The sequence below is a fragment of the Streptomyces yongxingensis genome, from assembly GCF_055597465.1.
In genome coordinates this window covers 9017315-9073866 of the sequence record NZ_CM145717.1, presented here as the reverse complement: position 1 = coordinate 9073866, position 56552 = coordinate 9017315, and the positions used below count along the sequence as shown (strand labels likewise).

51 protein-coding genes and 2 pseudogenes (2 of these 53 running past the window's edge) are annotated in these 56552 nt (G+C 71.6%); 26 read left to right on the top strand and 27 right to left on the bottom strand.

Annotated elements, in window-relative coordinates:
- A protein-coding gene (locus tag ACZ6TD_RS38950; protein ID WP_471345698.1) for an MFS transporter crosses the window boundary here: on the top strand, positions 1-40 show its 3' portion. 1259 nt of this gene lie to the left of the window's left edge; only the last 40 of its 1299 coding nucleotides appear in the window; its start codon lies beyond the left edge, outside the window; its stop codon occupies positions 38-40.
- Between the two features lie 141 nt (positions 41-181).
- Positions 182-874, top strand: coding sequence for a carbon-nitrogen hydrolase family protein (locus ACZ6TD_RS38945; RefSeq protein ID WP_471345697.1), 693 nt, complete (start codon positions 182-184; stop codon positions 872-874).
- A gap of 40 nt (positions 875-914) precedes the next feature.
- On the opposite strand, the gene ACZ6TD_RS38940 is transcribed toward ACZ6TD_RS38945, so the two are convergent.
- Both ACZ6TD_RS38940 and ACZ6TD_RS38935 read right to left on the bottom strand, forming a co-directional pair.
- On the bottom strand, positions 915-1559 hold the full coding sequence (locus ACZ6TD_RS38940; RefSeq protein ID WP_471345695.1) for an AAA family ATPase: 645 nt from the start codon (positions 1557-1559) through the stop codon (positions 915-917).
- Positions 1556-2122: a hypothetical protein gene (locus tag ACZ6TD_RS38935; protein ID WP_471345693.1), complete on the bottom strand. Its 567-nt coding sequence runs from the start codon at positions 2120-2122 to the stop codon at positions 1556-1558. The genes ACZ6TD_RS38940 and ACZ6TD_RS38935 overlap by 4 nt, the downstream gene beginning before the upstream one ends.
- A gap of 301 nt (positions 2123-2423) precedes the next feature.
- On the opposite strand from ACZ6TD_RS38935, the gene ACZ6TD_RS38930 reads away from it, so the two are divergent.
- The 3 genes from ACZ6TD_RS38930 (at position 2424) to ACZ6TD_RS38920 (ending at position 5070) form a co-directional block, all read left to right on the top strand.
- On the top strand, positions 2424-3068 hold the full coding sequence (locus tag ACZ6TD_RS38930; RefSeq protein WP_471345691.1) for a hypothetical protein: 645 nt from the start codon (positions 2424-2426) through the stop codon (positions 3066-3068).
- A gap of 155 nt (positions 3069-3223) precedes the next feature.
- Positions 3224-4375, top strand: coding sequence for a sensor histidine kinase (locus tag ACZ6TD_RS38925; RefSeq protein ID WP_471345689.1), 1152 nt, complete (start codon positions 3224-3226; stop codon positions 4373-4375).
- Positions 4372-5070 carry a response regulator transcription factor gene (locus ACZ6TD_RS38920; RefSeq protein ID WP_471345687.1) on the top strand — a complete coding sequence of 233 codons (699 nt, stop codon included), beginning with the start codon at positions 4372-4374 and terminating at the stop codon, positions 5068-5070. Before ACZ6TD_RS38925 ends, ACZ6TD_RS38920 begins: the two co-directional genes overlap by 4 nt.
- 8 nt (positions 5071-5078) lie before the next feature.
- On the opposite strand, the gene ACZ6TD_RS38915 is transcribed toward ACZ6TD_RS38920, so the two are convergent.
- Both ACZ6TD_RS38915 and ACZ6TD_RS38910 read right to left on the bottom strand, forming a co-directional pair.
- Positions 5079-5402: an ATP-binding protein gene (locus tag ACZ6TD_RS38915; RefSeq protein WP_471345685.1), complete on the bottom strand. Its 324-nt coding sequence runs from the start codon at positions 5400-5402 to the stop codon at positions 5079-5081.
- Between the two features lie 263 nt (positions 5403-5665).
- Complete coding sequence (locus ACZ6TD_RS38910) at positions 5666-6880, bottom strand: helix-turn-helix domain-containing protein (protein ID WP_471345683.1); 1215 nt, start codon at positions 6878-6880, stop codon at positions 5666-5668.
- Between the two features lie 148 nt (positions 6881-7028).
- Between ACZ6TD_RS38910 and ACZ6TD_RS38905 the strand changes: the two genes are divergently transcribed.
- Positions 7029-7412, top strand: a complete 384-nt coding sequence (locus ACZ6TD_RS38905; RefSeq protein ID WP_471345681.1) for a VOC family protein — start codon at positions 7029-7031, stop codon at positions 7410-7412.
- A gap of 88 nt (positions 7413-7500) precedes the next feature.
- Here the strand turns inward: ACZ6TD_RS38905 and ACZ6TD_RS38900 are convergent, their stop codons facing one another.
- The 3 genes and pseudogenes from ACZ6TD_RS38900 to ACZ6TD_RS38890 all read right to left on the bottom strand — a co-directional run bounded on the left by ACZ6TD_RS38900 (position 7501) and on the right by ACZ6TD_RS38890 (position 10498).
- Positions 7501-7953 carry a MarR family winged helix-turn-helix transcriptional regulator gene (locus tag ACZ6TD_RS38900; RefSeq protein WP_471345679.1) on the bottom strand — a complete coding sequence of 151 codons (453 nt, stop codon included), beginning with the start codon at positions 7951-7953 and terminating at the stop codon, positions 7501-7503.
- Positions 7953-9340 (bottom strand): annotated as a pseudogene (locus ACZ6TD_RS38895) (MFS transporter). Before ACZ6TD_RS38895 ends, ACZ6TD_RS38900 begins: the two are co-directional and overlap by 1 nt.
- Positions 9341-9493: 153 nt before the next feature.
- Positions 9494-10498 (bottom strand): LacI family DNA-binding transcriptional regulator, encoded by a 1005-nt coding sequence (locus tag ACZ6TD_RS38890; RefSeq protein ID WP_471345677.1) that lies wholly within the window; start codon positions 10496-10498, stop codon positions 9494-9496.
- 231 nt (positions 10499-10729) lie between these two features.
- Between ACZ6TD_RS38890 and ACZ6TD_RS38885 the strand changes: the two genes are divergently transcribed.
- The 3 genes from ACZ6TD_RS38885 to ACZ6TD_RS38875 all read left to right on the top strand — a co-directional run bounded on the left by ACZ6TD_RS38885 (position 10730) and on the right by ACZ6TD_RS38875 (position 16969).
- Positions 10730-13705 carry an alpha-L-fucosidase gene (locus ACZ6TD_RS38885; RefSeq protein WP_471345675.1) on the top strand — a complete coding sequence of 992 codons (2976 nt, stop codon included), beginning with the start codon at positions 10730-10732 and terminating at the stop codon, positions 13703-13705.
- Between the two features lie 30 nt (positions 13706-13735).
- Positions 13736-15181, top strand: a complete 1446-nt coding sequence (locus tag ACZ6TD_RS38880) for a glycoside hydrolase family 28 protein (RefSeq protein WP_471345673.1) — start codon at positions 13736-13738, stop codon at positions 15179-15181.
- Positions 15182-15337: 156 nt separating this feature from the next.
- Positions 15338-16969, top strand: coding sequence for an alpha/beta hydrolase (locus ACZ6TD_RS38875; protein ID WP_471345671.1), 1632 nt, complete (start codon positions 15338-15340; stop codon positions 16967-16969).
- 155 nt (positions 16970-17124) lie between these two features.
- On the opposite strand, the pseudogene ACZ6TD_RS38870 reads toward ACZ6TD_RS38875, so the two are convergent.
- Positions 17125-17424, bottom strand: a pseudogene (locus ACZ6TD_RS38870) (EamA family transporter); the annotation flags it as partial.
- A 517-nt stretch (positions 17425-17941) separates the two neighbouring features.
- Between ACZ6TD_RS38870 and ACZ6TD_RS38865 the strand changes: the two are divergent.
- Both ACZ6TD_RS38865 and ACZ6TD_RS38860 read left to right on the top strand, forming a co-directional pair.
- Positions 17942-18883: a LysR family transcriptional regulator gene (locus tag ACZ6TD_RS38865; protein ID WP_471345669.1), complete on the top strand. Its 942-nt coding sequence runs from the start codon at positions 17942-17944 to the stop codon at positions 18881-18883.
- Positions 18884-19034: 151 nt separating this feature from the next.
- Positions 19035-20447, top strand: coding sequence for an alpha/beta hydrolase (locus ACZ6TD_RS38860; RefSeq protein WP_471345667.1), 1413 nt, complete (start codon positions 19035-19037; stop codon positions 20445-20447).
- A gap of 30 nt (positions 20448-20477) precedes the next feature.
- Here ACZ6TD_RS38860 and ACZ6TD_RS38855 read toward each other — a convergent pair whose 3' ends face one another.
- From ACZ6TD_RS38855 to ACZ6TD_RS38820, 8 genes are all read right to left on the bottom strand, one after another.
- A complete protein-coding gene (locus tag ACZ6TD_RS38855; protein WP_471345665.1) occupies positions 20478-21317 on the bottom strand; it encodes a putative hydro-lyase in 840 nt (279 codons plus the stop codon).
- On the bottom strand, positions 21314-22648 hold the full coding sequence (locus tag ACZ6TD_RS38850; RefSeq protein WP_471345663.1) for an MFS transporter: 1335 nt from the start codon (positions 22646-22648) through the stop codon (positions 21314-21316). Before ACZ6TD_RS38850 ends, ACZ6TD_RS38855 begins: the two co-directional genes overlap by 4 nt.
- A 198-nt stretch (positions 22649-22846) precedes the next feature.
- Complete coding sequence (locus tag ACZ6TD_RS38845) at positions 22847-23299, bottom strand: VOC family protein (RefSeq protein WP_256649454.1); 453 nt, start codon at positions 23297-23299, stop codon at positions 22847-22849.
- A 42-nt stretch (positions 23300-23341) separates the two neighbouring features.
- Entirely contained in the window at positions 23342-24280 is a 939-nt protein-coding gene (locus tag ACZ6TD_RS38840; RefSeq protein WP_471345661.1) for a 5-oxoprolinase subunit C family protein, read from the bottom strand.
- Positions 24277-24915: a 5-oxoprolinase subunit B family protein gene (locus tag ACZ6TD_RS38835; protein ID WP_471345659.1), complete on the bottom strand. Its 639-nt coding sequence runs from the start codon at positions 24913-24915 to the stop codon at positions 24277-24279. The genes ACZ6TD_RS38840 and ACZ6TD_RS38835 overlap by 4 nt, the downstream gene beginning before the upstream one ends.
- Positions 24916-25046: 131 nt before the next feature.
- A complete protein-coding gene (locus ACZ6TD_RS38830) occupies positions 25047-25850 on the bottom strand; it encodes a LamB/YcsF family protein (protein WP_471345657.1) in 804 nt (267 codons plus the stop codon).
- A complete protein-coding gene (locus tag ACZ6TD_RS38825; protein ID WP_020873163.1) occupies positions 25847-26551 on the bottom strand; it encodes a GntR family transcriptional regulator in 705 nt (234 codons plus the stop codon). The genes ACZ6TD_RS38830 and ACZ6TD_RS38825 overlap by 4 nt, the downstream gene beginning before the upstream one ends.
- Positions 26552-26643: 92 nt before the next feature.
- On the bottom strand, positions 26644-27390 hold the full coding sequence (locus ACZ6TD_RS38820; RefSeq protein ID WP_471345655.1) for a dienelactone hydrolase family protein: 747 nt from the start codon (positions 27388-27390) through the stop codon (positions 26644-26646).
- A gap of 109 nt (positions 27391-27499) precedes the next feature.
- Here ACZ6TD_RS38820 and ACZ6TD_RS38815 point away from each other — a divergent pair, with 109 nt between their 5' ends.
- Positions 27500-27982 (top strand): MarR family winged helix-turn-helix transcriptional regulator, encoded by a 483-nt coding sequence (locus ACZ6TD_RS38815; protein WP_471345653.1) that lies wholly within the window; start codon positions 27500-27502, stop codon positions 27980-27982.
- A gap of 53 nt (positions 27983-28035) precedes the next feature.
- Here the strand turns inward: ACZ6TD_RS38815 and ACZ6TD_RS38810 are convergent, their stop codons facing one another.
- The gene (locus tag ACZ6TD_RS38810) at positions 28036-28923 is read right to left on the bottom strand and encodes a serine hydrolase (protein WP_471358429.1); all 888 of its coding nucleotides are present in this window, start codon (positions 28921-28923) and stop codon (positions 28036-28038) included.
- A 494-nt stretch (positions 28924-29417) separates the two neighbouring features.
- Between ACZ6TD_RS38810 and ACZ6TD_RS38805 the strand changes: the two genes are divergently transcribed.
- The 4 genes from ACZ6TD_RS38805 (at position 29418) to ACZ6TD_RS38790 (ending at position 32686) form a co-directional block, all read left to right on the top strand.
- Positions 29418-30659 carry a PP2C family protein-serine/threonine phosphatase gene (locus tag ACZ6TD_RS38805; RefSeq protein ID WP_471345651.1) on the top strand — a complete coding sequence of 414 codons (1242 nt, stop codon included), beginning with the start codon at positions 29418-29420 and terminating at the stop codon, positions 30657-30659.
- An 83-nt stretch (positions 30660-30742) separates the two neighbouring features.
- Positions 30743-31492: a transporter substrate-binding domain-containing protein gene (locus ACZ6TD_RS38800; RefSeq protein WP_471345648.1), complete on the top strand. Its 750-nt coding sequence runs from the start codon at positions 30743-30745 to the stop codon at positions 31490-31492.
- A 313-nt stretch (positions 31493-31805) separates the two neighbouring features.
- The gene (locus ACZ6TD_RS38795) at positions 31806-32240 is read left to right on the top strand and encodes a DUF6069 family protein (RefSeq protein ID WP_471345646.1); all 435 of its coding nucleotides are present in this window, start codon (positions 31806-31808) and stop codon (positions 32238-32240) included.
- Between the two features lie 293 nt (positions 32241-32533).
- Positions 32534-32686, top strand: coding sequence for a hypothetical protein (locus tag ACZ6TD_RS38790; RefSeq protein WP_471345644.1), 153 nt, complete (start codon positions 32534-32536; stop codon positions 32684-32686).
- A gap of 75 nt (positions 32687-32761) precedes the next feature.
- Here the strand turns inward: ACZ6TD_RS38790 and ACZ6TD_RS38785 are convergent, their stop codons facing one another.
- Positions 32762-33646, bottom strand: a complete 885-nt coding sequence (locus ACZ6TD_RS38785) for an SDR family oxidoreductase (protein ID WP_471345643.1) — start codon at positions 33644-33646, stop codon at positions 32762-32764.
- A 111-nt stretch (positions 33647-33757) separates the two neighbouring features.
- Between ACZ6TD_RS38785 and ACZ6TD_RS38780 the strand changes: the two genes are divergently transcribed.
- Positions 33758-34330 carry a TetR/AcrR family transcriptional regulator gene (locus tag ACZ6TD_RS38780; protein ID WP_471345641.1) on the top strand — a complete coding sequence of 191 codons (573 nt, stop codon included), beginning with the start codon at positions 33758-33760 and terminating at the stop codon, positions 34328-34330.
- A gap of 18 nt (positions 34331-34348) precedes the next feature.
- Here ACZ6TD_RS38780 and ACZ6TD_RS38775 read toward each other — a convergent pair whose 3' ends face one another.
- Complete coding sequence (locus ACZ6TD_RS38775) at positions 34349-35155, bottom strand: alpha/beta fold hydrolase (protein ID WP_471345640.1); 807 nt, start codon at positions 35153-35155, stop codon at positions 34349-34351.
- Positions 35156-35216: 61 nt separating this feature from the next.
- Between ACZ6TD_RS38775 and ACZ6TD_RS38770 the strand changes: the two genes are divergently transcribed.
- Positions 35217-35645 carry a MarR family winged helix-turn-helix transcriptional regulator gene (locus tag ACZ6TD_RS38770; RefSeq protein ID WP_471345638.1) on the top strand — a complete coding sequence of 143 codons (429 nt, stop codon included), beginning with the start codon at positions 35217-35219 and terminating at the stop codon, positions 35643-35645.
- 12 nt (positions 35646-35657) lie between these two features.
- Here ACZ6TD_RS38770 and ACZ6TD_RS38765 read toward each other — a convergent pair whose 3' ends face one another.
- A complete protein-coding gene (locus ACZ6TD_RS38765; protein WP_471345636.1) occupies positions 35658-36344 on the bottom strand; it encodes a DUF899 domain-containing protein in 687 nt (228 codons plus the stop codon).
- 169 nt (positions 36345-36513) lie between these two features.
- Here ACZ6TD_RS38765 and ACZ6TD_RS38760 point away from each other — a divergent pair, with 169 nt between their 5' ends.
- A complete protein-coding gene (locus ACZ6TD_RS38760) occupies positions 36514-38610 on the top strand; it encodes a SpoIIE family protein phosphatase (RefSeq protein ID WP_471345634.1) in 2097 nt (698 codons plus the stop codon).
- A gap of 13 nt (positions 38611-38623) precedes the next feature.
- Here the strand turns inward: ACZ6TD_RS38760 and ACZ6TD_RS38755 are convergent, their stop codons facing one another.
- From ACZ6TD_RS38755 to ACZ6TD_RS38730, 6 genes are read right to left on the bottom strand one after another with little or no spacing between them, the layout of a single operon-like run.
- The gene (locus ACZ6TD_RS38755) at positions 38624-39547 is read right to left on the bottom strand and encodes a LysR family transcriptional regulator (RefSeq protein WP_471345632.1); all 924 of its coding nucleotides are present in this window, start codon (positions 39545-39547) and stop codon (positions 38624-38626) included.
- A 60-nt stretch (positions 39548-39607) separates the two neighbouring features.
- Positions 39608-40960, bottom strand: coding sequence for an MFS transporter (locus ACZ6TD_RS38750; RefSeq protein ID WP_471345630.1), 1353 nt, complete (start codon positions 40958-40960; stop codon positions 39608-39610).
- Positions 40961-41014: 54 nt separating this feature from the next.
- Positions 41015-42184: a M20 family metallopeptidase gene (locus tag ACZ6TD_RS38745; protein WP_471345628.1), complete on the bottom strand. Its 1170-nt coding sequence runs from the start codon at positions 42182-42184 to the stop codon at positions 41015-41017.
- Positions 42184-42858, bottom strand: a complete 675-nt coding sequence (locus ACZ6TD_RS38740) for a DUF1028 domain-containing protein (RefSeq protein ID WP_471345626.1) — start codon at positions 42856-42858, stop codon at positions 42184-42186. The genes ACZ6TD_RS38745 and ACZ6TD_RS38740 overlap by 1 nt, the downstream gene beginning before the upstream one ends.
- On the bottom strand, positions 42855-43337 hold the full coding sequence (locus ACZ6TD_RS38735) for a RidA family protein (RefSeq protein WP_471345624.1): 483 nt from the start codon (positions 43335-43337) through the stop codon (positions 42855-42857). The genes ACZ6TD_RS38740 and ACZ6TD_RS38735 overlap by 4 nt, the downstream gene beginning before the upstream one ends.
- Before the next feature lie 18 nt (positions 43338-43355).
- A complete protein-coding gene (locus ACZ6TD_RS38730; protein ID WP_471345622.1) occupies positions 43356-44678 on the bottom strand; it encodes a flavin-containing monooxygenase in 1323 nt (440 codons plus the stop codon).
- Positions 44679-45200: 522 nt separating this feature from the next.
- On the opposite strand from ACZ6TD_RS38730, the gene ACZ6TD_RS38725 reads away from it, so the two are divergent.
- Together ACZ6TD_RS38725 and ACZ6TD_RS38720 are read left to right on the top strand one after the other, a co-directional pair.
- Positions 45201-46493, top strand: coding sequence for a family 2 encapsulin nanocompartment cargo protein terpene cyclase (locus tag ACZ6TD_RS38725; RefSeq protein ID WP_471345619.1), 1293 nt, complete (start codon positions 45201-45203; stop codon positions 46491-46493).
- Between the two features lie 17 nt (positions 46494-46510).
- Positions 46511-47410: a geranyl diphosphate 2-C-methyltransferase gene (locus ACZ6TD_RS38720; RefSeq protein ID WP_471345618.1), complete on the top strand. Its 900-nt coding sequence runs from the start codon at positions 46511-46513 to the stop codon at positions 47408-47410.
- Positions 47411-47640: 230 nt separating this feature from the next.
- Here the strand turns inward: ACZ6TD_RS38720 and ACZ6TD_RS38715 are convergent, their stop codons facing one another.
- The gene (locus ACZ6TD_RS38715) at positions 47641-48465 is read right to left on the bottom strand and encodes an oxidoreductase (RefSeq protein WP_471345616.1); all 825 of its coding nucleotides are present in this window, start codon (positions 48463-48465) and stop codon (positions 47641-47643) included.
- A gap of 38 nt (positions 48466-48503) precedes the next feature.
- Here ACZ6TD_RS38715 and ACZ6TD_RS38710 point away from each other — a divergent pair, with 38 nt between their 5' ends.
- The 5 genes from ACZ6TD_RS38710 to narJ all read left to right on the top strand — a co-directional run.
- Complete coding sequence (locus ACZ6TD_RS38710; protein WP_471345614.1) at positions 48504-49064, top strand: TetR/AcrR family transcriptional regulator; 561 nt, start codon at positions 48504-48506, stop codon at positions 49062-49064.
- A 229-nt stretch (positions 49065-49293) separates the two neighbouring features.
- Positions 49294-50307, top strand: coding sequence for a tellurite resistance/C4-dicarboxylate transporter family protein (locus ACZ6TD_RS38705; protein WP_471345612.1), 1014 nt, complete (start codon positions 49294-49296; stop codon positions 50305-50307).
- A gap of 283 nt (positions 50308-50590) precedes the next feature.
- Positions 50591-54319 (top strand): nitrate reductase subunit alpha, encoded by a 3729-nt coding sequence (locus ACZ6TD_RS38700; protein WP_471345610.1) that lies wholly within the window; start codon positions 50591-50593, stop codon positions 54317-54319.
- Position 54320: 1 nt separating this feature from the next.
- Positions 54321-55955 (top strand): nitrate reductase subunit beta, encoded by a 1635-nt coding sequence (gene narH, locus ACZ6TD_RS38695; protein WP_471345608.1) that lies wholly within the window; start codon positions 54321-54323, stop codon positions 55953-55955.
- Positions 55952-56552, top strand: partial view of a nitrate reductase molybdenum cofactor assembly chaperone gene (narJ, locus tag ACZ6TD_RS38690; protein WP_471345607.1) — the 5' portion only. It continues 35 nt past the right edge of the window; the window shows 601 of its 636 coding nt (coding positions 1-601); its start codon is at positions 55952-55954; its stop codon lies beyond the right edge, outside the window. Before narH ends, narJ begins: the two co-directional genes overlap by 4 nt.

Here is a 56552-nt window from a genome sequence, read left to right as displayed (position 1 = left end):
CACGGCCTCACCCGCCTCCTCGCCCGCCGCCTCCGCCTGACCTCCGCTGTGCGGAGCCCCGCGCCGGCGGTCCGACCCCGTCGTTCGGACTGCCGGCGTAAGCCTTCCACCAGATTTCGGCGATTCCCGCCGTACAGCTTGGATAGGCTGAACGCGTGACTCGCGAGAGGAGTTCGGGGTGGTGGCACAGCCGTTGAGCATCGCGGTGGCGCAGCCGAGGTGCGCCGCTCATGACGTGGCGGCCAACGCGGTGGCCCACGCGGAGGCCGTTCGGGCGGCGGACGCGCGGGTGGTGGTCTTCCCCGAGATGTCGCTGACGGGATACGAGCTGGACGCGACGCCGGTCGCCCCGGACGACGAACGGCTGGCGCCGATCGTCGCCGCGTGCGCCGCGACCGGGACGCTCGCCCTGGTCGGCGCGCCGGTGGCGGGCCCGCGTATCGGCATCCTGGCGTTGGACGGAGACGGCGCACGGGTGGTCTACGGAAAGGTCCACCTGCACCCCAGTGAGGCCGTCCGCTTCGTGCCCGGTGAACCCGCCGTGATCGACGTGGACGAGTGGCGGCTGGGGCTCGCCGTCTGCCGCGACACCGGTTTCCCCGAGCACGCCGCGAAGACGGCGGCGCTGGGCATCGACGGCTACGTGGCCGGTGTCGCCCACGCCGAACACCAGGCCGAGCTCCACGGCGAGCGCGCCCGCCGGGTCGCCGCCGACCACGGCGTGTGGGTCGCCACGGCGGCCTTCGCGGGTCCGACCGGTGACGGCTTCGACCGCACGTCCGGCCGTTCGGGCATCTGGTCCGCGGACGGGGAGCTGCTCGCCGAGACGAGCGCCGCGCCCGATGAGATCGCGCGGGCGGTCTTCGTCAAGTGAGCCCGGGGCGGAGCGGCTCCGGCACGGGAGGAGTGACGCGTCAGAGGCGGAACGCCCTGCTCACCTGCTCAGCGAGATCGTCTTCCGTCGTCATCGTGTCGACCTGGATGGTGCGCAGCCGGAGACGCCCGGCCTCCTCCTCGAGGCGCGTGGTGAACATGCGATCCCGTTCGGCGAGGTTGCGGCCGGCCCTCGCCGGATCGCTGGTCCTCCACACGAAGCCTTCCCCCGGCACCGACCGACCCCGGAAGGCGGCCTCACGGAAATCGGGCGTGGGAAGAAGCCAGACGGCGTGCTGAGGAGCATCGAGCAGCGGCTTCACGAGGTGCGGGAGCAGCCGGAACCCCTCGACGATGACGCGGGGCTCCGGCGGCAGGCGAAGGAGGTCGTCGACGATCAGGCCGAAGCCCTCGCCCCGAAACCAGTGGAACGTCTCGAGCATGACCTCCGGAGACCGGTTCACCCATCGCTCGTCCATGTCCATGGCCATGAACCGGTGCAGAAGCGGCGCCTCCTCGGGGGTGACCCGCGCGGCGTGATCCCGCATCACATCGTCGGTCGCGTAGAGCCGCCACCCGTAGCGGTCGGCGAGCCGGCGGGCGATCGTCGACTTGCCCGCCCCACTCCCGCCACCGATCCAGAAGACGTGGCGCAGCCGCGCCGCGAGTTCCGCGCCGTCGGTCACTTCTTCATCCTGTCCGGGCCGCATTCCTCTCCGATCCGACGAGACGAGACAATGCGAGACTCATTGTGGCCTCGTCGGCCCCCGCGGCCGACGGTGGCCGCTCGCGTGGCGAGTCCGATGGTGCGGGTGAGCGTCATCGCCACGGCCATCAGCAGCAGCGCGTCGGTGAGGGCGTCGGCGGTCACCTGGTGGTCGACCATCCAGCGGCCCAGTTGCCGGGCGAACCAGTGCTCCGATCCGTACGAGAACGCGGCCCGTGCGCCGATCACGACGATCCACAGCGCCGCGTAGGCGAAGCCCGCACGGCTGACCGGCTTGCCGGTCGTGGGGCCGGCGTAGACCGTGGTGAAGGTCATCGCCAGCAGTCCGACCACCAACCCCGCCACGACGGCGGCGAGTTCGAGCGCCAGGCCGGAGCCGTGGGTGGCCGGGCTCTTGATGAAGAGGGGGACGATCGCGGCGGTCATCAGCAGCGGCCGCAGAATGCGCAGCTTCCCGATCCTGCGGTGGGGCCCGAGGTCCGCCTCCAGGACGGCGATCAGGACCGCACCGTTGATGATCATGGCTTGACCGATGGTGGACATGGGATGGCGAGCCTCTCGGTGGACGGTTTGCCGCGGATTCGGCTCGCTCAGGCTCGCGCCGGTACGCGTTCCCGCGCGCCGTAGCAGGGGGTGACCTCCGGGGTGATCGCTTCGGCCGCCCGGTGGTACCGGTTCCCGGCGCCGGTATCACCTGCGGATCACCCCGCGGGTCACCCCGGAGGTCACCGCTCGGGGTGACGCTTTGCCCCGCGGGCCTTCCTAGCCTCGGGGCGAGTCAACAGGCGTACGCGACCGAAGCGTGGCCGACGGGAGTCATCCAGTGAACGTGCTGCAAGTGCTGGCCGCGATCGCCGTCGTGATCTTCGTCATCGCACGTCAGCTACGCGGCGAGCCGCTGCGCGGCAAGCGGCTGATCCTGCTTCCCGCGATCCTCGCCGTCATCGGTTTCACCAGCCTCGGCAAGGGCGGCCGCCACCTCACCACGACCGATCTCGCATGCCTCGTCATCAGTGCGGTGATCGCGGCGGGAATCGGCACCGCCCAGGGAGCGCTGCTGCGGCTGGAGCCGCGCGACGGGGTGCTGTGGGCGCGGATGCCGGTGTACGGACTGTGGCTGTGGCTCGCGCTGGTGGTCTCGCGGGTCGTGATGACGGTCGTCGCCATGGTGCTGCACGCCCCCGTGGCGGGCTCCTCGGCACCCCTCCTGATGCTGCTCGGCCTCAACCGGCTCGGCCAGGCCGCCGTCGTCACACCGCGCGCCCTCGCCTCCGGCGTGCCGTTCGCGCCGGAGAAGGACGGCCGCCCCTTCGATGTGCGGGGCGCGCTGACGGGACTGCTGGGCGGGTCGGGCGACACACCGGCGCCCGGAGCGGAGCGGCCCGCGCGGCAGCCCCGCCCCACGGGATCGTATGACCGGTCGGCGCGTGACGGCCTACGCGACCGGGGCCGCCGGGGACGGCGATGACCGGACGACACCCGGAAGGCGCACCCGCGGCCCCCACACGGGACGACGAGACAGCCGGACCCCCGGCCCATGACGAAACAGCCGGACCCTCGGCCCATGACGAGGTACACCCCGGCGCCGCGGCCGAGCGGTCCGCGGGTCGCTATCCTGCATCCGTGCTGCGTACGGTGTCATGGCTGATGCGGGCCGGCGCGTACGCGTTCATCGGCCTGCACACCTTCACGGGCCCTCCGGTCGGGCCCGGGACGGTGACCCTGGCCGTCGTCACGTACGCGCTGGGCGGCTTGGCGCTGGTGTTGTGGGAGCTCACCCACGCCCTCGGCGACGAGGCCGCGAGGCGCGCGCCGCGGATGCGGATCCTGCTCGGCGTCGCCGCCGCCCTCTCCGGCTACGCCAGCGCCTTTCCGCACACCGGAGCACTCATCGGCCTCTCGCTGATGGCCGTCATGCACCTGGGCACCGAGCTGAGCCTCCCGGTGGGCTGGGCCGTGGCGGGCTGCACGGTGGTGGCCCTGGAGACCGGGGTCCTGGTCGCCGGGGCGAGCCGCGGGTTCGCACTGGGCTATCCGATGCTGGTGGCGCTGGTCCTGGTCGCGAGCCACAACCGGCGCGCCTACCGGATACGCGCCGAGCAATCGGCCGCCATGCTCGCCCAGAGCGAGCTGCTCCGCGCGGAGCAGCGCCGGGTGGCCGTACTGGACGAACGCACCCGGATCGCCCGTGAGATCCATGACGTACTGGCCCATTCGCTGGGCGCCCTGAGCATCCAGATCCAGGCCGCCAGTGCCCTGTTGACAGATCACCGGGACATCGACCGGGCGGTCACCGTGCTGGACGGAGCGAGGCGGCTGACCGCCGACGGGCTCGCCGAGACCCGCCGCGCGGTGCACGCCCTGCGCTCCGACCTCGCGCCGCTCGACGAGGAACTGGGCACGATGGCGGACACCCACCGGCAGCGGCACGGCGTTCCGGTACGGCTCAGGGTCGAGGGCGAGCCCTCCCCGCTCCCGGCGGACCAGGCGCTCCCCCTCTTCCGTACCGCGCAGGAAGCCCTGACCAACGCCGCCAAACACGCCCCCGCCCAGCCGGTGGAGGTCACCCTGACCTATGAGGACGCACACGTGACGCTCACCGTCGACAACCCGCTCGGCGCACCACAATCCCCTCGGCAAGCACCCGCGTTCGCCACCGTCGACGGCGGCTACGGCCTCACCGGAATGCGTGAGCGCCTCCTGCTGCTGGGCGGGACACTCGACACGGGGGTACGGGACGGACAGTGGCGCGTCCGGGCCGAGGTGCCGCGATGAGCGCCCAGGACACCCGGCCGCTGCGGATCGTGGTCGCCGACGACCAGGCCAGCGTCCGGGAGGGCCTGGTCCTCATGCTCGACCTGCTGCCGGACATCGACGTCGTCGGCTCGGCGGCCAACGGACAGCAAGCGCTCGACCAGGTCGCCGAGCACCACCCGGACGCGATCCTGCTCGACCTGCACATGCCGGTGCTCGACGGCACCGAGGCCACCCGCCGGCTCACCGCCGAACATCCCGAGGTCGCCGTCGTCGTCCTGACCACCTACGCCGACGACACCTCCGTCCTGGAGACGCTCCGCGCCGGGGCCCGCGCCTACCTCACCAAGGACGCGGACCGCCTGCACATCGCCCGTACCCTGCACAGCGCCGTCGCGGGGCTCTCCGTCCTCGACCCCAGGGTCCAGGCCACCCTGCTCGCCGCGGCGAGCGCTCCCGCCGCCCCTCCCCCGGGGCCCGACGCCGCTCGTTCGGGGCCCGACGCCGCCGACCAGCCGCTCCCGGACGGCCTCACCCGGCGTGAGGCGGAGATCCTCACGCTGATGGCACGCGGTTCGACCAACGCGGAGATCGCCGCCGCCCTCTTCCTGAGTGGCAACACCGTGAAGACCCACATCAACCGGGTCTTCACCAAGACCGGCTCCCGCGACCGCGTCGCGGCCACCCGCTACGCCCGCGACCACGGCCTGGACTGATTCGCCGGTCATCCGCTTTCCTTCCCGTGCAGCTCTGCCCACACCCGCTTGCCCCACGGCAGCGGATCGGTGCCCCACTCCTCGGCCAGCGCGGCCACGAGCGCGAGGCCGCGCCCGCTCTCGTCCTCCGCGCTCGACTCCCGAAGCACCGGGCGTCTCTTCGATTTGTCCACCACCCCGATGCGCACCCGCGTTGCCTCGAGCCGGGTGACGGTGACCCGGATGTAATTACTCTGGGCGTGCTTCACTGCGTTGGTCACCAGCTCGGAGGCGATTAAAGCCGCGACCTCGGCCAGTTCTTCCAGGCGCCATGTTGCGAAGGCGACGCGCACCAGACGCCGGGCTGTGACCGCGCTCTCTGGTTCACGCGGCAGGGTCTCGCTGTAGCCAGGGTGCCCAGTAGGGCGGGCTATGGTGAGCGGCAGACATTGTCGAGGCTGCTTTCGTGACCGCGCGTCCGTGAATTCTGGCACGTCAATTGCTCTTTCGGGTCGACCACAGCCCCGGCTGTTCACAAGGCTGCGGGGCAGTGACCACTCATGTAAGCGACGCGCCAAGAAGGGTGACAGGGGCGCAACATCCTAGTTTCAGGACGCTATTCGCCAACCCCCAGGAACTCCGCCAGTGGGCGCAGCCCTGGCGGGTGGTTGGGCAACGCCCACAGGTCGCGCACGATGGCCACGGCCAACGTGTGGTGCTGCATCCACGTCGGCGCCACCCGGCGCAGGGACTCCAGGGTATTCACGGCTCCCGCCGCGTCCCCCACGTCCGTGTGGGCTCGGGCCACGTCCAGCAGCAGCCACGTCCGCCAGGACGGCGGGGTATCCTTCGACAACCGCATGCCCTTGGCCAGCCTCAAGGCCTCTTCGGGGTGCCCATACTGGACAGCAAGGCGGACACGTTCGATCCGGACCGACGATGGGCTGAAGACGCTGACCATGCGGTTGTCACCGCTGTCGGACAGCTTCGAGACCCGAGCGGCTTCCTTCTCTGCCGTCTCCATCATCGCCGCCGCGCGCTCGTAGTCGCCACTCCTCGCGGCCGACGTGGCCGCACTCATGGTCAAAGCTCCCCATACCTTCAGGCCGTCAGCCGTCCCGGTGTGGACAGCGTTCGTCATGTCGTCGGCGGCACGGAGCGCGATGCCCAACGCATCCTCCAGTCGTCCCTGCCGCTGGTAGGTCCATGCCATGGAGTTGACGATCATCGGCAGTAGCAGCGGATCGGAGGACTGTCCCGCGGCGTCTATCGCGCGCTCCAGGCTCGTCAGGGCAAGGTCCGTCTTGCCCATCCGCACGGCGACATGGCCTGCGAGCTGAAGCGCCTTGCCCAGAGCCGCGAAACCCGCCCTGCGGTCGGCGTCGTCGCCCGAGGCCGTGGCGGTGCGCGCATCCGAGATCAATTCTGGCAATGCCTTCATCACCGTCTCGAACTCTGCGGCATGATACTGGGTCCAACCGTCCGCGATCTGCTCGCGAAGACGGTCCAACGAGAAGTCGGGCCCGGGCGGCTCCGGCTCCGGTCCCCAGAGCGCGGGCATGATGGCGCGGCGCACGGCCACGAAGCGCGGCCCGTCGTTCTCGCCTGTCGAGGAGACCGCAGGAGGGTCACCCAGGAGGGTGGTCAGCTCCACGCCGAGACCGTTCGCCAGCGCGTGCAGCGTGGGGAGGCGTGCCGAGTGCTTCCGCCCCTGTTCGAGCTGACGGATCACGTCGACGGACACGACGGAACGCTCGGCCAGTTCTTCTTGCGTCAGGGCGGCCAGACGGCGCAAGCGGCGCAGCGTCCGCCCCAGGTGTTCGTTTGCCACGCTGCCACCGTACGCCGCAATGCTGCCGTGCTCCTTCAGCAGTACAGAGCCGTAACAGCCCTCCGGCAGGCAAAGTCCAGAGCTGTGTGCGCGAAGGATGGGCGCAACTCGGTGGCGCTCGACGTGGAGATCAGGAAGGCTCGCATGCATGGTCTCGGTATTGCAGAACGTGGCGATTGACTGTGCGGACGCCTACGAGCTGGCCCGGTTCTGGAGCAGGGTGACCGGCCGTCCGCTGCATCCGGAGGACAGACCGGGTGACCGGGAGACTCAGGTGCTGCTGGCGGAGGGGCCAGTGCTGCACTTCAACCAGGTGCCCGAGGCAAAGAAGATCAAGAACCGGATCCATCTGTGTCTGCGCCCCGAGACCTCGCGCGATCAGGAGGTGGACCGGCTGCTGGGCCTCGGTGCCACCTTTGTCGCTGATCACCGAAATCCCGATGGTTCAGGCTGGGCGATCCTCGCTGATCCCGAAGGCAACGAATTCTGCGTTCTGCGCAGTGAGTCCGACCGAGCCGCCATGAATGCCTGACGCTCACCCGCCGTTCTGTCCGGTTTCATATCACAGCTCGTTACCGCCACTCGTATTCGCCCAGCACACCGTGGACCGCGCTCCTCGTTCAGTCGAGGAGCTTGGCCACCACGCGGTCGAGCGCCTGGATGTCCTCGAGTGGCAGGGCGAGCAGGGCGTCGGGTGGGGTGGTGAGGATCGCGGTGGCGCGGGCGGCCGACGCCTGGCCGTCCTCGGTGAGATGGACCAGCTTGGACCGGCGGTCGGCCGGGTTGGTGATGCGTTCGGCGAGGCCGCGCCGTACGAGGTCGTCGACGATGACGGAGGTGTAGGGCGGGTCCGCGCCCAGCCGCTCGGCCAGTTCGCGCAGGGTGATCGGGCCGGCGGCGAGCCGGCGCAACGCCCTGACGCGGCTGAAGCTCATGCCGAGGCTCTCCGCGACCACCTTGCGGCGGTTGTAACGCTCCATCAGGAGCGTGTTCAGCCCCTGCCAGGCTCGGGCCGCCGTCCTGGCGGTCTCGTCGTCCCCCTCGTGCGGCTCGTTGTCATGTGGGCGCTCCATCAGACGTTCACTGTCTCCTTGGTCTCCTCGGCGGCGAGCCGCTTCGCCGTGCGCTGGGCCGTTGCCCGGGCCCAGCGGCCGGAAGTGAGCGTACCCATGACCAGCACCGCGGCGCCGCAGCCGGCGACGATCCACCATGCCGTCCGTGCCGCGTCCGTGAAGGCCGCCGCGTCCGCGTGCGCTCCCCCGGCCATGAGGGCACCGATGACGGCCACGCCGAGGGACTGGCCGGTTTGCCGGCTGGTGGAGGCCACCGCGGCCGCGACACCGGCCTGCGAACGGGGCATGCCCGAGACGGCGGTGTTGGTGATGGGCGCGTTGACCAGCCCGAAGCCGGTGCCGAAGAGCAGATACGCGACGACCAGGAGGGGCACCGGAAGGTGCTCGGAGTAGGTGAGCGCCTGGAGCACGGCGCTCGCGCACAACGCCGCCCCGGCGAGCAGCAGCGGAGTTCGCGGCCCCCGCGAGGCCACCATGCGGCCCGACACGGGTGCGGTCAGCAGCGCCATGACGGCCATGGGCAGCATGAACAACCCGGCGTGCAGCGGATCGAGCTGCCGCACGTCCTGCAGGTACAGGGAGCTGACGAACAGGAACCCGCCCAGACCGGCGAACGCGGCGACCGCGATCACGGTGGCGCCGGAGAACGGCGCGGAACGGAAGAACCGCAGGTCGATAAGTGGGTCGGTGCGCCTCGGTTCGTACCACAGCAGCCCCAGCAGCGCGCACAGCGCCGCGGCCGCGCACCCGGCGACCACGGGCGAGGTCCAGCCCAGGTTCGGCGACTCGATGATCGCGTACGTCAGCGCGACGAGCAGCACGATGACGAGCGACTGCCCGACCGGGTCCACGCGGCGAGGCCGATGGGTACGTTGATCCAGAAAATCGCCCGCCAGCCGGCCGACTCCACCAGCGCACCCCCGATGATCGGCCCGGCGGCCATGCTGATGCCCACGACGCCACTCCACACACCGATGGCACGGGCCCGTTCCCGGGGGTCGGTGAAGGTGTTGCTGATGATCGACATGGCGACGGGGTTCAGCATCGACCCCCCGACCGCCTGAAGCATCCGCGCGACGACCAGCCAGCCGAGCCCGGGAGCCAGGCTGCACAGCAGCGAGGCCGCGGTGAAGATCACCAGCCCGGCCTGAAAGGTACGGCGACGGCCCACCCGGTCGGCGGTCGAACCGGAGAGCATCAACAGGCTCGCCAGCACCAGCGTGTAGGCGTCGACCGTCCATTGCAGCCCGGACACCGACGTGTGCAGGTCGCGCTGGATGGAGGGCAGGGCGACGTTCAGGATCGTGTTGTCGAGACTGACGATCAGCAGGCTCATGCAGCAGATGGCCAGCACGAGCCATCGTCGCCGAGGAGCGAGATCCGGCATGAAGGGGCCTCCATTTAATTGTGTTGTCATAATCATTATATAGACACAACTAAACGGGCCTGAGCCCGGGCCGGGCAGCAGGAGGGGGCCGCCGCGCAGGGCGACGTGGGTCGACGACCGGCCCGAGGTCGGCCACGTCGCCCAAGGGCACCATCAGGAGGACGCGCGTACCACCAGGCGTGGCACGATCACCGTCTCGCCCGTTCCGGCGCCGGTCATCTGGGCGGCGACCTGCCGCACCGCGGCCCGGCCGAGGAGTTCCTTGTCGACCGTCAAGGTGGTCAGCGGCGGGTCCACGAGCCGGCTCAGCGTCAGCCCGTCGCACCCGACGAACGCGCAGTCCTCCGGCACACGCAGGCCGCGGTCGCGGGCGCGGCGCATGGCGCCGATGGCGATCAGGTCGTTGTACGCGAGCACCGCCGTCGCCCCGAAACCGTCGGCCAGCACGTCGTCCATGGCCGCCGCCCCGCCCTCGAGGGAGTTGGCCGCCGGGAACACCCACTCCTCGTCGGCGGGCAGCCCGTGTCCGGCGGCGGCGCCGAGGAACAGCGAGTGGCGGGTGCCGTGGCCGCCGGCGTCCGGGCGGCCACGGTCGTCGAGCATCGCGATCCGCCGGTGGCCGCGCTCGACCAGGTGGCCGACCGCCTGCCGCATGCCGGTGGCGAAGTCGATCCGCCCCCCGCTCACACTCGGCGGCCGGTGCTCGTTGTCGAGCAGGACGAAGGGCATGCCGGAGCGGTGGATGAGCTCGATGGCTCCGGGGTCGAGCAGGAAGGCGACACACGCGTCCACGTGGTCCACCACGGTCCGCGCCACCGCGGTCTCGCGTTCCAGGGCGGACCCGGTGCTGTAGACGGCGACCTGCCAGCCGCGCTCGTCGGCCGCCGCCAGCACACCGGAAACCACCTCGGGGAAGAAGGGGTTGAGCACATCCGCGATGACCAGGCCCAGCGTGGTGAGGTGCGGGCCGACCATGCCACGGGCGAAGCGGCTGGGCCGGTACCCCATCGACTGGGCCACCCGCAGCACCCGCTGCCGCGTGGCGGGGTCGATCTCCGGTTTGTCGTTGACCGCGCGGGAGACCGTCTGCCGGGACACCCCGGCCGAGCGCGCCACATCCTCGATGGTGATGCGGCGCGGCCTGGCGCTCGTGGGCACGGGCCCCCACCCCTCTCCCCACCCTCGGACGTGGGTCACGACGTGGCACTCGGGACCTCTCACCGAGGTGATCCCCGAAGCGCTCCTCCTCGATCATCACCGCGGCGACGACGGGCGTCAACGGAACCCCACAGCGCAACACCCCAACCTCGCACACATATTGACACGGCGGTCGGGTGAGCCGGACAGTGCTCCGTGAACGCTCACGGGAACGTTCACGGAGGACAGGACATGCCCACGCCGAGGATCCCGCTCCGCCCCCTTCACATCCCTGCAACGCGTGCCGCACGCGCCGCCCGCGCCACCCGCTCCCGGTGGCGCGCGCTGTGCGCGGCGGTCGTACTCGCCCTGGCCATCGGCCTCCTGGCCACCCCGGCCCAGGCCGAGGTCCAGCACCCCCGGCAGGCGTGGCTGCGCCAGTCCACCGCCGGGCTCTTCCTGCACTGGGGCATGTTCACCCACCCCCAGCACCGCGACTGCGCCACATGGGAGCGCGATGTCACCGAGGGCGGCTGGAGCGCCGACACTTGGGTGGACGAGGCGCGCAAGCTCGGCGCCTCGTACATCGTGCTCGCGACCTTCCACAGCAGGCTGGGCTACGCCCGCCCCTGGCCCTCGAAGATCCCCGGAAGCTGTGCCACCGAGCGCGATCTGCTGGGCGAGCTCGTGGCCGCGGCCAAGGCCAAGGGCGTGCACATCATCCTCTACATGACCGACGACCCGCAGTGGCACAACGAGTCGGGCACCGAGACGCTGGATTCGGCCGCCTACTCGAAGTACAAGGGCCAACAGGTGGACCTGACCACGCGCCGCGGTTTCGGCATGTACAGCTACGACCTGTTCCTCGAGGTCATGGACAAGTACCCAGATCTGTCGGGGTTCTGGATCGACAACGACAACGAGTACTGGGAGGAGAACGGTCTCTACGAGAAGATCCGCGAGCGCCGGCCGGACTGGCTGCTGAGCAACAACAACGAAGACACGCCGATCATGGACACGGTCAGCAATGAGCAGAAGACCGGCATGACCCCGGCGTACGACTACCCCGCCGCCGTGACCGTTCCCATGCCCCGGCTGACCGAGGCCGACTACAAGCTGCCGACCACCGGCGACTGGTGGTACGACGGCGGCGACCACGAGGTCGACGCCCGGCTCAGCACCGGCCGTTACATCACCAACGCGGGCTCCTCCATCAAGTCACTCATGGCCGAGACACCCATGGTGAACGGCAAACTCCCGCCGCAGCAGGAGGAGTTCAACGACTTCATGGGCAAGTGGGTCGAGCCCATCCGGGAGTCGGTGTACGGCGTCGAGGGCGGCGGCTACATGTACGGCGGTATGCGGCCCGGCTTCTGGAACGACGGCGCCCACGGCGTGGTCACCGTGGGCCGGGGCGAGAACGGCGACCGCACCCAGTATGTGCACGTGGTCACCCGCCCCCGCACCGACATGGTGCGGCTGGGCGACAACGGCTACACCGTGCGCCGGGTCACCGATCTCCGCACCGGCGAGGCGATGCGCTTCAGCCAGTCCGGTGGCCAGCTGTCGATCCTCGGCATCGAGGACTGGGATCCGTACGACACCGTCTTCAAGGTCGAGACCGACGGCCGACGGCCCTTCTACCCGCAGTCGGGTGTCGGCGCCACCGCCACGTCCGCGCGCACCGGGCACCCGGCGGCCGACCTCGCCGACGGCGACTACGAGACCTACTGGGACAGCGACGGCGAGCTGCCCGTCTCCGTCACCCTCGACCTCGGCGCGCGCAAGCACGCCACGGCGCTGGCGGTGAACCAGCGCGAGTGGTCCCCGACGCACGCCCGGTCGTCCTTCGGCCGCCCCGAGGACTCCGCGCGCATCAAGGACTACCGCGTCTACGCCAGCGGCGACGGCAAGCGCTGGACCCAGGTGCGCTCGGGCACACTGCCCAGTGCGCGCGGGGTGCGCACCATCGACATCGGCGACCGGACCGCCCGCTATCTGAAGCTGGAGGTGCGCAGCCTGTGGGGCGGTCCGCAGGCGCCCGAGTTCTACGACCAGCTGCGCATCGACGAGATCCAGGTGGCGTACGGCCGCTCGAAGACCACCCGCACCGCGCTGCCGCTGGAGGCCGAGGCACGGCAGAACCGGCTGTCGGGCGCGGCCCACTCCGTGGCGTGCGGCGCCTGCTCGGGCGGCCGGCGCGTGGACGGCCTCGGCGGCGGGCCGCGCGACTCCGTGACGTACCGCGACGTGCGCGCACCCGAACAGGGCGATTACCGGCTCCAGTTGGACCACACCTCCGCTTCCGCCTCCTCCCTGTCGGTGAGTGTCAACGGCGCGGCACCGATCGAGGTGCCCGTGGCCGCGGACAGCCCCGAGGTGCCGGAGAGCACGGCGGTGTCCGTGCCGCTCAAGGCCGGTGCCAATACGGTGAAGGTGTTCAGCACCGCCCGCCGTGGCCCCGGCCTGGACCGGATCGCGGTGGCCCCGCTGCCCCCGGCCTCGTACACCCCCAAGACCACGCTCACCGTCCGGCCCCACGGTCTGCAGTGGGTCGGCCCCGGTCAGAGGTCCCTCACCGTCACGGCGACGCTCCGGCTGGACGACGACGAGCAGCTCGACGACGTCAGCCTCGCCCCCCGGCTGCCGGCCGGCTGGACCGCGGACGGCGGACCGGTCACGGCCCGGTCGCTGCGGCTCGGCCAGACGGTGCGGGGCACCTGGACCGTCACCTCCCCGCCCGGTCAGGACGCCGGGTCGGCCGACATCCCCGTCACGGCGGACTACGCGCTGCTCGGCCGGCCGAAGTCGGTCTCGGACCAGGTCCGGGTCCGGCCACTGCCCGACGGCCGGATATGGGCCCGTGAGGCGGAGGACTCGGCCAACCGGTTCGGCAGCACCGGCATCACCGGCTGCGGACCCTGCTCCGGGGCCGAGAAGGTGCGCAACATCGGCGGCAGCGAGCAGGCGGCCATGGTGTTCCCCGATGTGGTCGTCCCCGACGGCGGGGAGCACACGCTGCACCTCGACTACACGGTCAACGGCACCCGCTCGTTCCAGGTGAGCGTCAACGGCGGCCCGGCGGCCAAGGTGACGGTGACCGACACCGGGAACACCACGCCGCGTACGACCTCCCTCCCCGTCACCCTGAAGCCCGGCGCCAACACCATCAGGATCTCCAACGACACCGAGTCCGCGCCCGACCTGGACCGGATCTCCGTCAGCTAGGGCCCTAGAGCGTTGTCAAGGAGGCAGGCCATGCACCCGAGACCTTCCCGCCGCGCGGCGCTGCGCACCGGCGGTCTGCTGGCGGCGGGCGCGGCGCTTCCGCCCCTGTCCGCGGAGCAGGCGTACGCGGCCACCGCGCACACCGGCGCGGCCGCCGCCTACACCGGGGCGTGGCGCGCGGTGCCGGGGATCCTGGCCCGGATCAGGCCGCCCGCCTTCCCCCGGCGTATCTTCAGGGTCACCGACTACGGCGCGGTCGGCGACGGGCGGACGATGAACACCGCGGCATTCCGGGCCGCCATCGCCGCCTGCCACCGCGCGGGCGGTGGCCATGTCGTCGTCCCCGAGGGCCGCTTCCTCACCGGCGCGATCCATCTGCGCAGCCGGGTGGACCTGCACGTCACCGCGGGCGCCACCCTCGCCTTCAGCCCCGATCCGCGCGACTTCCTGCCGGTGGTGCTCACCCGCTGGGAGGGCACCGAGGCTTACAACTACTCGCCCTTCGTCTACGCGTACGGCGAGCGGGACGTGGCGGTCACCGGCCGCGGCACGCTCGACGGGCAGGCGCGGCTCGGGCCGTGGGAGAGCTGGTACCGCGACAGCGGACCGCAGGGGGCCGACCAGAAGCTGCTGCGCGAGATGGGCTCCACGGGGGTGCCGGTGGCGCGGCGCGTCTTCGGCGACGGCCACCACCTGCGCCCGAAGATGGTGCAGTTCTACCGCTGCCGCAATGTCCTGGTCAGCGGCCTGACCATCGTCGACCCGCCGATGTGGACCGTCCATCCGGTGCTGTCGAGCAACGTCACCGTGCGCGATGTCACCGTGGACAGCACGCTCTACAACACCGACGGGTGCGACCCGGAGTGCTGCTCCGATGTGCTCATCACCGGCTGCCGGTTCAACACCAACGACGACTGCGTGGCCGTCAAGTCCGGCCGGGACGAGGACGGCCACCGGGTCGGTGTGCCGAGCAGGAACATCGTCGTGCGCGACTGCCGGTTCTCCGGCCGCTGGGGCGGGATGACGGTCGGCAGCGAGATGTCCGGCGGGGTGCGTGACATCTTCGCCGAGGACTGCGAGATCAACCCACCGGACTTCCCCGGCCGCTACCCCGTCAAGTACGCGCTGTACGTCAAGGCGAACAAGAAGCGCGGTGGCTCCATCGACGGTGTGCACATCCGGAACTTCACCGGGCAGGGCGTGGAGCGTGACATCGCCTTCGTGACCCTGGACTACAACGGTGGCGAGGACGGGACACTGCCGGTGTCCGTGCGGAACATCCACCTGGACCGGATGGAGATCGACGGCGCCCGGACCGTGCTGCGGCTGGTCGGTCTGGAGACCGACCACCTGCGCGGGGTGCACCTCTCCCGCTCCGCGTTCACCGGCATCCGCGACCCCGACAGCGTCGCCCACACCGACGACCTGACCTTCCGGCGGGTGTTCGTCAACGGCCAGGAGGTACCCCGACCCTGACCGAGCGCGAGCGGACCGTACAACCAGGGGACCACACACGGCCGTCGCATCCCTCCCAAGAGGGAGGGGAGTTGGGGACGCACGGCCGATGTTCCCCGGCGCACACCACCTGAATGATCGTTCCTGTCCCGATACGCGACCGGAAGGAATGATTTCGTGCGTAGACGAGGTCTCGCGCCGCTGTTGGCCGTCGGTGTCACGGCGACGCTGGCTCCCGCGCTCGCCACCTCGACGGCCGGCGCCGCCCAGGCCGGCACCGCCCAGGCCGCCGCCCCGACGTCCGCCACCGCGAGCGCCCTGGACCCGTACGTCAAGCAGAAGCCGAAGTGGCAGCGGTGCGAGGCCGATCAGCCGGCGGAGTACCAGTGCGCGACGATCAAGGTGCCGCTCGACTACCGGGCCCCCGGCGGCAAGCGGATCGACATGGCCATATCCCGGATCAAGACCACCGCACCGGACAAGCGGCACGGCGTCCTGCTCGCCAACCCCGGTGGCCCCGGCGTGCCGGGGCTCGACATGCCGCTGCAGATGAAGAACGCGCTGCCCGGGTCCGCGCGGCAGAGTTACGACCTCATCGGCTTCGACCCGCGCGGGGTGGGCCGGTCCACGCCCGTCACCTGCGCTCTGGAGCCGGAGGAGGAGAACTGGCTGCGGCCGTACAAGGAGGCGACGTTCGACAAGGACGTCGCCTGGGCGCGGGATGTCGCGCGCAAGTGCCGTGAGAAGTCGGGCGCCACGCTCAAGCACATCACCACGCGCAACACGGCGCGGGACATGGATCTGCTCCGGGCGATCCTCGGCGAGAAGAAGCTCTCGTACTTCGGCACCTCCTACGGCACCTACCTCGGCGCCGTCTACACCCAGCTGTTCCCGGGCCGGGCCGACCGGGTCGTGCTGGACAGCGCCGTCGATCCGGCGCGCGCCTGGCGGAAGATGATCCAGTGGTGGGCGGAGGGTGCCGAGCCCGCGTTCGACCGGTGGACCGAATGGGCCGCGGCGCGTTCCGGGACGTACGGGCTCGGCGACACCCCGAAGAAGGTCGACCGGACGTTCTGGGACCTGGTCCAGCGGGCGAACGAGAAGCCCATCGAGGTGGACGGGGAGAAGTACACCGGCGATGACGTCCGGAGCATGATGCGCAGGGCGGTCTTCAGCGTGCGGGAGGGCACCGACCTGGTCGTGGAGCTGAAGAAGGCCGCGGCCGGCAAGCCCGCCTCCGCGAAGAAGCTCCCGGACCCGGCCGGAACCCCACGCCTGGCCGCCGGCTCCGAGGTACCGCGCGACAACATGACCGCGAGCTTCTGGGCCGTGGTGTGCAACGACAACTCGGCCGCCTGGTCCCGCGACCCCGAGAGCTACCGGCGGGACGCCATCGAGGACAAGGGCCGCTACCCGCTCTACGGCGACTTCGCGTCCAGCATCAAGCCCTGCGCGTTCTGGGACGGGTCCGTCGAGCGGGCCACCGTCGTGAACAACAAGGTCGGCTCGCTGGTCGTGCAGAACGAGTGGGACTCCCAGACCCCGCTGCCGAGCGGTCAGGCCCTGCACGCCGATCTGAAGGGCTCGAGGATGCTGACGGTCCTCGGCGGCGAGGGCCACGGCGTCTACCCGAGCGGCAACGCGTGCACGGACGGCACGGTGACGGACTACCTGACCACCGGCAAGCTGCCGACGAAGGACGTGACCTGCGAGGCGACGGGCGACTCGAACGGCGACTCCCGGGAGGACCGGAAGCCGGAGGTCCGTCCCGGGGCCCCGCTTCCGCAGCGCTCCCCGGACCGCTTCTGACGGCCGCCACCTGACGCACCGGGGACGGGGCGGGACCTCCGGCGGGTTCCGCCCCGCCCACGGCAGGTTCCGCCCCGTCCGCGCCGGATCACCGTCCCGGCGCTCGCCGCGCCCACACACGCCAGGGCCACCCACTGCACCCCGCTCAGCCGCTCGCCCAGGACCAGCACCCCCGCGAGGCCGGCGCTCGCGGGCTCCAGGCTGGTCAGGACGCCTACGGTCCGCGTCGGCAGCCGCCGCAGCGCCGCCAGTTCCAGCGAGTACGGGAGCACCGCCGAAGCCACCGCCACCACGGCTCCGGCCACCAGCGCCCGGGGGGCGAGCAACTCCGTACCCCGGCTCACCACGCCCAGTGGCACCGTCAGCACGGCCGCCCACGTCACCGCCAGGGCCAGTGGACCGCCTCCGGCACCGCGCGATCCCGCCTTCTTGCTCAGCAGCAGGTAGAGGGCCATGGACGCCCCCGCGGCCAGGGCCGGCAGCACCCCGGAGAGTGGGAAGCGGACGCCGTGCGGGGCGTGGAAGAGCCACACCCCGCACCCGGCCAGGACGGCCCAGCCCACGTCGTGGAGGCGGCGCGAGGTGAGCAGCGCGAGGCTGATCGGACCGAGCAGTTGCAGGGCGCTGGCCAGGCCCAGCGGCAGCAGGAGCAGGGCGGGATAGATCAGGTTCATCCCGGCGATGGCCGTCCCGAAGCCGAGCACCAGGAACGTGTCCGTGCGGCTGCGCGGCAGCGAGGGCCGGTACACGAGCAGCAGGAACACCGCGGCCAGGCCGAGGCGCAGGGCCACGGCTCCCGGCGCGCCGACCGCACCGGACAGCTGCTTGCCGATGGCCTGCCCGAACTGGATGCTCAGCACGCTTCCGAGCATCAGGGCGGGGGCGGGGAGCTTGGTCATGTCTCCAGGCTCGATGCCGCGATCATGCACGTCCAGCGACGCTTTCGGCACATGACTGTTTAGCTTTGCCTGCATGATTGACCGTCGACTGGACGTCCTGCGGGCGCTCGCCGAGCACGGCACGGTGACCGCGACCGCCGCCGCGTTGCATCTGACCCCCTCGGCCGTCTCCCAGCAGCTGCGCCTGCTGGCCCGCGATCTGGAGGTGGAACTGCTGCGGCCGGAAGGGCGGCGCGTACGCCTGACACCCGCCGCCCACATCGTGCTCCGGCACGCCGACGCGTTGCGGACGCGGTGGGAAGCCGCCCAGGCGGAGCTCGCCCAGCAGCACACGGCCACCCGCGGCACGCTGCGGCTGTGCGGGGTGTCCTCCGCGCTGGCCGCGCTCGCCGCCCCGGCCGTCTCCCGGATGCGGGAGACCCACCCGCTGGTGGAGCCGCTGATCGTCGAGGAGGAGAGCGCCGAGTGCTACCGGCTGCTGCTCACCGACGAGGCGGACGTCGCGCTGGTACTGCCCGGCCCGGACGCGCCGCCCGTCACCGACGCCCGCTTCGAGCAGACCCCCCTGCTGACCGACCGTCAGGACCTGCTGGTCGCCGAGGGGCACCGGCTCGCCCGGCCCGAGGGAGTCGAACTCGCGGAGGCCGCCGAGCAGTCGTGGATCGTGAAGAAGCGGAACAACGACACCTACCCGCTGGTGACGGCGGCGTGTGCGGCGGCCGGGTTCACCCCACGCGTCGTCCACCAGGCCAAGGAGTGGTACGCGGTCTCGGCGCTCGTCGCCGAGGGGCTCGGCGTCTGCCTCGTGCCGAGGATCGTGCCGCTCCCCCGGCACGCGGTCACGCGGGTTCCCCTGCGAGGCGAACCGGTGCCCGTACGGCGGTTCCTGACCGCCGTACGGCGCGGCAGCGCCGCACACCCGCTGGTATCGGCCGGACTGGACGCGCTGCGCGAGGCGGCGACGGCCCATACGGCCGGGCGAAGGGGCGTGCACCGGAAGCGCCGTGCACGTTAAGAACAGAACTCCCTGCTCAATGGTGTCGGCGGAACAAGTGTCCCTACCATCGCAACGCCTGGCGCGAGGGAGCGCCACTGAGGTCAGGAGCGTTGCTGTGCACAGCTCGAGTCGGAACGTACCGTCCTCCCTGCTGCGAAGCCTGACGCGTGTGCGGCGCACCGTGGCATCGGCCGTCGGCATCGCGGGCATCGTCGCGGCGACGCTGGGCAATGCCGGTCCGGTCCAGGCGGCCCAGCCGCGCCCCGCGCCGGTCGCGTGCCCGGCGAGCGTGGGCGACAGGGCCACGTGTTACACCGGCCAGGACGGCAACGGGGCGTACTACGCGATCGCCGTTCCGAAGAAGTGGAACGGATCGCTGGTCGTCCACTCCCACGGCGGTCCCGACCTGGGCGAGGGGTCCGATCCGAAGCGGAGCGTCAGCGACCTGGACCGCTGGTCGGTGATGGTGTCCGAGGGCTATGCCTGGGCGGGCTCGTCCTACCGGCGGGGTGGCTACGGAACGCGCATGGCGGCCGCCGACACGGAGAATCTGCGCCGCCTGTTCGTGGCGGACTTCGGCAAGCCCGAGCGGACGTACGTACACGGCCAGTCCTGGGGCGGAAACGTCGCCGCCAAGGTCGTGGAGACGTACGGCGAGAAGAACGGCCCCTACGACGGCGCCCTCCTCACCAGCGGTGTCCTGGGCGGCGGCTCCCGGGGCTACGACTACCGCGTCGATCTGCGCGTGGTCTACCAGTACTACTGCCGCAACCTGCCCCGCCCCGACGAGCCCCAGTACCCGCTGTGGCAGGGGCTGCGGCCCGGGTCGACCCTGACGACGGCCGGGCTGCGCGCCCGCCTCCAGGAGTGCACCGGCTACGCCTCCGCCCCCAAGGAACGCACCGCGTCGCAGCAGCGCAACCTCGACGACATCCTCGCCGTCACCCGCATTCCGGAGCGGACCCTGGAGTCCCATCTGCGCTTCTCGGTGTTCACCTTCCGCGACATCGTGCACAGCCGGCTCGGCGACCGCAATCCCTTCGGCAATCAGGGCGTGTGGTACTCCGGTTCACACGACGACACGGCGCTGAACGCGGGCGTCGAGCGCTTCTCCGCCGCCCCCGACGCCCGGCGTGACCTCTCCTACGACAGCGACCTCACCGGGCGCGTGTCCATCCCGGTGCTGACGATGCACGCCATCGACGACCCCACGGCATTCGTCGAGCACGAGTCGGCGTACCGGGCCACCGTCGATGGCGCGCACCGCGGGAAGAACCTCGTGCAGACCTTCACCGAGGAGAGTGAACACAGCGAGCTGAGCGACGCCGAGTACGCCGATTCCATCGCCGCGCTGGACTCCTGGGTGCGCACCGGAAACAAGCCCACACCGCGGTCCATCGCTGCCTCTTGCGCCACGTTCGACCGCGTCTACGGCACCGGGTGCTTCTACGACCCCGGCTTCCACCCGGGTCCCTATGCCTCTCATGTCCGGCCCCGGCCGGGCGGACTGACCTGGCCGGCCATGACGTCCGCCCAGGAGCGGGCCTGGAGCCGGATCGACGGCGTGGGCATCGCTCCCTGAGACACCCGCCGCCGGACCGCGGAGGGCCGTTCACCTCGGCGCCGGGCCCGCGTCGACGGTGTGGTCGAAGACGAACATGTGGCCCGGGTAGTGGGTGATGGTGTACGGGGCCCGGGTGGCGGGGAGCGCCAGTTGGGGTGTCACCCCGCAGGCCCAGAACACCGGGACGTCGCCGTCCTCGACGACCGGGGAGGGGCCGAAGTCCGGCCGGGCCAGGTCGGCGATGCCGAGCGCGGCCGGGTCGCCGATGTGCACCGGCGCCCCGTGCCCGGCCGGATAGCGGGCGGTGATCTCGACGGCGCGCGCCACCAGCCGGGCCGGTATCGCGCGCATGCTGACCACCAGCGGCCCGGCCAGCCGCCCGGCGGGGCGGGTGGCCACGTCGGTGACGTAGACGGGCGGCGCCGCGGACTCCGGCGCGTACCGGACCGGGACGCCCGCGGCGCGCAGCGGGCCCTCGAAGGTGTGGCTGCAGCCGAGGAGGAAGCCGACCGCGTCCGGGCGCCAGTGGGCGGTGATGTCGGGTGGTTCGGCGGCCAGTTCGCCGTCGTGCCAGACCCGGTAGCGCGGCAGGTCCGTCCGCAGGTCGGCGACGGTCGTGCCGAGCCGCACCACCGGGTCGCCCGGCTCGGTGACGGCGAGGACGGGGCAGGGCGCGGGGTTGCGGGTGCAGTACAGCAGGAAGTCGAAGGCGAGGTCGCTGGGTACGATCACGAGGTTGGCCTGCTGGTACCCGTCCAGCAGACCGGCCGTGGGCCCGGTCCACCGGCCGTCCGCCACCAGGCGCCGCAGCGCCGCCGGGGTGGCGGGCGCGTCCCCGGGAAGGCCATCTCCGGAAGCGGCGGGGCCGGGCCGCACGGCGGCCGTCACGCCAGTTCCCCGTGGCTGGACTCGGCGACGGTGCGCAGCGTCAGCAGGGCGACGACCACGGCCGCCATCAGCAGGAAGCCCGGGGCGAGCAGACTGCCGGTGGCCGAGATCAGCCAGGTGGACAGATAGGGGCTCAGCCCGCCGCCGACGATGGTGCCGATGTTGAAGCTGAACGAGAGCCCGGTGTACCGCACCCGGGTCGGGAACAGCTCGGCGTACGTCGGGTAGGTGACGGACTGGACGACCGGCATCGGCAGGGCCAGCACCACCATGGCCGCGACGGCGAGCGGGAAGCTGCCAAGTCCCATGACCAGCATGGCGGGGACGACCAGGACCGCGTACCCGGCGAACCCGATGGTGATGAGCCGCTTGCGGCCCCACCGGTCGGACAGCGCCCCGCACACCGGCATCAGGACGGCCACGAACAGGCTGATCCCGCCCATGATCCAGAAGGTGGAGTCCTTGGGGTAGCCGAGGTCGGTGGTCAGATAGATGTTCATGAAGATCAGGCCGACCCAGTAGCCGCAGTTGGAGCCGATGGCCAGCAGGGTCACCTTCAGCACCGGGCCGCGGTGGCGGGTGAACACCTCCGTCAGCGGCGCCTTGGCCGTCGCCCGCTCCGACTTCGCCGCGAGGAAGCTCTCGGAGTCCGCGAGCCGGTTGCGGGCGATCAGGGCGACGGCGATCAGGGGCAGCGAGAGCAGGAACGGTATGCGCCACCCCCAGGCGTCGAGCTGGCGCTCGCTCAGCGCGGTCGTGGTGACGCCCGCGACCAGCGCCGCGGCCCCGCCGCCGAGGGCCACCCCGACCGGGGTGAAGGCCCCGAAGAAGCCACGCCGCCCGGCCGGGGCCGACTCGGCGAGATAGGTGGCCGAACCGGTCACCTCACCGCCCGCGAAGAACCCCTGTGCGAGCCGCACCACCAGCAGGGCGACGGGCGCGGCCACGCCGACGGTCTCGGCCGTGGGCAGCAGCCCGACGGCCGCGGTGGCGCCGCCCATCCCGGTCACGGTGAGGATCAGTACGGGTTTGCGGCCCACGCGGTCCCCGAGCCGGCCGAGCACGATGCCGCCCAGCGGCCGCATCAGGAACGCGCTGCCGAACACCGCGAGCGTGGCCAGCAGGGCGGCGGTGGGGTCGTCCCCGGGAAAGAAGTGCGGGCCGATGACCACGGCCAGATAGCTGTAGACGCCGAACTCGTAGTACTCGATGGCGGTGCCGGCGGCCGCCGCCAGCGCCGCCCGGCGCGGGCCGCCGCGCGCCGCGGTGGCCACGGCGGCCGTGTCCCCGGTGTCTCCGGGTGCCGTCGCGGCCGTTGATACGCTCGTCATGGGTTCCTCCGGGTCTGACGTGTCCTTTGGCCGGGATGTGCTGTCAGTGGTGCCGGTACGGCGCCGGGGGCCCGTACGACGGTCATCCGCGGGACCAGTCCTCCTGCCGATGACCGTCGTTCTGCCGGGCCGGGCGCCACTCGCCGGTGGGTCGGTGAAGACCGCCGGGCGGATGAGGACCGCCGGGCGGCCGGCGGATCAGACGGCGAAGAGCTGTCCGAGGTCGGCGAACGCCTTGAACTCCAGCGCGTTGCCCGCCGGGTCGAGGAAGAACATCGTCCACTGCTCACCGGGCTCGCCCTGGAAGCGGACGTACGGCTCGATCACGAACTCCGTGCCCGCCGCGGTGAGCCGCTCGGCCAGCTTCTGGAACTCCGGCACCGGCAGCACCAGGCCGAAGTGCGGCACCGGCACCTGGTGGCCGTCGACCGGGTTGGTCCCGGCGACGCCGTCGCGCGGCGTCCCGGACGGGCCGTCGCCGACCTGGTGGGTGACGACCTGGTGGCCGCCGAAGTTCCAGTCGATCCACTTGGTGTCCGAGCGGCCCTCGGCGAAGCCGAGCACCTTGCCGTAGAACTCGCGGGCGGCCTCGATGTCGTCCACCGGGATGGCCAGGTGGAAGGGGACGAGGGAGTCGGGCTGAGCGGTCATGTGCGTCTCTCCTTGCCGTTCTTCAGGGTGTTGAGGGGCGGGTCAGTGGACGGGGGCGAGCCGGAGCTCGTCCCCGGGGAGGGTCTGGCCGACGAGGTCGATGTCGGCGTCGGTGACCACCCCGATGACGGGGTAGCCGCCGGTGACCGGATGGTCGGCGAGGAAGACGATCGGCTCGCCCGACGGCGGCACCTGGATGGCGCCGCGCACCGTCCCCTCGCTCGGCAGGTCGACCGAGCCGATGGCCAGCGGCGGTCCGGTCAGCCGCGCGCCCACCCGGTCGCACTGGGCGGAGACCCGCCAGGGCGTGGTGGTGAGCCGGTGCCGGTCCGCGGCGTCGAACAGCTCGTGCCGCGGGCCCCAGCGGAACCGGACGGTGACCGGGCCGCCGCACGGGACGACGCTGAACGCCAGCTCCAGCGGGATCGCCGGGACCGGCCGCACCGGGCCAAGGCCGTACTCCGCCCCGGCGCGCACCGGGTCGGGGCCGAGCCCGGTGAGGAAGTCGCGCGAGACCGACCCCAGCACCGGCTCCGCCTCGATCCCGCCGGAGACGGCGAGGTAGGTGCGGCAGCCCGCCCAGGGGCGGCCGATGGCGAGCACCGATCCGGCGCGGAGCCGCAGCCGCGGCGCGCCGTCGACCGGCACCCCGTCGACCGTCAGCGGCGCCGGGGCCCCGGTGACCGCCACATGGCGGGTGGTGGAGAGGGTGATCGCGAGGCCGCCGAGGGTGACCTCCAGGGCCGGGGTGTCCTCCGGGTTCCCGGCCAGCCGGTTGGCGAGCCGGAAGCTGCGCCGGTCCGCCGGACCGGAGGCGGGGACGCCCAGATGGGCCATCCCCGGCCGGCCCAGGTCCTGCACGCTGGCCGCCGGCCCCGCCTGGACGACCGTCAGTACGGCGGGCTCCGGGCCGGTGCCGGGGTCCGGTGGCCGGTGCCGGGTGCGGGCCCGGCGGCCCGGGGCGGCGGAGGTGACCGTCATGGCGTCACCGCCTCGAAGACGACCCGGTCGCCGACCGCGAGCCGGTTCGGCGGTTCGGCTGTCACGTCCCACAGCCGGGTGGTGGTGACGCCGATCTGGTGCCAGCCGCCGGGGGTTCCGCCGGGGTAGACCACCGTCTGGTTCCCGGCGATGGCCACCACCCCGGCGGCCACCCTCGGGCGCGGGCTGGACAGCCGGGGCAGGCGCAGGCTCTCCGGTACGCCGTCCAGATACGCGAAGCCGGGCGCGAAGCCGAAGAAGCCGACCCGGTACTCCCCCGCGCCGTGCCGCCGCGCGACCTCCTCCGGGGCCAGGCCGAGGCGTTCGGCGACCTCGGGCAGGTCCGGTCCGTCGTACCGGACCGGGATCACGATCCGCCTGCCGGGCGGCGGTCCGGTGTGGTGGGCGCCGGGCCCGTCGAGCACGGTGCGCAGCCCGGCGGCGAGCTTCCCCATGCCGGCGGCGGTCTCCGCCACCACCAGTACGGTCGTGGCGGCGGGCACGACCTCCCGCAGCCCCGACGCCCAGGGCTGGGCGCGGATCGAGGTGGCGACCTCGACGGGGTGCCGGTCCGCGCACTCGATCAGCCAGCCCCGGTCGCCGGCTCTCCGCAGAATCGTTTTGCCAGAGGTCATGTCCGCAGGGGGCACGTTCACAGACGTCACGTTCGCAGGGGGCACCTCCGCCGGGGGCACGGCGGCCGGGGGCACGTTCGCAGGCGGCACCTCCGCCGGGGTCGTGCCCGCCGGGGCCGCGTCCGCCGGGGTCACGGCCGCACCCCCACCCGGTCGGCGGCGGCCCCGGGCGGGCCCACCGCGACACCCCCCGACGCCAGCGCCTCCCGTACGGCGGCTGCCAGCCCGGCCGCGCCGGGGGTGTCGCTGTGCACGCACAGCGCGGCCAGCTCTCCGCCGTCCGGGGCGATCCGTACGACGCTGCCGCTCACCGAGACCACCGTCCCCGACTCCGCCATCCGCAGGGCGCGTTCGGCCGCCTCGGCCGGGTCCGTGATCAGGGCGCCGGGCGCGGACCTGGGCACCAGCAGCCCCTCGTCGGTGTAGCCGCGGTCGATGAACCCCTCGGCCAGCGGGCGCACCCCGGCCTCCACCGCCCGCTCCCAGACCGCGGTGCGCGGCTGGCACAGCAGCGGCAGCGCGCGGTCGTAGAGGGCGACCGCCTCGACGATCGCGGCCGCGTGCCCGGTGTGCCGGGCCGCCGCGTTGTAGAGCGCGCCATGGGCCTTCACATAGCCGACGCGACCGCCCGCGAGCCGGGCGAACACCTCCAACGCGCCTATCTGATACAGGAGTTCGTTGACCAGCGTGGCCGGCGGCACGTCGATGAAGCGGCGGCCGAAACCGGCCAGGTCGCGGTAGGAGACCTGGGCCCCGATCGCCACGCCCCGGGCGGCGCTCGCCTCGCAGGTGCGGCGCAGGATGTCGGGGTCTCCGGCATGGAACCCGCAGGCCACGTTGGCCGCGGTGACCTGGTCGAGCAGCTCGCCCTCGTCGGCCGGCCCCCAGACCCCGAACCCCTCGCCCACATCGGTGTTGAGCGCGAGGGCGGTCACCGGGCCGACTCCGCCCAGTACGCCTGCAGGGCGCCGCTGCTGTTCTCCCAGGCCGTGTGGAGCCCTTCCTGGCCGCCGTCGATGTGCGCCGTGATCTGCCGGGCCAGCTCCTCCGCGTCCCCGTCGGCCAGCGCCTGGACCATCGCGGCGTGCTCATGGTGGACCCGGCCGTACGCCGAGGTGCCATGGACGTAGAACCGGGAGTACGGCTCCAGCCGGTGGTACATCTGCGAGATGATCTCGTAGCGCATGGGCAGCCGGGACAGCCGGTACATGTCCAGATGGAAGGCGAGGTTCGTCCGCGACCAGATATCGGCGCCGGACCCCGCGGCCCGCTCCATCGCGGTCGCCATCTCCTCGAACCGGCTGATGTCGCGCCGGGAGACCCGCTCGGTGACGTGCTCGGCGAAACTCGGCTCGATGAGCCGCCGCAGGTTGTAGATCTCGTCGATCTCCTCGAGGTCCAGCACCGTGACGAACGTGCCGCGGCCCGGCGTCGAGCGCAGCAGGCCCTCGCTCGCGAGGGTGCGCATGGCCTCCCGCAGCGGGATGCGGCTCACCCCGAAGCGGTCGGCGAGTTCGTCCTGGACCAGTCGGTGGCCCGGCGGGTAGACGCCCTCGACGATCAGCCGGCGCAGCTCGTCGGTGAGGGCGTCGGCGCCTTGGGCATCACCGCGGCGGCCTCTGTCTTCTCGGCTCATATACTGTGTATACAGTGCATGCACCGGATCCGTGAAGGGGTCGGGCCGCGGGAAATCCGCCCGTCGGGTTCGCTCTCCGCGCCGGAGCCCCCTCAGCCGCCCGCCAGGGTGCGGTCCAGGAGCGGGAGCAGCCGGTCCCAGTGGCGTCGCAGCGCCGAGGGGTCGAAGGCGTCGGTGTCGGACATGGTGAAGCCGTGGACGGTGCCGGGGTAGATCTCGGAGGTGTGGTCGACACCCGCGGCGTCCAGGGCCTGGTTGAGCTCGCCGAGGGCCTCGGGCGTCATATCGGTTTCGGCGTGGCCGAGGTGGACCTGGGCGGTGAGCCCGGAGAGGAGGCGGTGCAGGCCGTCGGGCCCGTCGGCGACCACGGGGCCGTGGAATTCGGCGACGGCGGCCACCTGACCGGGGTGGGCCGCGGCGGTGCGCATCGCCAGGAGACCGCCTATGCAGTAGCCGATCACGCCGACCGGTCCGGCGCCCACCTCGGGCCGGGTGGTGAGGAACCTGAGGTAGGCATCGGCGTCGCGCAGGATCCGTTCGGTGGTGTGCGCCTCGATCAGGGGCATCAGCTGCCCGACGAGCGCGGGCCGGACCTCTTCTCCGATGTGCTCGGGAAGTTCGATCAGCGGTGCCGGGCCGTGCCGGTAGAAGAAGTTGGGGACGAGCACGTAGTACCCGTGCCCGGCCAGTTCGCGGGCCATCTCCCGCAGCACGGGCCGGATGCCGAAGGCGTCCGCGTACATCAGCACCCCCGGGTGCCGGTCGCCGTGGTCGGGGAAGGCGGCGAAGGCGTCGGCCTGACCGTCCGGGGTGGGGATCCGCAGTGTCGTGGTGGGCAAGGGGTTCCTTCCATGGAGTTCGCTCAACAAACGTTTGTCGCACTAACGTTGTCGGCGCGAGTGAACGTACATCGTTAGTGGGACTAACGCAATCGGTAGGATGGGCGCCATGACCAGAGCCGAAGCCGCGGACGTTCCCGACGACGGCGCGCCCCGGACGCCCGTACGGCTGCGTCGACTGGCGAGCCGACTGCTGTCGCAGCTGACCACGCGGTCGGACCGGCTGATCAACGAGGGGCTGGCCCGGGCCGACGCCCGCAAGTGGCACTACGCCGTGCTCGCCTCGCTGCAGGAATACGGCCCGGCCAGCCAGGCGACGTTGAGCAGGCGCACCGGCATCTACCGCAGCGACATGGTCGGTGTGCTCAACGAACTCACCGAGCGTGGCCTCGTCGAGCGGGCGCCGGACCCCGACGACCGGCGCCGCAACACCATCACGATCTCCCCCCGAGGCCGCCGCCGACTGCGCCGCCTCGACAAGGTCCTGGACGAACTCCACGACGAACTGCTCGCGCCGCTGACCCCGGCCGAGCGCGACCAGTTCGTACGGTTGCTCAGCCGCTTGCTCGACCACCACACCGGGACCTCCTGACCCCGATGGGCCGGCCCGGTGCGGCCTTCGCTCCGCTTTCGGACACGCCCTGGTCAGGGCTGAGCGCTGGACGCGGATGCGTTGAGGTCTTGGTGGACCGCGCGGGCGACGCCCTCGATGTTGGCGATGCCGTCGTCCATCGTGGCGTTGTCCTGCGAGAGCACCGTGATCGTGTAGTCGTGGTCGCCACCGGTGAAAGCACCGAGGCTGTGCACCCGCCAGCCGTTCGTGGCCCGCTCCAGCCAGCCGTTCTTCACATGCACCTGTGCGTCGCCCGGCGCGCCGGCCGGGGTCCCCCAGCGCTGCGAGGGGATGACCTCGCCCATCAGCTTCAGGACGTAGCCGCGGGAGTCCTCGCCGAGCACCGGGTTCGCGCGGGTCACCAGGTCGAGGAGCTTCTCCTCGTCGTTGGCGGTGATCTGGGTGAGCCCCCAGTGCCCCTCGCTGTCGAGGACGGTGTTGGTCATCCCCGCGGCCTGCAGGAATCCGTTGATCTTGTCCGCCCCGAGCTGCTTCCACAGCGCGGTGGTGGCATCGTTGTCGGACTTCGTGATCATGGCGGTGGCACGGTCCTTCTCCTCCTGCGTCAGGGCGCGATCGTCCTTCTGCGCGTCCCACAGCAGGGTGGCGAGCACGGTCACCTTGACCGTGCTCGCGGAGTCGAACGTCCGGTCCGCGTCGAGAGTGCAGGTGGTGTTCGTGGTGCGGTCATGGAGGCTGATGGCCGTCGTGGCGGGGGAGCCGTCCAGTGCCGAATTGATGTCTTGGGAGAGCTTGTCCGCGAGCCCCGGCTCGTCCGAGGTGCAGATCGCCGCCTGCGGGGTGGCCGCGTGAGCCGACCCCACCGAGGCGATCGTCGGCACGAGTGCCCCGGCGGCCAGCGCCGCTCGTGACGCCAGCGTGGTCCGGGGAAGCCGGGATATTCGTCGGTGTCGCCCCATGGTGTGCTTGTCCATTCGCTCGTGGTGCGGTTCATCGCGCGGGGACCTTCGCATCGCCGCGAAGACATCCCGGTGCTCCAGCACTGGATGACGAGCCGGCGGCGGGTGAGGTTCAAAAGCGTGTCCGAATCTCACAAGATCGCTCCACAACCGGCACAGCAACCGGGCAGCCCGACACGGTGCGACCGGGGCCGTCGGCGCCCTACGCGATTCAGCCGCCCCGCACTACGGGGTATCCGGCGGGGAGGGGAGCGGCCCGCCGCGGGCGTCACGATCCGTCGCCTGGCCGGAGGCGTCAGGGACGCGCCCGGTTACGGGCCGTCCCGGCGAGGAGGCCCCCATCGGAGACCAAGGCGATCAGGACGCGGATCATGCCAGGAGCGACCGTGAGCCATCCGGCCAGTGCGGCCTCCGGCGAGCCGACAGGCCGTCGCTCGGGGAGGGCCGCATAGTCGAGAATCGGAGATGAGGGCCGGGCCGGACGGGAGAAGGTTGTGAGCGCACCTCGGATCGACTATCAGGCGGTGTTCGCCGTCATGCCCAGCCCCTGTCTGGTGCTGGCCCCCGACCTGGTGATCGTCGAGGTCAACGAGACCTATCTGCGGGCCACGGGGCGGACCAGGGAGGAGCTGATCGGGCATTACCTCTTCGAGGTCCACCCCGACAATCCGGCGGACCCGGATGCCGACGGGGTGCGCAATCTGGACGCCTCACTCCAGCGAGTCCTGCGCTTGAAGAGAACGGACACGATGGCGGTGCAGAAGTACGACATCCCCGTCTCCGGGCGTCCGGGAGTGTTCCGGGCGAAGTGGTGGTCGCCCATCAACACACCCGTCCTCGGACCTGGTGGAGAGGTGCGGTGGATCATCCACCGGGTGGAGGACATGACCGAGTTCGTGCTGACCCGCCCGCCGCGCCCCGGGCCGGAGGACACGGGCGAAGAGCGCGAGGCCATGGAGGCCGAGCTGTACACGCGGGCGCGGGAACTCCAGCGCCTCAATGAGGAACTCCGCGAGGCCCACGACCGGGAGCGCCGGACCGCCCTCACCCTCCAGGAGGCCATGCTGCACTCCCCGGACCTGGCCGGGCACCGCGAAATCGCCGTGCGCTACATGCCCGCCGCCCGGTCGCTCAACGTGTGCGGCGACTGGTACGACGTGGTGGACCTGTCCGCGGACACCTTCACCGTCGCGGTCGGCGATGTGGTCGGCCACGGCCTGGAGGCAGCCGCCGTCATGGGCATGCTCCGCAGCGCCCTGTCCGCCGCCGTCCGCGCCATCAGCGAGCCCGGCAGAGCGATGGACGTCCTGAGCCTCTACGCCCGCGCCTTCGAGGGCGCACTGGCCACCACCGCGGCCAAGGCCGTCATCGACACCCGTCAGCAGCGCATCACCTACACCAGCGCCGGCCACCCGCCGCCCGTCCTGGCCCGGCCGGACGGCACCGTCGACCTGCTCGACCAGGCCACCAACCCTCCGCTGGGCCTTGTCGCCGACCACCTCCCGCGCCCTCAGGCCACGGTGTCCTACGCCCCGGGCGACACCCTCGTGCTCTACACCGACGGACTCATCGAACGCCGTGACGAGGACATCGACGTCGGGCTGCGCCGCCTCACCGACACCCTCGCCCGCCACACCTCTCTCGACCCCGACCATCTGGCCGACACCCTGCTCACCCGCCTCGGCGTGGCCGAAGGCGGGCGCGACGACATCGCCCTGATCGTCGTCCGGCTCTGAGATCCCGCCGGTTCACGCGTCGGCCGACCGGGTTCCCCGTTCCTGGAACAGGGGTGGCGTGCACCCGTTCCTAGACTCGGCCCATGGAGATCACCGACATCGCCGCGCTCGCCCGCGACCTCGCCCCCACCGGAGTGCTCCGCGCCTCCACCGGAGTGCTCCGCGCCTCCATCAACCTCGGCAACCCCGTCCTCGCCCAGGGCGGCCCGGACGCGCCCGGCGGTGTCACCGTCGATCTCGCCCGTGAGACGGCCCGGCGGCTCGGCCTGCCCGTGGAGTTCGTCTGCTTCGACGCGGCCCGCAAGTCCTACGAGGCGATGGCCACCGGCCGCGCCGACCTGTGCTTCCTCGCCATCGAACCGGCCCGCGAGGCGGAGATCGCGTTCACCCCTCCGTATGTGCACATCGAGGGGGTGTACGCCGTCCCGGCCGAGTCCCCACTGCGGACGCCGGAAGACGTCGACCGCCCGGGCATCCGCATCGGGGTGAAGCAGGGCTCGGCCTACGACCTGTACCTCACCCGCACCCTGCGCCACGCCACCGTGATCCGGGGCCCGGAGGGGGTGGACGTCTTCCACACCGAGAAACTGGAGGCCGCGGCGGGAATCCGGCAGCCACTGACCGCGCACCTCGCCGATCGGCCCGAACTGCGCCTGGTCGAGCCCGCGTTCATGACCATCCGGCAGGCCGTCGGGACAACGAGGACACGACGCCCGGAGACCGTGCGCTTCCTGGGCGAGACCGTGGCCGACTTGACGGCCTCCGGGTTCGTCGCCGAGGCGCTCAGCCGGTCCGGGCAGAACCCGGCACTGGCCGCGCCGACGGAGCGGTGAACGAAGCGGGGCGTCATTCCCCTGGAGGGACTGCCCGGCAACCTGTCCAGTAGGCGAAACGACGGCGGCAGCGGTGGCGTATGGGTCCTTGCCGCGATCGGAGCCGCAGGCGCATGCGAAGCCCCCGGCGCACTCCCCAAGACCTCGGGGGCTTCGCCATGTCCGCCGGTGGTCGGCACGTGGCCGGAAGCGCGCCCTCCGAAACGATCAACGAGCAGACTGACGTGGCTGTCAACAGCCCCGCACTCCTGCCCCACCCGACCCGCGAGGCTGCTCACCACCCACTTTCCCCATAATCCACGGAAGAAGTTCCATGACTGACACCGCATCCACCCGCCCCATCGCCGCCATCGCCCGCCTCGTCATACCCGCGGCCCTGGCCGCGACGGTCGCCGTCCTCGTGGGCTACCTGATCTTCGACGCTGCCGGAGCCGACTTCGACGTCACCATGTCCGGCACCGAGAGCACCGTCACCGCGGTCCAGGCGTGCCTCGCGGCCTTCCTGGTGAGCCTGGTCGGCGGCACCGCCGCGCTGCTCATCGCGCGGCGCACGGCCCAGCCGACGCGTACCTTCGCCGCGATCGTGACCGTCGCCGTGGTGCTGTTACTCGTCGGGCCGCTGGTGGGCGCCGACCAGGCCCTGACCGTCGTGGCCCTGGAAGTGCTGCATGTGCTCGCGGCGGCAGCCGTGCTCCTCGTCATCCTGCCGCGGATCGGCACGACCACCACCACGTCGACGGACGCCTGACCGCGTCGCGCCCGTGAGTGCCTTCCCGTTCCTGGGCACGATGGGGCCACGAACCGATAAAAACTCGCCGACCTACGGGATGCGGTCCTCGCACCCGTAGGAGCCGCAGGGCGCCAGCCCGGCGGGGTTCACGGCCAGCGCGGCCGGCCCGCCGCTGCGAGCAGGCGACGTCCGCGCCCGAGCGGAAGAAGTGCGGCGAGCTTCCAGCGCAGTGATCCTCGACCGGCCGCCGGTGGTCACGGAAACCTCAACAGGCCGCCGCACACACCTACTTCTTGGCATATGTTGGACGGATGAGTTCACATGACCTGGAGCCCCGGCCTCCGTCCCCACTGGTGGAAAAGATAGACAGCGCGCTGGCGGTATTGATCATCGTCGGTATCTTCGGCGGATCGTTCTGGCTGGCCTCGGGCCTCACCTCCTCCTACATGCTGCTCTTCACCTGAGACGCTCGGGCCGGGTGCGGACCGCGGACGCCCCGGCCCCCGTCCCTGCCCCCGCCCCGGCCGCGCCCGACGGCGTCAGTCGGTGGTGAAGTAATGGCCGTCGTCGAGGTCGGCGATCAGGCCGGGGTGGACCGGGTCCCAGCCCAGCAACTGCCTGGTGTCGGCGTTGGGCATGGTGATGTCCATCGTGATGAACGGGAAGCCCGTGAAGTGGTCCGCGGCTTGTTCGGCCGGGATGCTCACGGCCGGGACGTTCAGGTGGCGGCCGATGGTCTCGGCGATCTCGCGCACCGTGATGCCTTCCTCGGCGGCGGCATACAGCTGCGAGCCGGCCGGGGCCTTCTCCAGCGCCAGCCGGTAGAGGCGGCCGACGTCCAGGGTGTGACCGGCGGGCCAGCGGTTGGTGCCGTCGCCGACGTAGCCGGACACGCCCGTGTCACGAGCGATCTTGATCAGCATCGGGATGAAGCCGCCCCTGTCCCGGGTGCTGTGCGTCACCGGCGGGATCGCGACGAGCACGGTCCGCACGCCGCGTTCGGTGAAGTCGTTGATGGCGCGCGATACGGCGGAGCGGGGGTTGGCGTCTATCGCCGCGTCGCGCTCCGTGTCGCCGGTGCGCGTCAAGCCGACGCCGATGAGGGTCTTGCCGGTGCCGGCCAGCGTGTCGCCGAGTGTCCGCACCACCGCCAGGTCGGCGGCCACCGCGTCGGCGAACTTCCCGGCGGGGATGGCGTCGTGATTGAACGCGAGGTGGACGACCGCGTCCGCGTCGGCCGCGGCCCCGCGCAGACCGTCCAGGTCGTCGAGGTCGCCGCGGCGCACCTCGGCCCCCAGGGCCTTGACGGCGTCGGCCGAGGCGTCGGACCGCGCCAGGCCGACGACCTCGTGTCCGGCCTGGAGCAGTTCGGGCACCACGGCCGACGCGATGTGGCCACTGGCACCGGTGACGAATACACGCATGCGTAGCTCTCCTGGAGGGATGCTCCGCCCGGGCGGAGCGAAGTGATGTGACTTGGTACCGTCACCATAGCCGAAGTGACGTTACCAAGTCACATCACTTATGCTGTGCGCATGGCTCGATGGGAACCGAACGCGCGGGAACGGCTGGTACGCGCCGCACTCGACCTGTTCACCGAGCAGGGCTACGACGCCACCACCGTCAACGAGATCGCCGATCGGGCCGGTCTGACCAAGACCACCTTCTTCCGGCACTTCTCCGACAAGCGGGAAGTGCTCTTCGCCGGCCAGGACACCCACGCTCGGCTCCTCGCCGACGCGATCGACGCGGCGCCCGGCCCGGCCACACCGCTCGAAGCGGTCCGCGCGGCCCTCGACGCCCTCACCGCCACCTTCACGGACGACCGCCGCGAGGTCGGCGCCAGGCTCCGCCCGGTCATCGCCGGCCACACCGAACTGCAGGAGCGCTCCGCCTTGAAGCGCGCCAAACTCGCCGAAGCCATGACGAACGCACTCCACCAGCGCGGCGTACCGGAACCGACCGCGAGCCTCGCCGCCGAACTCGGCATCCGCGCCTTCTCCGACGCCTTCGACCGGTGGGCCGATCCGGCGAGCACGCGGACGCTCACCGAACTCACCCGCCACACCCTCGACGAACTCCGCGCCGCACTGGTCGCCCTCGACTAGAGCTTGTCCGCCCGGACTTCAGATGGCGCTGAAGTTGGCCGTGCGGTGGGCGTGGGCCTCGATCAGGGCGAGCGTGGCTTCCGGCCGTTCGATCTGGGGCAGGTGGCCGGCTCCGGGGATGACGTCGAAGCGGGCGTTGGCGAAGGCCGCGGCGTAGGCAGCGCCGTAGGCCGGTGTGACCACGCGGTCGCTCTCCCCCCACAGCAGGAGTGCCGGTGTCTCCACACGGCGCAGGCGGCGCAGCAGCTTCGCGTCGTGCATGTACGGCTCGCCCGCGAGAACGCGCATGGTGGCCATGTTGGCCTGCCGGACGGCGCGTTGGCCGGCCGGTATGTCGGCGGGGTCCACGTAGTAGCGGTCCGGGTCGTGCCAGGAGTGCTCCGCCACACCGCGGGCGTCCAGGGCGAAGAAGTCCGTGATCGGCTCGCCGGGGATGTGCACGCCGACCGCATCGATCAGGACGAGGCCGCTGATGACACCCGCGGTGTCCCGCACCGCCATCTCGGCCGCGATCCACCCGCCGAGCGAGGAGCCGACGACCAAGACGTCGCGCAGGCCGCGGTCGTGCAGGAGGTGCAGGTAGGTCAGGGCCAGATCGTCCACGCCGGTCAGCCAGTCGGGTCGAGGCGTCCCCTCCCAGCCGGGATGCACGGGCGCGAGCGTGTGCGCGGTGCGCGAGAGATGCGCGGCGATACCGGCGACCGTGGCGGGCCCGCCACCTCCGTGCAGGACGAGCACCGGGCGGCCGGTGCCCGCCTCGGAGAGGGTGAGGGCCAGATCGTCGCACGCGGCCACATGGGCAAGGGAGTTGATGTCCGTTGTCATGACTCAGACTCTAACTAAGCTTCTTTAATTAAGCTAGTTTCATTGCGGGTAGACTTACAGCATGGATGCCGATCTGCAGGTTTTGGGGCGCGCGGTCAAGCAGGCGCAGTACCGACAGCACCGAGCGCTGGACAGTGCGCTGGGCGAGGTCGGTACGACGCTGGCGCAGTGGGACGCGCTGCGCGCCATCAGCGGCCGGCCCGGAGCGTCGGCACGCGAGCTGGCCGCGGTGACGTTCCAGAGCGAGCAGGCGTTCGGAGCGCTCGTGGGCCGCCTGGCCGCCCAGGGACTGGTGGAGCGCAGGCCGGGCCACGGACGCCGGATCGAACATCGCCTCACACCCGCCGGCGAACAGACCCTGGCCGCCGGCCACCAGGTCAGCGAAAAGGTCCTGGAGGAGTGTTTCTCACCCCTCCCGTCCGCGGACCGGGCAACCCTGCTCGGCCTGCTGCGACAGCTCAACGAGGAGGCCCCGCCCTCGTCAACCTGACGTCAGGCGCCCTCACGTGTCCCGGCCGTAGAGCGCGGCGATGTCTTCGGAGGTGGTCCACCGGCTGTAAGTGGGCTGCTGCGGCCACCCGTCGGGCGAGTCCTGCCATTCCTCCTGTCGCCCGTACGGCAACAGGTCGATCAGCGCGAAGGAGTGGCTGAGCTGCTCGGTGCCACGGCCGTTGGTGTGCCAGGTGCGGTAGACGGTGTCGCCGTCGCGCAGGAACACATTGACGGCGAATCCTCCGCCGGGCGGTGCGCCGACGTCGGCACCGAACGGGCTGTTCGCCGTGGAGTACCAGGTCATCGCGTTCCCGACCCGCCGCTTGTAGGCGAGTGCCTCGTCGATCGGGCCCTGGGTGACGACGACGAACCGGGCGTCGTAGTTGGCCAGGAACTCCAGCCTGGTGAATTGCGAGGTGAACCCCGTGCAGCCCGGGCACTGCCACTGCTCGCCGGGGAACCACATGTGGTGGTAGACGATCAGCTGCTTCCTGCCGTCGAAGAGGTCCACCAGCCGAACCGGTCCGTCCTCGCCCTCGAGGGTGTAGTCGGGCATCTCGACCATCGGCAGGCGGCGGCGCTGGGCGGCGATCGCGTCGAGTTCCCGGGTCGCGGCCTTCTCCCGGACACGCAGCGCTTCGAGCTCGCGCTGCCAGGTAGCGGCGTCCACGACGGACGGCAGTGCGTTGGTGGTCATGCCATGGTCCCTTCCTGATCATGTGTGTGTGGCGTGCGGTTGTAGGTGTAGACCCCGCTCGGTCGTCGAACTCATCGGCAGGCGCGTTACCCTTTTGACAAGGCATCGACCGATATCGGTGGCTACGGAGGGTATCGGGATGGCGCGGAGAGCCGGGGCCTATTCCGAGGTGAAGCGGAGGCCGGCCGGGTTCGCGGACGTGCCCGAGGCGCCCGCTCCGGCCCTCGCCCTCCTGGGCTCCGACGGCACCGTCCTGGCGTGGGGAGAGGGCTGCCGGCGGCTGCTCGGGCACCGCGCGGAGGACGTCGTGGGGCTGCCGGTGCGGCAGTTGCTGGAGACCCCCATCGAAGCGGTGCGGTGGTCCTCGGCTCCGGGAGACATGGGGAAGCGTGGCGGCCGGCGGGCCGCCAACGCCGTCGTGAAGGTCAGGCACCGGGACGGCGAGGACTTCCGTCTCACGGTGGAGATCATCGCGCTGACCGGCGGGGACGGTGAGAGCTGCTGGTTCGTCGCCGTCACGGGGGCGCCGGACGGAGTGCGGACCGCCGACGCCGAAGCGACGCTTCTGGACCGGTCACCGCTGGCCGTGGCGGTGTGGGACACGCGCACGCGGCTGCTGTGGTCGAACCGGGCCTGCCGGGAGATCGTGGGCCGCTCCGAGGTGGACGCGCCCACCCGGTCCACGCGGCGCACCGTGCGCGGTTTCGACCGGACCACCATCGAGCCGGTGATACGGCAGGTGCTGACCTCCCGGGAGCCGGTCGGCGACCATGTGCTGCGGTGGGTGTCGCCGGAGCACGGCCGGGAGGTCGTCTTCTCCTCCTCCGTCTTTCCCCTCGCCCCCGAGGGCGGTGACCCGCTGGGCGTGTGCACCGTCTCCTTGGTCACCAAGAGCGGGGAGCGCGAGCGGCTGGCGCTGCTCGGCAGAGCGGCCAACCAGATCGGCACCACGCTGGATGTGATGACGACCGCGCAGGAACTCGCCGACATGGCCGTCCCCGCCCTCGCCGACTACGTCACGGTGGATCTGGCCGACGCCGTCCCGCTGGGCGGGGAGCCACTGAAGCGGATGTCCGAGGCCCCCTCCGGCATCCCCGTCTTCCGCCGCGCGGGTCAGTCCTCCATCCACGGCGGTATGCCCGAGGCCGCCTTCCTGGTGGGGGATGTGGTGTACGTACCGCCCGGATCGCCGTTCCTCACCGCGCTGTACGGGGACCGGTCCTACTTCGCGCCGGTCATGGAGACCGGCCCGGGGACATGGCTCGACCGTGACCCCCGGCGCAGACAGCTCATCCACGACACCGGCATGCACTCGGTGATGATGATCCCGCTCAGGGCCCGCGGCACCATCCTCGGCATCGCCGTGTTCACGCGGACCGACAACGCCGTGCCCTTCTCCCAGGACGACCTGCTGCTGGCCGAGGAGCTCTGCGTCCAAGCGGCGCTGAGCCTGGACAACGCCCGCCGCTACGCGCGGGAGCGGGCCGCCGCCCTCGCCCTGCAGCGCAGCCTTCTGCCGCAGGAGCTGTCGGGCGGCGCCGCGGTGGACCTGGCCGGCCGCTATCTGCCGTCGGACCGGCACGAAGGGGTGGGCGGGGACTGGATGGACGCCATCGAGCTGCCGGGCGACCGGATCGCCCTGGTCATCGGCGACGTCATCGGCCATGGCATCAACGCCGCCGCCGCCATGGGCAGGATGCGCGCCGCGGTCCACACCCTCGCCGCCCTCGACCAGCACCCCGCGGAACTGCTCGACCACCTGGACAAGGTCACCGCCCGGCTCGCCGACACGGGCACCTGGTCCCCGGGGTACTCGTCGGTCACCGGCGGAACCTGCCTCTACGCCGTCTACGACCCGGCCATCCGCGTCTGCACCCTGGCCCGCGCCGGGCACCCGCCACCGATGCTGGTGACCCCCGACGGCCACGCCAGGATCGCCGACACACCGGTGGGCCCGCCGCTCGGCATCGGCACCGGGGCTTATGAATCCGTCGACCTGGAGCTCCCCGAGGGGAGCCTGCTCGCCTTCTTCACCGACGGACTGGTGGAGACCCGGCACGGCGACATCGACACCGGGCTCGACCGGCTGCTCGCCGCGCTGCGACACCCCTCGGCGAGCCTCGAGGCCCTGTGCGCCCACGTCATCGCGCGGATGACCACGGACGCTCCCCCGGAGGACGACATCGCCCTCCTCATGGCCCGGACACGCGCCGGCGAGGGCAGCCGGGCGGCCGCCCCCGGGGAGCACCGCGGGCCGTCGGCCTGACGCACACCGCCCGTCACGGGATCGTGGGGGCGGCGACCTCCCGCAGCAGCTCCATCACGGCCTGGGCGCGGGCGGTCTGGGTCATGCCCTTCAGCGAGGCGATCTTGACTTCGAGCGGGGGGCTTCCGTCCCGCAGCTCCAGTTCCGCGATCTCGCCGCCACCGTAGGTCTGGCTGGTCGCCGGCCGCTGGTTCAGCACGGAGTATCCGAGCCCCCGGGCCACCAGGGACCGCACCGTTTCGTAGCTCCGGGTGCGGTAGCGGACATCGGGCGCGGTGCCGGTGGCGGCCACCAGCGAGCGGAAGTAGTCGCGGCTGTGCGGCAGGTCGAGCAGGACGAGGGGTTCCGCGGACAGTTCGGCGAGCTCCACGGTGCCCTGCCGGGCCAGCGGGTGATCGGCCGGGACGATGACGTAGGCCGGGGCCCGCGCGATCGTCTCGCTGCGCAGGTCCGGCTCGGCCGACAGACCCAGGCCGTAGGTGAGGGCGAAGTCGATGCGCCCCGCGCCCAGGGCCTGGACGAGCTGATCGGTCTCCGCCTCCACCACGTCGATCTCGATGCCCGGGTAGCGGCGGGTGCATTCGCTGAACAGGGGCGGCAGATAGTACGGGGCCAGCGTCACGAAGCAGCCGACGGCCACCGGCCCGGAGATCGTCCCGCCGTCTCCCCGGGCCTCCCGCTCGACCTCGCGCGCACGGGCCAGCAGCTCCCGCGCGTGGCTCTGGAGCCTCTCCCCCGCGGGCGTCAGGGTCAGTCCCCGGCCCCTGCGGCGGATGAACAGCTGCACCCGCAGGTCACGCTCCAGGTTGTGGATGGCCGCGGACACGGCGGACTGCGCGATGTGGAGGGCCCCCGACGCCTCCGTCATCGAACCGCGCTCGGCGGCCTCGAGGAAGTAGCGGAGTTGCAGGAGGGTGAAACCCACCGGTGACGTCATGCGTGACCCTCGCGCCTGGTGATCGGTGTCCGTGCCGCTGCCGACCCTATGCGGCGGCGTCTATGGGCGCTCAGGGGGCACGTCGGCGACGTCCTCGGGGCGCAGCAGGGCGGAACCGGTGGTCTCCTTCAGGGTCAGGGCGGCGATGAGACCGCCGGCGGCGAACACCATCAGGTAGGGGCCGGGCAGCAGGGTGGAGCCGGTCGCGGAGATGAGCACGGTCATCAGGTACGGCACCGTGCCGGCGAACAGGGCGGCGGTGAGGTTGTAGGCGATGGACAGGCCGCTCTGGCGGGTGCGGGTGGGGAAGATCTCCGCCGACCACACCGCGTAGGTGCCCAGGATCGCGGCGAGGATCGCACCGAGCAGCAGACCGGCGACCCAGGTTCCGGCGAGCCCGGTCCGCATCAGGAGGAACGCGGGAGTGGCGAGGACCAGGAGGGCCGTGGTGGCGCCGACGAAGACCGGTTTGCGTCCCACGCGGTCGGACAGCAGCCCGAACACCGGGACCAGCACCAGCCCCAGCAGCGAGATCACCGTGGACAGCAGGGCGGCGCTGCCGGCCGAGTGCCCCAGGTGGTCGGTCTCGTAGGTGACCAGGTACGTCAGCACCGCGTAGAAGGGCACGTGCATGGCCGCCATCAGGCCCGCCGCCTGGAGCAGCTGCCGCTTGTGGTGGCGGAGCAGGTCCCGTACGGGGGTGCGCGGCACGGCGTCGTTGGCCTCGAGGGTGCGGTACTCGGGGGTGTCCTCGATCTTGTTGCGGATGATGAAGCCGATGACGCCGAGCGGCGCGGAGATGAGGAAGGGGACGCGCCAGCCCCAGGAGGTCAGCTGGGCCTCGTCGAGCCCCGTCGACAGCAGCAGGTACACGAACGAACCGGCGAGAAAGCCCAGCAGGGAGCCGACCTCCAGCCAGCTCACCCCGAATCCGCGACGGCGCCGGGGGGCGCTCTCGGCGAGGAAGCTCGCCGCGCTGCCGAACTCGCCGCCCGCCGCGAATCCCTGGATCAGGCGCAGGATCACCAGGAGCACCGGGGCGCCGACCCCGATCGCGGCGTAGCCGGGGAGCAGGCCGATCGTCAGGGTCGCGCCGGACATCATGAAGATGACCAGTGACAGGGTGCGCTTGCGGCCGATCCGGTCGCCGAGGGGTCCGAACACCATGGCACCGATGGGCCGGATGCCGAAGGACACGGCGAACACGCCGAAGACGGCGAGCAGTCCGGTGGTGCCGTTCTCGTCCGGGAAGAACACGGTCGCGACGGTACCGGCGAGATAGGCGTAGGCGGCCCAGTCGAACCAGTGCACGAACACGCCGACGGCTCCCGCGGCAACGCTCCTGCGCAGTGCGACGGCGTCGGTGGCCACCTCGACCTCGGCCGTGGTGACGTCGGTGTGAGTGGTGGGCATTGCGCGCCTCCTTGGGGATGGGGTGGAAGAAGCCGGAGCTGTGCGGCCGCCTGGTCAGTGGCTCGCGTCTCGGGCCGGGCTCCGGTCCACACCGGTCCAGGCCAGCGCCGTCGCCCCGTCGAGCAGGGCCCGCTGGGCGGTCCCGCCCACGCAGAACGCGGCGAACTCGTGCTGGTGGTTGGTGGCGGGCAGCGAGCCGATGCCGATGTAGGGGTGGATGGCGGGCACCACCTGCGAGACGTTGCCCATGTCGGTGGAGGCGCGGTTCATCCGGGATGCCTGCCCGGGCGGCGCGAACTCCCGCCCCAGGGCGAGGGCGTTCGCGCGGTAGTGCCCGAGAGCGGTCTCGTCGTTACGGAACTCCGCGTACGGCTTGCTCTCCGGCTCGATCTCCAGCTCGCACCCGGTCGCGAGGGCGCCCGCCTCGAAGGCCCGCATGACCCGTGGTTCCAGCTCGGCCAGTTCGGCGAGGGTTTCCGCCCTGACGTACCAGCGGCCGGTGGCCCGCTCCGGGATGGCGTTCGGGGCGTCCCCGGCGTGGGTCACCACGCCGTGCACCCGGGCGGAGGCCGGCAGCTGCTGGCGGAGCAGCCCGACGGCGACCTGGGCCACGGTGAAGGCGTCGGCCGCGTTGATCCCGGCCTCGGGGTAGGCCGCGGCATGCGCTGACCTGCCGGTGTAGGAGATCCTGGAGTGGCTGACCGCGAACGGCCGGGCCTCGGCGACGTCGACCGGCGCCGGATGCACCATCATCGCGAGGTCCACCCCGGCGAAGGCGCCCCGGTCGAGCATCTCGATCTTGCCGCCGCCGCCCTCCTCCGCCGGGGTGCCGTACACCTCGACGGTGAGGCCCGCGTCGTCGGCGACGGCGGCGAGGCCCAGCGCGGCGCCGACCGAGCTCGCCGCGATGAGATTGTGCCCGCACGCGTGGCCGAGGCCGGGCAGCGCGTCGTACTCGGCGCACAGCGCGATCCGCACCGGCCCGCTGCCGAACCGGGCGCGGAAGGCGGTGTCCAGACCCAGGTAGGACGAGGTGACGTCGAATCCGGCGCGGTCCAGCAGCTCGGGTACGGCGGCCGCCGCCCGGTGTTCCTCCCAGGCGGTCTCCGGGTCGGCGTGCAGCCGCTCGGACAGCCGGATCAGCTCCTCGGCGTGCCGGTCGACCCCGTGCCGGGCGGCCTCTTTGAGCGGCCCCGTCGTCCCCGTCGTCCCCGTCGTTCCCATCACTGATCGCCCGGCACGCCGTAGGAGGGGGCGGAGGCGGGATCGAGTCCACGGCGCACGTAGTCGTCCCGCTGCGGCAGCCAGACGGCGAGGAGTTCGGCGAGCCGGTCGACGGGGTCGTCGGCCCAGTCCACGCGCAGATCGGTCACCCGCCAGTCCACGTCCGCGACGACCGCGAGTCCCGCGGAGTACACCGGCCCTTCCTCGCCACCGGCCGCGACGGCCGCCTTCAGGGCGATGACCAGCCGCTCTTCCAGCTCCCCCGCGGCGGCGGAGTACGCGTCGAGGAGGACGCCGGGGATGTGCTCGCCGCACAGCATGTTCCCGGCCGCCACCGCGCCCTCGGCGGTGGCCGAGGCGTACGTGCCCAGGGTGTGCGAGCCGCTGTAGGCGAACCCGGGCCCGGAGCGGCCCACCACGGTCAGCTGACGGTAGGCGATGGACTTCGCGTTCCGCGCCGCGCCGGTGACACCGGCCAGGGCGCGTTCCGCGTCGCCGTGTTCCGCCAGCCCCTCCAGCAGGCTCGTGCCGAGCGTGGGGTCGGTGACGTTCTGCGAAGCCGCCGCGCCGACCCCGGGCCGCAGATGGGCGACCCGGGCGGCGACGGCCGGACTGGACGAGCTGGCCGCGATGCCGAACCGCTCGCCGTCGCGGACCACCAGGGAGAACGTCATGCCCGCTCCTCCTCGGGGATCACGGCGACGGCGTCGATCTCGCACAGCCACTCCGGACGGGCCAGGGCCGACACCACCAGGCCGGTGGAGATCGGGTGGACGCCCTTGGTCCAGCGCCCCACGGTGCGGTACACCGCCTCGCGATAGCGCGGGTCGACCAGATAGATGGTCAGCTTGACCAGGTGCTCCATCCGGCTGCCCGCCTCTTCGAGCAGCATCGCGATGTTCGCCATGGCCTGTTCGGCCTGTGCCTCGGCGTCGCCGATGCCCACCGACTCGCTGGTGTCGAGGTTCTGGCCGATCTGGCCCCGGACATACACGGTGTCGCCGGCCACGACGGCCTGACAGAGGTCGTTGTCGAGGTTCTGCTCGGGATAGGTGTCGCGGGTGTTGAACGGACGGATCCGGGTGTGCCCGCCGACGACGATCGGGGCCTTGACGGCCTTCGCCCGGCGGCCCTCGCTCGTGGAGGTCATCATCTGCTCCTCAGTTGCCGCTCAGTTGCTGCTCAGCTCTTCCAGGCCGCCGGTCTTCCAGGCCGCCGGGGCGGCACCGGGCCGGTCGGTGGTGCCGTACGCGAGGTAGCCCCGCCGGGTCGTGATGTGGTCGGCGATGTACCTGGCGTCGTGCCAGACGCCCCAGATGAAGCTCGATCCGCGGCGGGACAGCCAGGGCAGGCCCAGGAAGTAGACCCCGGGCTCGGACGACACGCCGCGCCGCTGGTCCGGCCGGCCGTGCTCGTCGAACGCGTCGACCTCGAGCCAGCCGTAGTCGGTGGCGAAGCCCGTCGCCCAGACGATCGAGGTGACCCCGGCCCCGGCCAGGTCCAGCTCCAGCCGGGGGTCGGCCACCCCTTCCGGGTCCGGCCCGAGGACGTGGGCCTCCGGCTCCTCGGGGAGCTCGAGCCCATTGCGCTCGACGTACTCGTCGGCCGCCCGGAGGAGCTCCAGATACTTCGCGTCGCCGAGCGCGATGTTCGTGGCGAGATCCGGCGCGAAGCGCAGCACGCCGTCGTCGTAGGACGCGGTCAGACCGACGAGCTCGATGCCGTCGGCGGCCAGGGCACGGAAGTCCACGGTGTGGCCGCCGCGGGCGCCGCTCACCGCGATGGTGACGTGTTCGGCACCCTGCGGCGGCGTCTCCGCGTCCCAGCGCCCGAGCACACCGAGCCACCAGCAGAAGTCCCGTCCGCGGTACTGGCGGGCGGGGCGGTCGTGCGGACCGACGGAGAGGAAGACCCGGCGGCCGGACCGGCGCAGCTCGTCGGCGATCTGCACCCCCGAGGACCCGGCCCCGACCACGAGGACCGCGCCCTCGGGAAGCTGCTCCGGATTGCGGTACGCGCTGGAGTGGATCTGCGTGGGGACGGCGCCGTCCGGGACGATGGGCGGGATCACGGGCCGCTGGAACGGTCCGGTCGCGGCCACGACGAAGCGCGCGTCGATGGGGCCCTCCGACGTCTCGACCCGGAAGCCGGGCCGACCGGGGGGCTTGCGCACCGAGGTCACCTCGACACCGCACCGGATCGGGGCACCGATCTTCTCGGCGTACCTGACGAAGTAGTCCGCGATCTGGTCCTTCGAGGCGAAAGCATCGGGGTGGACGTCGGGGTCGACGTCGGAGAACTCCAGCCCCGGGAACCGGTCGTGCCACGCGGGCCCGTTCGCCACCAGGGAGTCCCACCGCTCCGACCGCCACCGCTCGGCGATACGGTGCCGCTCCAGCACGATGTGCGGCACACCGTGGGCCCCCAGGTGCTCGCTCATCGCCACGCCGGCCTGGCCCGCCCCGACGACGACCACTTCGGTCTCTTCACTCAACGTTCAGCCTCCACTCAGGCGGCGGTCCATCCCGGTGTCGCGTTGACCGGCCACCGCACGAGGGATCCTTGGACATGCCCGTAGTTCTGTCCAACAGATGTTTCCGTGGTAGGCGATCTGATTTATAGATTCAGAATGGGCGGTCGGGATGAGGCCGAGCGGCAGGCACAGCACCACAACTGCCGCACCAGGCCCAGCACCCCTGCGGAGGGCCCGAGTTCGTCCTGCACGGCAGGGACTCGGGCGGACCAGGAGGCGAAGATCGCCTCGGTCGGCAGACCGGCCGACGCTTCTCGGACCGTCGGCCACCCGGGCAAACATCGCGCGGGACTAGATCATCTTATCGAGTTAATGTCCATGGCTTCTCAGGGCCGACTGGGCGCACCAGCCGCTAGTGTTCCTGCGGATCTGGACGGATTCTTGAGTGTTTGCCCTTCCCCTCACGACAGCCCGGCCCCTCTCCGGGCCGTCCGAGCGCGCCCGACGTCCGGGACAGCCACCCCACCCACCGAGGAGCCATGCATGCCCGCCCCTGAGCTTTCCCCTCCGCGATCGAGCCTGCCTGCGGCCGCTTCCCGCTCCGGGGCGTACGTCCTCGCCGAGGCCGCCGCCCGCGCCCACGACATCAAGGCCGCCACCGGTGTCCGCTCCCCGGTGCCTTCCTCGCCCGACCCGACTCCCGTCGACATCCCCGCCGCCGACCTCCCCGCCGCCGAGGTGCGGACACCCAGCGCCGACGTTGAACGGATCCTGCGTGGCCCAAGCGGCCTCGGCACGGCAGGACTGCACCTGGCCCGGCGCGAGGAGCCGCCGACACCGCCGGTGGTTCCGGCGGAAGGCAACCCGATCCCGGGCCTCTACCACCACCCCGTACCGGAGCCCGACCCCGTGCGGGCGGAGGAGGTCGGCCGCAGGATCAAGGCATGGGCATTGGACGAGGTCGACCTGTACCCCGAGGAGTGGGAGGAGCAGTTCGACGGCTTCTCCGTGGGGCGCTACATGGTCGCCTGCCATCCGGACGCTCCCACCGTCGACCATCTGATGCTCGCCACGCGCCTGATGGTGGCGGAGAACGCGGTGGACGACTGCTACTGCGAGGACCACGGAGGCTCGCCCATCGGCCTCGGCGGACGCCTTCTGCTGGCGCACACCGCCCTCGACGCCCTGCACACGACGCGGGAGTACCAGCCGCGGTGGGCTGAGTCGCTCCACTCGGACGCGCCCCGACGCGCCTACCGCTCCGCCATGGAGTACTTCGTCCGAGCGGCCGGCCCCTCCCAGGCCGACCGGTACCGGCACGACATGGCCCGTCTGCACATGGGGTACCTCGCCGAGGCCGCCTGGGCCCAGACGGACCACGTCCCCGAGGTGTGGGAGTACCTGGCGATGCGCCAGTTCAACAACTTCCGCCCCTGCCCCACCATCACCGACACCGTCGGCGGCTACGAACTACCGGCCGACCTGCACGCCCAGCCCGCCATGCAGCGGGTCATCGCGCTCGCCGGAAACGCCACCACCATCGTGAACGACCTGTACTCGTACACCAAGGAACTCGCCGGTCCCGGCCGGCATCTGAACCTGCCCGTGGTGATCGCCGAACGTGAGGGCCGCTCCGACCGCGACGCCTATCTGAAGGCGGTCGAGGTCCACAACGACCTCATGCACGACTTCGAGGCCGAAGCCGCGGCCGTGGCCGTCACCTTCCCCCTCCCGACCGTGCAGCGCTTTCTCCGGGGCGTGGCCGCGTGGGTCGACGGCAACCACTACTGGCACCAGACCAACACCTTCCGCTACAGCCTGCCCGATTTCTGGTAAGAAGAATGGAACCAGCTGTGACCAGCACCGACCTCAGCGCCGACATCGCCGCCCCCTCCTCCGGCGCCTCCGTGTTCATCCCCGCCCCGGCGACCCCCTACCAGGGGGACATCGCCCGCTACTGGGACCGCGAGGCCAGGCCCGTGAACCTGCGCCTCGGCGATGTTGACGGCCTTTACCACCACCACTACGGCATTGGAGACGTCGACCGCGCCGCCCTCGGCGACGCCGACGACAGCGCATACGAGAAGAAGTTGATCGCCGAGCTCCACCGCCTGGAGTCGGCACAGGCCGCACTGCTCCTGGACCACCTCGGCCCCATTGAGCGTGACGACACGCTCGTTGACGCCGGCTGCGGCCGCGGCGGCTCGATGGTCATGGCCCACCAGCGCTTCGGGTGCCGGGTCGAGGGCGTCACACTGTCGGCCAAGCAGGCCGACTTCGCCAACCAGCGTGCCCGCGAACTCGGCATCGAGGACCACGTCCACGCCCGCGTCTGCGACATGCTCGGTACGCCCTTCGAGACCGGGCAGGTGGCGGCCTCGTGGAACAACGAGTCAAGCATGTACGTGGACCTCGAAGACCTCTTCGCCGAGCACTCCCGCGTCCTCGCCATCGGCGGCCGCTACGTGACCATCACCGGCTGCTGGAACCCGCGTTACGGCCAGCCCTCGAAGTACGTCTCCCAGATCAACGCGCACTTCGAGTGCAATATCCACTCCCGCCGGGAATACCTGCGCGCCATGGCCGACAACCGCCTCGTACCGCAGGCCGTCGTCGACCTCACTCCCGCGACCCTGCCGTACTGGGAGTTGCGGGCCACGTCCTCACTGGTCACAGGCATTGAAGAAGCGTTCATCAACTCCTACCAGGACGGCTCCTTCCAGTACCTGCTCATCGCGGCCGACCGCGTCTGACCGTCAGCCTCCGTTCCGCGGGTGACAGCGCGCCCGGGCGCCGTACCGCGTCTGCTGAGCCACGCGCTCAAGACTCCGAACCCCGGTGCGCCCCCGGCCGACATGGGTCCGCCCCCGCCGTCAGTGGCGGGGCCGGACCCGTGTCGGCGCTCTGAACACGCCTCAGCGGTTCAGCCCCGAAGGCGGTCGCGGCCGACCCCACGCGCCCGGCCGCGTGACGGGGCCGGGTGTCACACCTGGGCGAGGATGCCTCCGTCGACGCGGAACTGGGATCCGGTGAGCCAGCGCGCCCGCTCCGACACCAGGAACGCGACCAGCTCGGCGGCGTCCTCAGGGGTTCCGGGGCGGTTCATCGGCACGTTCAGCCGCGCCGCGAGGTCGCGCTGCGCCTCCTCCAGCGAAACCCCCTGCCCGTCGGCGATCTTCTGGTGGTGCGCGACCGCCCCCGGGGTGGCGATGAAGCCCGGCAGGACGCACACCACCCGTACCCCGGCCGGGCCGACCTCGGCCGCGAGCGAGCGGCTGTAGCTGTTCAGCGCGGCCTTGGCTGCCGCGTAGGCGGCCTGGCCCGGCTGCGGCAGGTGGCTGGCGATGGACGAGACATGCACCACGACCCCCGAGCCGCGCTCCACCATGCCCGGGACCAGTTCCTGGTCCAGCCGGACCGCGGACAGCACATTGACCTCGAGGTCCGACCGCCAGGATTCCTGCGACCGGGTCAGCGTGTCCTCCGGGGCGCTGGCGGCACCGGCGTTGTCGACGAGGATGTCCACCCCGCCGGCGGCGTCGCGCACCCGCTCCGCCAACTGCCGTGCTCCGTCGGGATCCGCGAGGTCCGCGGTGAAGAACCGCGCCGGCAGCGAACCCTCGGGCGGCGCCGTTCTGGCCGACGCGAACACGGTCGCGCCCGCCGCGGCGAGTCGCCGCACGATCGCCGCGCCGAGCCCGCGGCTCCCGCCCGTGACCAGCGCGCGCCGCCCCGCAAGCCCTTCATCGGGAATCGCCAGGGGCACACCGCTCCCACCAGCAGGTACGTTGCTCTCTGTGCCGTTCATGCGGCCACAATACCTGACTTACCAGTAAGGCAGTTTCCATGGCAGAGCAAGCCGATCGAAGGCGCACCGACACGCGGCGACGCGTGCGGGCCATCGCGCTGGAACTGTTCACCGAGCAGGGCTATGAGCTGACCTCGTTGACTCAGGTCGCCAGGCAAGCGGGCGTCACCAGACAGGCGGTCCTGCACCACTTCGCGAACAAGGAGGAGTTGCTCACCAGTTCCTACCAAGAACTGCTCCCGGCACTCGACGTCATCATCGAGTCCGCACGCGCCCACCCGCCTTCCGCCGCGACCCGCATGCGAGCCATCGAGCAGTTCGCCGCCCTGGTCCGCGGCGAGCACGGCGCCTCACTGGTGTGTGCCCAGCTCAACGAGCACGCCCTGCGGGGCCTGGCCGCCGCGCGCACACTCCAGCAGCGGCTGGGCGACCTGACCCGCGCACTGGCCACCGGCGAAGGGCCGGAGGGCACGATGCGCGGACGGCTGGCCCTGTCCGCTGTGATCATGGCCGCGGCGCGCGGACGCGAACTGGGCGGCCGACAGGCAGAACGCCACAAGGCGGCCCTCGCGGTGGCCCGCTCGCTGATCGGGTCCTAGCAGGAGTCGCCTTCACGCCACGGTGGCCCCTTTCCCACGGTCGGCCCGGGGCCCCTCGGCTATCGGAACGGTCTGCGCTGGTTCAAGCGCGTACCAAGCAGGACCCGGGAGTTTCTTGGGGAGCCGGTGGCCGACGAACTTCTTGCCGCGTTCCGACGCCCCTCTCCACCACTGCACCCGGACTCCGCCGGGGTGGCAGCCTGCTGGCGTGCTGCGAACATTGAACGGGGTGACGGCGCGTAACCTGCCGCCCAATGCCTTCGCCCCCGTGATGGCGACCGGAATCGTGTCCCAGGGACTGGCGGCGGTGGGCGCCCCACAGTTGTCGGACGCCCTGCTGGCCGTGGCCGTGGTGCTCTACGGCGGGTTACTGGCGGGGCTGGTGTGGCGGGTGGTGCGATATCCGCGCGAGGTGGCCGCTGACCTGCGGGATCCCGCACGGATCTTCGGCTTCTTCACCTTCGTCGCCGGCTCCGATGTGCTCGCCGTCCGGCTGGCCCCGGGTCCCGCGCGGGCGGCCGCGACGGCCCTGCCGGTGCTGGCCGTGCCCGTGGTCGTCCTCCTGCTGGGGTGTGTGGCGTCCATGGCGCACCGGCTCGGCGCGGGCGGAATGGTGCGGCGCGCGGACGGGATCTGGTTCCTGTGCGTAGTGGGGATCCAGTCCGCCGTCCTGGCGGTGGCCGCGCTGGCCCCCGGCCGTGCCCGGCCGGCCGAAGCGCTCGGCTGGGTGGCCGGGGTGCTGCTGTACGCCGCGGTGGCCACGGTGGTCGCGTGCCGGCTGGCGCGGTTCGGGGTACGGCCCCGGGAGCTGTCACCGCCCTACTGGATCACGATGGGTGCCTGCGCGATCAGCCTGCTCGCCGGCGCCCGGCTGGTGCACCAGGGACTCGACGCCCCTCATCTCCAGGCGGTGACCCGCGTCGTGCTGATCGCCCTGTGGGGCTGGGCCACCGGCCTGCTGCCACCGCTGCTGGCCGCCGGGATCTGGCGGCATCTGCTGCACCGGGTGCCCCTGAGGTACGAGCCGGCCTGGTGGACCATCGTCTTCCCCACGGGCATGTACGCCGTGTCCACCGCCGCCCTCGGCGAGGCCGAGGGGATCCACCGCCTGGTGCTCCTCGGGCATCTCGCGGTCTGGGTGGCGCTGGGCGCGTGGTCACTGGTCGCGGCCGGGCTGGTGCGGGCGCGCTGCCATCGGATGGCGGCGGCGAATTCGAGCCAGAAACTTGGTCAAGAGCTGTGAAAATCCGGCCGACGGACGTTCTTCACCGAACTGGTGAACCCTCCCCGCTTGCCTGCCAGGCAAGGATGACACCTTGTCACGTTCCGTTCACCGCGCCGCCTCCATCGGCACACGCGTCCACCACAAGAAAGGCAAACCGCAAGAAAAGACCGATCCAGGTGATGCTAAACGACTTAAAGGAGTCATACGACACGGCTGATGCACGAGTGATGCTGTCGCGCGACACGCAATCAGGGCCCCGGCCGACCGTCCGGCGCGGAGCCACAGCCGAAGGAGCTGGACCGTGGTGCGCCGCACAGCACGAGAGAAGGCCGGGACCGCCGCCTCGGCGGTGACGGAGAGACTGCTCGCGGCCGGGACCGCGCTCCGCCGCCTCCCGACCACCCCCGACCTGCGGGCCGTCTACCGGACCGACCAGACCGTGGAGGACTCCCCCTACCGCGAACGCTGGGCGCACGACCGGGTGGTGCGCTCCACCCACGGCGTCAACTGCACCGGATCCTGTTCCTGGAAGGTCTATGTCAAGGACGGGCTGATCACCTGGGAGACCCAGCAGACCGACTACCCCTCGGTCGGCCCGGACCGCCCCGAGTACGAACCGCGGGGCTGCCCGCGCGGCGCCTCCTTCTCCTGGTACACCTACTCCCCCACCCGGGTGCGCCACCCCCTCGCCCGCGGTGTGCTGGTGGAGCTCTACCGGGAGGCCCGGGACCGGCTCGGCGACCCGGTGGCCGCCTGGGCCGAGATCACCGGCGACCCGGTCAAGCGGCGCCGCTACCAGTCGGCCCGCGGCAAGGGCGGGCTGGTGCGGATCGACTGGGAGGAGGCCCTGGAGATCGCGGCCGCCGCCCATGTCCACACCCTGCGCGCCCACGGCCCGGACCGGATCGCCGGCTTCTCCCCGATCCCCGCCATGTCGATGGCCTCCCACGCCGTCGGCGCCCGCTTCATGGCGCTGATCGGCGCGCCCATGATCTCGTTCTACGACTGGTACGCGGATCTGCCGATCGCCTCCCCGCAGGTCTTCGGCGACCAGACCGACGTCCCCGAGTCGGGCGACTGGTGGGACGCGGCGTACCTGATGCTGTGGGGCTCGAATGTGCCGGTCACCCGCACCCCCGACGCCCACTGGATGGCGGAGGCACGCTACCGGGGCCAGAAGGTGGTCGTGGTCTCCCCGGACTACGCGGACGCCACGAAGTTCGCCGACGAGTGGCTGCACCCCCACCCCGGCACCGACGGGGCGCTCGCCATGGCGATGGGCCACGTCATCCTCAAGGAGTGCTTCGTCGAGCGCCAGGTCCCCTACTTCACCGACTACGTGCGTCGCTTCACCGACCTGCCCTTCCTGGTGGAACTGGCGGAACGGGACGGGCGCCACACCCCGGGCGCCTTCCTCACCGCCGCCGCCCTGGCGGACACCGAACCGCGCCTGGGCGCCCACGCCGACGAGGCGGCCCGGCGCTGGATGCCGGTGCTCTACGACGCGGAGACGGACCGGCCCGTGGTCCCCCACGGCACCCTGGGCGACCGCTGGAGCAAGGGCGGCGAAGGCCGCTGGAACCTCGACCTGGAGGGCATCACCCCCCGGCTCACCCTCCACCGCACCCCCGGCGCCGAGGCCGTCGAGGTGGAACTGCCCCGCTTCGACGAACCCGGCGCCACCGTCCGGCGTGCCGTCCCCGTACGACGGCTCGGCGGACGGCTGGTCACCACCGTCTTCGATCTGCTCCTGGCCCAGTACGCGGTGGGCCGCCCCGGCCTCACCGGGCAATGGCCCACCGGGTATGACGACGCCTCGGCACCCGCCACCCCGGCCTGGCAGGAGGCCATCACCTCGGTCCCGGCCGCGGCCGTGATCCGTGCGGCGCGCGAGTTCGCGGGCACGGCGGAGAAGACCCGCGGCCGCTGCATGATCGTGATGGGCGCGGGCACCAACCACTGGTTCCACTCCGACACCATCTACCGCTCCTTCCTCACCCTGCTGCTGCTCACCGGCTGCCAGGGCGTCAACGGCGGCGGCTGGGCGCACTACGTGGGCCAGGAGAAGGTGCGCCCCTTCACCGGCTGGCAGCAGCTGGCCACCGCCGCCGACTGGACGCGGCCGTCCCGGCAGATGGCGGGCACCCCGTACTGGTACCTCCACACCGACCAGTGGCGCTACGAACGGTACGGCGCCGACGCGCTCGCCTCGCCCACCGGCCAGGGGCTGTTCACCGGCCGTCACACCGCCGACCTGGTCGCCCAGTCGATGCGGCTGGGCTGGATGCCCTCCTACCCCACCTTCTCCGCCAATTCCCTGGAGCTCGGCCGCCGGGTGCGGCAGAGCGGACGACCGGCGCAGGAGTGGGTCGCCGAACAACTCGCCGCAGGTGAGCTGGAGTTCGCCTGCGAGAACCCCGACGCGCCCGAGAACTGGCCGCGCGTGCTCACCGTGTGGCGGGCCAACCTCATCGGCTCCTCAGCCAAGGGCAACGAGTACTTCCTGCGCCATCTGCTCGGCGCCCAGGACAACTCCACCGCCGAGGAGACCCCACCGGACCGCCGGCCGGCGGATGTCACCTGGCAGGACCAGGCGCCCCACGGCAAGCTCGACCTGCTGCTCGCGCTGGACTTCCGGATGACCTCCACCACCCTCTTCGCCGATCTCGTGCTCCCCGCCGCCACCTGGTACGAGAAACACGACCTGTCCAGCACCGACATGCACCCCTACGTACACGCCTTCTCCCCGGCCATCAGCCCGCCCTGGCAGGCCCGCACCGACTTCGACATCTTCCACGGCCTCGCCCGCAAGCTCAGTGAACTCGCCGCCGGACGGCTGGACACCGCCCACGACCTGGTCGCCACCGCCCTGATGCACGACACCCCGGGCGAGACCGCCCAGCCCGGCGGGACCGTACCGGACTGGCGCGACGGCCACACCCCCGCCGTACCGGGCGTGAATCTGCCGAACGTCGCCCTCGTGACCCGCGACTACACCGCCGTGGCCGACCGCCTCGCCGCCTTCGGCCCGCTGGCCCAGCAGGCGGGCATGCAGGTCAAGGGCGTCACCGTCATCCCGGACCAGGAAGCCGCCTGGCTGGCCGACCGCTGTGGCACCGCCACCCGCGGCGCCGCGGCGGGCCGGCCCCTCCTCGACACCGACGCCAAGATGTGCGAGGCCATCCTCGCGCTGTCCGGCACCACCAACGGGCGCCTCGCCGCCGAGGGATTCGCCCGGCTCGCCGAGCAGTGCGGCCCCGGCTCCGGCCTCACCGAACTGGGCGCCTCGGTGGCCGAACGCCGCGTGGTGTTCTCCGACACCCAGGCCCGGCCGGTCCAGGTCGGCGCCAGCTTCGAATGGTCCGGCAAGGAGGCTCCCGACCGCCGCTACGCGCCGTTCACCATCAACACCGAACACCGCAAGCCCTGGCACACCCTCACCGGCCGCCAGCACTTCTACCTCGACCACTCCTGGATGGCCGAGCTCGGTGAACAACTCCCCGTCTACCGGCCGCCGTTGGACCTCGCCGCCCTCGGCGAGGCCCCGCCCGGGACGGACGGCGACACCGGCCGCTCGGTCACCGTCCGCTATCTCACCCCGCACTCCAAGTGGTCCATCCACTCCGAGTACCAGGAAAACCTGCTCATGCAGACCCTGGCCCGCGGCGGCCCGGTCATCTGGCTCAGCGTCCCCGACGCCGAGGCCATCGGGGTATCCGACAACGACTGGATCGAGGCCGTCAACGCCAACGGCGTGGTGGTCGCCCGCGCCGTGGTCTCCCACCGCATGCCCACCGGCACCGTGTTCATGTACCACGTGCAGGAACGGCTGGTGAACGTGCCCAAGTCCGAGGCCACCGGCCGCCGCGGCGGAGTGCACAACGCCCTCACCAAGCTCCTCATCAAACCCACCCACCTCATCGGCGGCTACGCCCAGCTCTCCTTCGCCCCCAACTACTACGGACCCACCGGCAACCAGCGGGACGCGGTCACCGTCATCCGGCGCCGCTCCCAGAACGTGGAGTACTGACATGCCGCGCCACCGGCCGCGCAGCCCCCGGGTGATGGCCCAGGTCGCCATGGTCATGAACCTCGACAAGTGCATCGGCTGCCACACCTGCTCGGTCACCTGCAAACAGACCTGGACCAACCGCTCCGGCACCGAATACGTCTGGTTCAACAACGTCGAGACCCGCCCCGGCCAGGGCTATCCCCGCGGCTACGAGGACCAGGACACCTGGAAGGGCGGCTGGCACCTCAAGGGCGGCAGGCTGGTGCCCCGCACCGGCGGCCGGGCCCGCCGCCTCGCCCGGCTGTTCGCCAACCCCGAACTGCCCCGGCTGGACGACTACTACCAGCCCTGGACGTACGACTACGACACCCTCACCACCGCCCCGCTCGGCGACGACGTGCCCACCGCCCCGCCCCGCTCCCTCGTCGACGGCCGCCCCACCGCCATCACCTGGGGCCCCAACTGGGACGACGACCTCGGCGGCGGCCCCGAGCACCTCGCCGGCGACCCGGTCCTGGCGAAGATGAGCGAAAAGGTCCGGCTGGAGTACGAGCAGGCGTTCATGTTCTACCTGCCGCGCATCTGCGAGCACTGCCTCAACCCCTCCTGCGTGGCCGTCTGCCCCTCCGGCGCGATGTACAAGCGGATCGAGGACGGCATCGTCCTGGTCGACCAGGACCGCTGCCGCGGCTGGCGCATGTGCGTCAGCGGCTGCCCGTACAAGAAGGTGTACTTCAACCACCGCAGCGGCAAGGCCGAGAAGTGCACCCTGTGCTATCCGCGCATCGAGGCCGGGGAGCCGACCGTGTGCTCCGAGACCTGCGTGGGGCGGCTGCGCTACCTCGGTGTCATGCTCTACGACCCCGACAAGGTCGGCGAGGCCGCCGCCACCCCCGACGACAAGGACCTCTACGAGGCCCAGCTCGGCTGCTTCCTCGACCCCGAGGACCCCGACGTCGCCCGCGCCGCCGCCGACTCCGGCATTCCGCACGACTGGATCGAGGCCGCCCGGCGCTCCCCGGTGCACGCGCTCATCAGCCGGTACCGGGTCGCCCTGCCACTGCACCCGGAATACCGCACCATGCCCATGGTCTGGTACGTCCCCCCGCTGTCCCCGGTCGTCGACGCGCTCACCGCCACCGGCCACGACGGCGAGGATCCCGTCAACCTCTTCGGCGCCATCGACAGCCTCCGCATCCCCCTGGGCTATCTCGCCGAACTCTTCACCGCGGGTGATCCCGGGCCGGTCGAGGCCGCCCTGTGCCGGCTGGCCGCGATGCGCAGCCATATGCGCCGGATCAACCTCGGCGAGGAACGCGACCCCGACATCGCGGCGGCCGTCGGCCTGGACCAGGACGGCATCGAGGCGATGTACCGGCTGCTCGCCCTCGCCAAGTACGAGGAGCGGTACGTCATCCCCACCAGCTACACCGCCACACCCGGCGGCGACGCTCCCATGGACTCCTGCAGCCTCGACGGCGACGGCCTGCCCGGCATGATGCCGTACGGCGACGCCGGCGCCTTCCACGCGCCCCCGGCACCCGAACCCGCCGGCGCCGGATCCGGCCTCGCCGGCCGGCTCAACCTGCTGAACTGGAACGGCCGCGGCCGCCCCGCCGGGCTGTTCCCCAAGCGCGACGAGGGCACCCGGTGAACCCGGACGCCCCCGCGGTGCACCAGGCCGCCGCCCTCCTCCTCGGCTACCCCGGACCGGACTGGCCCGCCCGCCACGCCCTGGTACGGGACTGCCTCACCGAACTCACCATCCCCGCCGCCACGCCGCTGCTGCGGTTCTGCGCCGCCGTCGACGGCGTCCCGGTGCTCGACCTGGCCTCCGCTTACGTCCGGACCTTCGACCGCAGCCGCCGCCGCACCCTGCACCTCACCTACTACACCGACGGCGACACCCGCCGCCGCGGCGGCACCCTCGCCGCCCTCAAGGCCCACTACCGCGCCCACGGATGGGCGCCCCCCGAGGACGAACTCCCCGACCACCTGCCGCTGTTGCTGGAGTTCGCCGCCCGCTGCCCGGCCCCGGGCACCCGGCTGCTGCGCGACCACCGCGCCGCCCTGGAACTGCTGCGGATGGCCCTCACCGACCACGGCAGTCCGTACGCCGACATCCTGTGCGCCGTCTGCGACACCCTGCCCGGCCCCTCACCCGCCGACCGCGCCGCGGCCCTCGCGCTCGCCCGCGGCGGACCGCCCACCGAAACCGTGGGCCTGGCCCCCTTCGCCGCGACCACCCCCA

Bases quoted from the DNA above. Each gene is read 5' to 3' on its own strand.
- ACZ6TD_RS38765 (WP_471345636.1), bottom strand. From the start codon at position 36,344: ATGACCACCAACGCACTGCCGTCCGTCGTGGACGCCGCTACCTGGCAG.
- ACZ6TD_RS38715 (WP_471345616.1), bottom strand. From the start codon at position 48,465: ATGAACGGCACAGAGAGCAACGTACCTGCTGGTGGGAGCGGTGTGCCC.
- ACZ6TD_RS38900 (WP_471345679.1), bottom strand. From the start codon at position 7,953: ATGGAGCGCCCACATGACAACGAGCCGCACGAGGGGGACGACGAGACC.
- ACZ6TD_RS38935 (WP_471345693.1), bottom strand. From the start codon at position 2,122: ATGATCATCAACGGTGCGGTCCTGATCGCCGTCCTGGAGGCGGACCTC.
- ACZ6TD_RS38710 (WP_471345614.1), top strand. From the start codon at position 48,504: ATGGCAGAGCAAGCCGATCGAAGGCGCACCGACACGCGGCGACGCGTG.
- ACZ6TD_RS38845 (WP_256649454.1), bottom strand. From the start codon at position 23,299: ATGACCGCTCAGCCCGACTCCCTCGTCCCCTTCCACCTGGCCATCCCG.
- ACZ6TD_RS38880 (WP_471345673.1), top strand. From the start codon at position 13,736: ATGCACCCGAGACCTTCCCGCCGCGCGGCGCTGCGCACCGGCGGTCTG.
- ACZ6TD_RS38920 (WP_471345687.1), top strand. From the start codon at position 4,372: ATGAGCGCCCAGGACACCCGGCCGCTGCGGATCGTGGTCGCCGACGAC.
- ACZ6TD_RS38750 (WP_471345630.1), bottom strand. From the start codon at position 40,960: ATGCCCACCACTCACACCGACGTCACCACGGCCGAGGTCGAGGTGGCC.
- ACZ6TD_RS38795 (WP_471345646.1), top strand. From the start codon at position 31,806: ATGACTGACACCGCATCCACCCGCCCCATCGCCGCCATCGCCCGCCTC.
- narH (WP_471345608.1), top strand. From the start codon at position 54,321: ATGCCGCGCCACCGGCCGCGCAGCCCCCGGGTGATGGCCCAGGTCGCC.
- ACZ6TD_RS38785 (WP_471345643.1), bottom strand. From the start codon at position 33,646: ATGCGTGTATTCGTCACCGGTGCCAGTGGCCACATCGCGTCGGCCGTG.
- ACZ6TD_RS38755 (WP_471345632.1), bottom strand. From the start codon at position 39,547: ATGACGTCACCGGTGGGTTTCACCCTCCTGCAACTCCGCTACTTCCTC.
- ACZ6TD_RS38810 (WP_471358429.1), bottom strand. From the start codon at position 28,923: ATGGGGCGACACCGACGAATATCCCGGCTTCCCCGGACCACGCTGGCG.
- ACZ6TD_RS38800 (WP_471345648.1), top strand. From the start codon at position 30,743: ATGGAGATCACCGACATCGCCGCGCTCGCCCGCGACCTCGCCCCCACC.
- ACZ6TD_RS38770 (WP_471345638.1), top strand. From the start codon at position 35,217: ATGGATGCCGATCTGCAGGTTTTGGGGCGCGCGGTCAAGCAGGCGCAG.
- ACZ6TD_RS38740 (WP_471345626.1), bottom strand. From the start codon at position 42,858: ATGACGTTCTCCCTGGTGGTCCGCGACGGCGAGCGGTTCGGCATCGCG.
- ACZ6TD_RS38775 (WP_471345640.1), bottom strand. From the start codon at position 35,155: ATGACAACGGACATCAACTCCCTTGCCCATGTGGCCGCGTGCGACGAT.
- ACZ6TD_RS38840 (WP_471345661.1), bottom strand. From the start codon at position 24,280: ATGACGGTCACCTCCGCCGCCCCGGGCCGCCGGGCCCGCACCCGGCAC.
- ACZ6TD_RS38850 (WP_471345663.1), bottom strand. From the start codon at position 22,648: ATGACGAGCGTATCAACGGCCGCGACGGCACCCGGAGACACCGGGGAC.
- ACZ6TD_RS38815 (WP_471345653.1), top strand. From the start codon at position 27,500: ATGACCAGAGCCGAAGCCGCGGACGTTCCCGACGACGGCGCGCCCCGG.
- ACZ6TD_RS38835 (WP_471345659.1), bottom strand. From the start codon at position 24,915: ATGACCTCTGGCAAAACGATTCTGCGGAGAGCCGGCGACCGGGGCTGG.
- ACZ6TD_RS38825 (WP_020873163.1), bottom strand. From the start codon at position 26,551: ATGAGCCGAGAAGACAGAGGCCGCCGCGGTGATGCCCAAGGCGCCGAC.
- ACZ6TD_RS38745 (WP_471345628.1), bottom strand. From the start codon at position 42,184: ATGGGAACGACGGGGACGACGGGGACGACGGGGCCGCTCAAAGAGGCC.
- ACZ6TD_RS38905 (WP_471345681.1), top strand. From the start codon at position 7,029: ATGGTCTCGGTATTGCAGAACGTGGCGATTGACTGTGCGGACGCCTAC.
- ACZ6TD_RS38735 (WP_471345624.1), bottom strand. From the start codon at position 43,337: ATGATGACCTCCACGAGCGAGGGCCGCCGGGCGAAGGCCGTCAAGGCC.
- ACZ6TD_RS38790 (WP_471345644.1), top strand. From the start codon at position 32,534: ATGAGTTCACATGACCTGGAGCCCCGGCCTCCGTCCCCACTGGTGGAA.
- ACZ6TD_RS38780 (WP_471345641.1), top strand. From the start codon at position 33,758: ATGGCTCGATGGGAACCGAACGCGCGGGAACGGCTGGTACGCGCCGCA.
- ACZ6TD_RS38725 (WP_471345619.1), top strand. From the start codon at position 45,201: ATGCCCGCCCCTGAGCTTTCCCCTCCGCGATCGAGCCTGCCTGCGGCC.
- ACZ6TD_RS38865 (WP_471345669.1), top strand. From the start codon at position 17,942: ATGATTGACCGTCGACTGGACGTCCTGCGGGCGCTCGCCGAGCACGGC.
- ACZ6TD_RS38885 (WP_471345675.1), top strand. From the start codon at position 10,730: ATGCCCACGCCGAGGATCCCGCTCCGCCCCCTTCACATCCCTGCAACG.